Consider the following 54,722-nt stretch of genomic DNA (forward strand, 5'->3'; position numbering starts at 1 on the left):
GTTTTGCCGTTACCAGTGGCTGCGTCTCCCTAGGTCACCTATGGACCGTCATCCTACCATGAGGTGGCTCATCGCCGGATCGGCGATGACTACGAGCGCGCTTCCTTCGCGTACGTTTTCGTAAAGGTGGATCACATCTTGATTAATCATGCGGATACATCCGGATGACACGGCCCGACCGATTGTCCAGAACTCCGGATTGCCGTGAATGCGATAAATGGTATCCCGGTTGCCCTCGTGGATATAGAGCGCGCGCGCTCCAAGAGGATTCTTGAGCCCTGGGCCCATGCCGCCGTTTGCAATGCTCACAGGTTCCAGTTCCGGCTGGCGCGCCACCATCTCGTCAGGCGGGTTCCATCGGGGCCATTCTCGCTTATAAGCGATATGACGGCCCCGACCAGCCCACGAAAAGCCGTCTCGACCGACGCCGACACCATACCGGGTAGCACGACCGTATGCCTGTATATGGTACAGATAGCGGTTAGGCGTATCGACGACCACAGTGCCTATAACTTCATCGGTCGGATAGTCCACACTCGTCCGCCACCACTTTGGGTCGACCTTGGAGACATCGACTTCTGGAATAGGAAACATCTCGTTCGGCATGGCGTAGTACATGGGTGGGGGCACCAAGCGTGGCGTTTCAGTCTGCACGACTTGGACTGGTTGTGTCTCCATAGTCGTGCAGCCAGCCAAAGCAAATGTTCCAAGCCCTCCGATAAACGTACGCCGGGCCATTGCGCCAGAGGCCAGTATTTTCGAATTCAAAACAAATCCCTCGTATCCTGTTTGATGGTCATATGACGAGGGAGCAACCTTAAGGACACCTTAAAGGAAACCGATTGACCCCTGACAATCGGTCTATCGCGCGTATCGCGTTCTGGCTTAGGATCTGTTGACAAAGTGGATTCCAAATCAGCGGAAGCGTGATTCAAACCTGCTTTTAGTAGGCGGTTTTGGCTCGCGGCGACCTGACAGATATCGAATGGCGGATCATCGAGGGGGTGTTGCCCACCAAACGTGGGGGGAAGTCCCGGCCCGCACACGATCGGCGATATCTAAACGGCATGTTGCATGTTTCGGGTCGGCTGTCCCCGGCGCCACAAGCACAATCGCTACGGCAAGTGGCGTTCCTTCTATGTGCGCTTCCGCCGATGGACCGAGCAGGGCGTGTAGGATGCCCTCCCTGAGACCCTCGTCGAACTGGGGCTGACTTATCCTTGCGTGGTGACCACTATCGGCGAATTTCGTTCCGGCGACAAAATTTCCACAATCGTTGGCACCGGAGCGACTGACGAGCGAGAAGATCAGGGCGCCCAACCGACGTCTTACCGAAACAGGTTCGACACAAGTCCCCAAAACGACTGCCTCGTGAGACCTAAACACGGCTGAGCGGTCCTTTCCAGGGTCCAGATTTCTATTTAAATAGCTGATCGACCGACACGACTAAAAAGATGGTCGGCCCGCTTCTTCCTGCGAAAGGCGAGCTACCGTGGTCACCGTCGAATGATATTTTCCCTTAACTGGCGGCCACCTTTAAGTTTGGCTTAAGGTTGGTGGTCGATGACGTGCGCGCTCGCGGGGGGCTCATCAAAGGGACGGGTGGATAGTGCATGGTGACGATGGGACTATTACTGGCGTTAAGTTTTGCCGTATCATTGCTGGCGCTTGCCTTCCTGATTTGGGCGATCAGTAACCGGCAGATCAAGCTCGATCAGAGAGATGCAAATGTCATCTTTGCAAGCGGAGATGATAGCCATCTCGATAGTCCCGATACTAAACATTCGCTCTCCGAGCGGCACTACTTCGACAGTGCGACTTCTGGCATCGATCGGATTTCTGCGACACCCGTCACCGTTCTTTTGGTCGCTGCAACCTTCTGGCTTATACTCGGCTCTACCTTTGGGTTAATTGCCTCCCTAAAGCTTCATTGGCCGGACTGGCTTTCGGCTTTTGCACCGCTCACCTTCGGTCGGGTTCGCACCCTACATCTCAACCTCGTTATCTACGGTTGGCTTTCCCAAATGGGTGTGGCCTCGATGATTTGGATCCTGCCACGCGTCTTCCACACACCGTTGCGCGCGCCGAAACTCCCCATAATAGGCGCAGTTCTTTGGAATATAGCAATCTGTCTTGGAGCGCTTGCAATCGCCAATGGGTGGACTGACGGCGAAGAATGGCTGGAGATCCCGTGGCAGCTCGACATGCTCTTGGCGCTAGCAGGCATGTTCTTCGCCATATCGCTGGTTAAGACAACGATCGCTCGGCAAGTCCACCACATCTATGTGTCCGGCTGGTATTTTCTTGCTGGGATTGTATGGTTCCCTTTCCTTTTTGTCGTTGCGAATATCCCCTATATTCACTCTGGTGTCGAAGAGGCCACGGTCAACTGGTGGTTCGCCCATAACGTTCTTGGGCTTTGGCTAACGCCTCTCGGTGTTGGTACTGCTTACTATTTCATCCCTAAGATCATCGGGAAGCCAATTTATTCTTATTCTGTATCGTTGCTTGGGTTCTGGGGCCTTGCTCTCTTTTACAGTCAAGTCGGCATACACCATCTGATCGGCGGGCCTGTGCCGACTTGGGTTGTGACGCTCTCAATCGTCCACTCGGTGATGATGTTCATTCCAGTGATCGCGGTTGCCATCAACCAACATGTCACGGTCGCGCGCAATCTGTGGGCTCTTAAGGAATCGTTACCGCTTCGCTTCATCTCATTCGGCGCAGTCATGTATACGCTGGCGTCTTTCCAAGGCTCGATCGAGGCTCTTCGTTCCATAAACACGATCACACATTTCACGCACTACACCGTCGCGCACGCCCATCTTGGCGCCTATGCTTTTGTGACCATCATTATGTTCGGGGCGGCTTATCAGATCTTCCCGCGCATGACCGGACGTGCATTCCACTGGCCAGCGCTGATCAACGCGCATTTCTGGTTAATCGTGTTCGGCTTTGCGATTTACTTTTTTGGGCTGTCGATTGGCGGCGTCCTTCAGGGTCTTGCCATGCTCGATGCAACCCGGCCATTTGCAGACAGTGTCACCGTTACCATCCCCTACCTCGAGGCACGTAGCGTTGGCGGCGGCTTGATGACGCTCGGCCACCTCATCTTCGCATTTAACGTCGCCTCAATCTTGTTCCCTTGGCGCGAACCGGCTGCCACGAAAATGGTCCCAGCAGAATGAACCGGTATCTCCCACTTTCAATCATTGCTTTGGGTATCCTTGCATTCGCGACCTTGATGCTTGTCGTCGCGCCTGGAATCCAAATCAGCCGGCACGAGATTCCGTCCGATCTAAAACCCTACACCGAGCAACAAACACGTGGTCGCGAGGTCTACGTCTCGCTAGGCTGCGTTTACTGTCACAGTCAGCAGCCGCGCTCACCCGACCAGGGGCCGGACGGTGAAAGAGGCTGGGGCCGTCCGGCGGTCGCCGCAGACTACAGTTATGACAGTCCACACCAACTCGGCACGATGCGGACAGGGCCGGACCTGCTCAATGTCGGCGCTCGTCTTCCATCGCGAGATTGGCATCTCACGCATCTCTACCAACCCCGCGCCATCTTCGAATGGAGCATCATGCCTTCCTATCCCTTCCTGTTTGAGGAAAAGAGCGCTGCGGCTCCCGGTGACGTCGTCGTCGCCTTGCCATCACAATATGCGCCGAAGGCCGGCGTTTTGATCGCTAAGCAGGAAGCGCTCGACTTGGCGGTTTACCTGCAATCGCTCGACCGAACCTATCCCGCGCCGGCCAATGCACTGCGCGACGATGGCTACTACCGTCAGGAAAGAGCGCAATGACGATCGATAAACCTTCGCAGAAGGACAGGTTAGAACGACCCGACGAGAATTTCGAGCCGTACGAGCTTCACGGCAAGATGCCATGGCCGTTGATTGCTATCGCTGTAGGACTTGGCATATGGGGCGCTGCGTCGCTATTTACCATGCGAGAGGATGTTGCAGCGCAGAGCGACGAGAGAGTAGCGGAAAGCGGAAAGGCGACAGGTGCAATTACGGAGCCGGGTGCCGCGCTGTTCACTGCCCGTTGCTCTACTTGCCATCAGTCTGACGGCGTGGGCGTGCGAGGCGCTATCCCGCCTCTTGCCGGATCGGCTTTCACCGCACAAGGACCCGAACTTGTTTCAACAATCCTGTTGCGCGGCATAGATGGGCCGATCCGCGTCGGGAATTATAACTTCAGCGGCCATATGCCAAGTTTTGCCAGCGTGCTGAGCAACGTGGAGCTTGGCGAGCTGGCCACTTATGTGGCGCATCGGTTCGGAAAGTCGTCCGAGAAAATTGAAGCGGCGGCTGTCGCTATGCTCCGCACCGAGGTTGCCGACAAAGGCGGCTTCAAAGGAGGGGCGGAGATCGCGTCCTCCACCGGACTTTCCCTCGGCGACCAGCCTCCTTTCGAGGCGAAGACATCCATTTCTCTCAGCCCTGAAGTCTCCGCAATAATTTTCAAAGGACGCGGCGAGCAATGGGCATGTGCAAGCTGTCACGGCGATCTCGGACAAGGTAAGGAAAATGTCCCACGCCTTTCGGGCCTTCCAGCAGACTACATCATCAAGCAAATCGACGATTTCGCGCAAGGACGTCGGCTCAACGAGACTATGCGTATCGTCGCTATAACACTGTCCGATCAGGAAAAGCGCCAGCTGGGTGAATATTACGCCAGCTTGCGTGTGCCTTCGAACGCTAAACCGGAACTCGGAGGCGACATCGCGCGTGGCGAAGAGCTTGCACTGCGCGGTGACTGGAACCGAAATGTGCCGTCCTGTTTCTCCTGTCATGGGCCATCGGGCTTCGGTGTTTCGCCGGCATTTCCAGCTCTCGCCGCCCAGCACGCGTCCTATACGGCAACTCAGCTCGCTGCGTGGGTCGGTGGTCATCGCAACAATTCTTCGCTCGACCTGATGGGTCGGATTTCCCGTGAGCTTTCCGACGCGGATCGCAGAGCGGTCGCAGACTATCTCGCCTCGCTTCCTCCAGTCCCGGCAGGAGATGGCGCCAAGATCGGAGACGTGCAATGATGGAGCCAGAAGAAAACACATCAGTCAAACCGGCGGTGCCACAAAAAGGACGCATCGCTCGAACGTGGATATACGCTGCTGGAGCAGGTTTAATCGTAGCCGCTCTGGGCGCTCTGGCCTATGAGACAGGTTTTATTCCTAACCGACAGACTTCGGAGAACGAGGTAGTCGGTACCCATGCCAGTTTGTTTCAGCCCCCGACCGACGACCACATCCCGAACGATCAGTTTGGCGCGGCTGTTCGGCGAGGCCAGGCAATATTCACGAATACCGCGACCAATGCCTCGCAATACGTTGGCAACGGCCTGTCGTGCTCCAACTGTCATCTCGGCGCTGGCCGACAACCATTCTCGGCCCCGATGTGGGCCGCTTGGGTACAATACCCGAAATACCGATCAAAAAACAAACAGATCAACACCATGGAAGATCGTGTCAAGGGGTGCTTCACCTACTCGATGAATGCACAACATTCCGTGAAAGGTGGTCCGCCGCCGGCGGGCGATGATATCTACCGTGATCTGCAGACGTATTTCTATTGGCTCGCCACCAATGCTCCGACCAATAAAGCTCCCGAGGGCGGCGGATTCGGCAAGGTTGCTAAGACCGAGCTCGGATATTCGCCGGAGCGCGGCCAAGAGGTTTTTGCAACGAACTGTGCAGTTTGTCACGGCGGCGATGGCCAAGGCCAGAAGGACATCAACGGCCGCTACGTCTTTCCGCCGCTTTGGGGTGCCAACTCGTTTAATTGGGGTGCCGGCATGGCCCGCATCGACACCGCGGCTGCGTTTATCAAAAACAATATGCCTCTGTCGCAACCCGGGCGTCTAACTGATCAGGAAGCATGGGACGTAGCCGCATATATAGACAGTCTGGAACGGCCTAAGGATCCACGCCAGAAAGATAAGACAATCGAGGCAACCCGCAAGCAGTACCACGACGGCGACCAGATCTACTACGGTCAGACAGTCGACGGCGTACTCCGCGGGATCGGCACGCCAGACCCGGAGCGCCCGGTCGGCGCCGTGGACTAGCGATTTGCGCCGTCTTTTCGGGGTCAGCGGCATGGCATGTGGAGGCTGCGCCCGCGGGCTTGAGCGTCATGTTAGCCGGCTTCCCGGCGTCAACTCGGTTGGCGTGCATCACCTAACTGCCTCGATATTGATCGATTGGGATGGTCCGCGTCTCTCCATTGCAGACATAACCTTGGCGGTCTCTGCCGCGGGATACACTCTGATTGATCGCCATCGGCCAGACGAACTCTCGGCGATCATGTCTGCCGACATAAGCTGTCTCTCTTTGCGCCTAGCAGTTGCCGTCATGTCGGGAATGTGGTCGATGGCACTTGCCATCGTTTTGTATGTCACGGTTCTCGATCCTAAGGCCGCATGGTGGGTAGCCTTTGGATCGGGAATACTGGCCTTGCCTGTTATCGTGTGGTCGGGTGCTGAAATTTTTTGGATGGCGTTCAGGTCAATACGGCTTCGCACTCCGGGCATGGACCTGCTTGTCGCGCTCGGCGCCGGGGGTGCATTCCTCCTCTCCTGCTTCTCTCTCTTTGCTGGATCGTCTCATGTCTATTTTGACACGGCAACGATGCTGATCACGCTGTTGCTTATTGGGCGTCTCGTCGATTTGATGACACGGCAAAGCGCGATCGAAGCGCTGAAAGCGCTCGAGGGAATCTCCCTTGAAACGGTGGTCCGGCGATCATCTGCTGGCGACCAGTCCATTCCGGCGACTGAGAGTGGAATCGGCGACAAAATTGTCGTCGACGCGGGTTCCACCATCGGGATGGACGGGGTGATCGAGGAAGGGCAAAGCCTAGTCAATCGTGCCGTACTCACCGGTGAAAGTTGTGCAATCAAGGTCTGCGTGGGACAACGTGTCGAAGCTGGATCCGTCAACCTCCAACATCGCATCGTTGTCGCTATCGATCGTCGGTATGGAGATCGCGACATTGATCGCATGGGCGGCGCGGTTGCGCTTGAGCTTGCGCAACGGGGCGCGACGACGTCACGCGCTGAGGAAATTGCCGCAACGCTCAGTTGGAGTATTCCTTGTCTCGCACTCATCACTGCTATAGCCCTGCCGATTGCAGGTATATCTGCGACGGAGAGCGCTATCAGGGGGCTTACCATTCTTGCCGCGGCCTGCCCATGTGCATTGTCGATCGCGGGACCCTTGGCACAGGCGCGCGCTGCAGGTATCGCGGCGACACTTAGTCTCCGTCTGCGCGACCCTATCGCATTCAGTGCACTCGCGCATATCACGACTGCGATCTTCGACAAGACCGGGACGCTGACTAGCGGTAGACCAACGGTAGTCGAGGTTCACCCCTCCGAAGGCTGGACTCAAGACGAAATACTACGAGTCGCCGCTCGGGCCGAGACGGGGATCGATCATCCGCTGGCGCGCGCTATCGTCGCACGGCACGGGCGCGAAGAAGGAAAGGGAGGGACACGCCTAGAGCGAAGTGCCGAGGGTAGCGATTGGGACGGCCGTCGCATTACGGTATCCGGGTTGAACACGAATGACGGACTAACATCGCTTGCCGTTACCCTTGACGGCGAATTGGTCGGCCGGCTTAGTGTTGCTGACGCCCCAACCGATGAAGCGCGCATGACAGTGCATCGATTGCGCGATAGCAACATTGATGTCTGGATCGCGTCTGGTGACGCCGTTGGGCCGACTATGAAGGTAGCCGCGGAACTTGGTATCCCCGCTCGTCGTGCAGTCTTTGGCTGTACTCCCGCGGACAAGGTCAAGCTTATAAAAGCCGTCCCCGGTCCTGTTTTGTTTGTGGGCGACGGCGTCAACGACGCACAAGGGCTCGTCGCTGCAGATTGCGGGATGTCGGTTGCCGAGGCCCACGGCGCCGCCGCGCAGACAGCCGATGTGGTCATTGTAAAGGGAGGCATCTCCCAGATACTGACAGCGATAGCGCTATCTAGCCGCATGGGGACAATCGCCAAGCAGAATCTGGTACTGGCTATTGCCTACAATTTGATTGCGGTTCCGTTTGCTATCACAGGCATTCTTACACCATCCATGGCTGCGCTAGCTATGTTCGCCAGCTCTCTCTCCGTAGCGTTGAACAGCATTCGGTTGAAGATATTGCCACAGCCGCGTCGTTAGACCGCCTCGAGCACTGGATCGTGAGCCAAAAAGCACCGAGTTTGGCAAGCTGTGTGCCGTGTACTCAAAATTCCACAAAAATCGGTTTCCGAAGCCTTCACGGGACAAGACGCGTTTTGCCGTATGCCTGGAGTGCGTGTATTGTGGACAAGCCGGCTGGCTCACATTGGCATCAATGCGTATCCTTCAGCTTCTAACGTTGTGATTGTCGTCAGCGCCGAGAGCGAAAGCGTAACCGACTTGTCGATCCAGGCATATTCGAACTTGTGTTCAGCGACAGCCTGACCGCAAACTGCGACATCCACCCCATGATCACGTAGCAGTTTGATAAGTGGTAGGATGGGATTGTCGACTCCCAGCGCCGCCTTGTAGTGCTCGTTGTCCAACGCGAGGTTGGTCGCCTCTCCTGACGCGACAGCGACGAACTTGAGATTGGACAATGGGACACCCGCGGCGACATAGAGATTGAGCGTTCGTGCGACGTGGTCGAGCGAAGGATTGGGCTTGTCTGGCGCGGTCGCTGCCTTTGTCAGCCCGAAAACGATTTTGTAGGTTTTAGCCGGTTCAGGGCGATACTGGGCATCAGGAAGATCATGCATCTTCCCGTATCCAGGGATCGTCGGCGTTGTCCAAAAGTCAGACTGAGCAAAAACCGAAGGGGTTGTCGTGGCTAAACCCACAACAATGAGGCAAATCCTTCGTAGTGACATATGCATTTCTCCAGTTTACTGCGGCAACGAGCGCACGCCCCGCAAAATGCCGTGAAAGTGAACCCAGCAGGACAGGAAAGCCCTTTCGAGCGTCGTCGTGCTCTCGCCCTGATAATTATTGACGTTGAACCGACGTCTGATGTCGCGGTATAAAAGGACAACGCCTGATCTCAAATCCTATGCCGTACCGCACTGGAACGACTTAAAGGAAAGGGTAAGGTACCACCACCTACGTTGGCGGGAAGTTCATGGAGTGATCCGGATTGCCCGAAGCCGCACGATCTGTACGGTGCACCGAAGAGTCGTATCGGCGCTCAGGAGCAATGACCAGAAGTTCAATTGGTTCGCTCACCGACACTGCCCAGCTTAAAAGTTGAATCTAGGATCGGGAACGCATACATTCTTCATGTCTTCAACCAATCTATCCTTAAGGCCGCGCCTGCGGTTCAAGGAATGTGCGGCTTTACTCTGCATCCTCTTTGCGCGGCTGAAAATATCCGACCGGAATTTTAAGGTATGACCGGCCGTTGTTTTCGGGTTTCGGAAGGCGCCCACCACGGATATTTACCTGTAGGGCTGCCAGCATCAGCTTCGGTAGCGGCAATTTCGCGTCGCGCGCGTCGCGGACCTTCACGAATTCATCCTCGCTTGGCGATCCGGAAAAATGTTTATTGTGAGCAAGGTGATCTGCCACGCTCGCCTCACACTTCTGCGACCTACCCTCTGGAGCATAATCATGCCCGACAAAGAGTCTGGTCTCTGCCGGCAAATCGAGAATCCGGCGTATGCTACGGTAGAGCTCACGTGAACTTCCGCCGGGGAAGTCGGCTCGGCTCGAGCCGCTATCGGGCATCATTAAAGTGTCGTGCACAAATGCCGCGTTGCCTGCGACGTAGGTGATCGAGGCCATCGTATGTCCGGGTGAGAAGAATACTGTCACCGGAATTTGGCCGACTTCGAATGTTTCTCCATCTCTGAATAGACGATCCCATTGCGAGCCGTCCGCGCGGAAGCCATCATCAAGGTGGTAAATATCCTTCCACAGCTTCTGAACCTTCACGACGTGTTCGCCGGTCGCCATCGGCGCCGTCAGCTTCCCTTTGAGATAAGGTGCGGCCGAGAAATGATCGGCATGAGGATGCGTGTCGAGGATCCAGACGACTTCGATCCCCGTTGCCTCGATATAAGCCAGAATTTCGTCCGCGCGGGTCGTATCGGTTGCGCCAGCAAGGGTGTCATAGCCGAGAACCGGATCGACGATCGCGCCCTTCATCGTGGACGCATCGTGAAAAACGTATTGCCAGCTGCCAGTAGGCTTGTCCCAAAACGATTTGACGACAGGCGAATGCATGGACATGTGGTTTCCTCTCTTACTCTGCCGCTTCCAAGCGTGCCCACCGCGCCATCTCTCCGGGGAACGTCGATCGAACAACTTGGAGCGTTTTAGTCACAGCTGGCTTCACGGGGTCATCGATCGGGCGGTTGACGTAGGCCGGACCGCAAAACATCTGCATCAGCATATTCATGACGACGGCTACTCGATCGTCGGCAATCGAATAATAGATCTGACGAGAAGCCCGGCGCGTTTGTACAACCCCTGCCTGGCGAAGTTCTGCCAGTTGCTGGGAAAGGGCGGGCTGCTTGAAATCCAGATCTTCCTGGATTTCACCGACCGATCGCTCGCGCTGCGCAATATGGCACAACAGCATCAGTCGGCTCGGAGTGCTGAACAGGCGCATGAACTCTGCCGCCTCCGCGCATTTGTCTTGCATGACTTCCAGGCTCAAGGCCACTTCACTCATGCCCGACGCTCCCTGTAATACCAGGTCTGGCCTTCGGTCGTCTGATCTGCTTCCTCCATGGAGGACGCGGCCGGCTCCACCAGCGGCTGTCCGGGTCTCCAGCCCTCTGGTGTCAGGGCGCAGTCTCTCTCAGAAGTCTGAAGTGCTTCGACGAGGCGTAGAAGTTCATCAACTGACCTCCCGACATTCATCGGATACCAGACGATCGCACGCACGATGCCTTCAGGGTCAATTGCGTATGTCGCACGGACAGTGCCGCTATTTTCCGAAGCGGAATCCAGCATGCCATAGGCTCGGGCGACAACCATCGCCGAATCCTCGATCAGGGGAAACTTCACCTTGACGCCAAAGCTTCGCTCGATATCGCGCAACCATGCGACATGCGAGTAAAGGCTATCCACCGAAAGCCCCAGAAGGTCGCAGTTCAAGGCTGAAAATTTGTCCTGCGCCTGTGCGAATGCGATGAACTCGCTCGTGCATACCGAGGTGAAGTCTGCCGGATGCGAGAAGAACAGGAGCCACCGACCGCGATAACCAGACAGTGAGACTTCACCCTCAGTTGACCGGGCTGTGAAGCCCGGTGCGCGATCGTTGATCCTCAGTGTGGTAGCCGCCAGGACCGGCGCGGCATTTACTGCATCCATCATCCAACCTTTTCCATCAAGAAGCCGATGCCCGGCTATAGAGAAGGGTCACAGCGCTGGCTATGAGGAATACACACTTGCACTCTTATTGTAAATATGTATTTTACTGAGTGAAAGTTGCGAAAACGGCCAAAATCCTCTCGTTTGTCACGCCACGGCAAATTTTTCGTCAATAACGCGAATTTGCAATCGTTGGTCCGATGGTCCACATGAAAATCGATTACGTAAAATATGAAAGTGTCGGAGCGGACGAGGGTCTGGCCTCAGCGGGCCTAGAACGTCCGAGACAGGAGCGCCACATTGTCTAACCTCAACTTCATATGGCCTCTTACCGGCGGGCTCCTGATTGGCCTTTCGGCAGGTCTTTATCTTCTTTTGAACGGCCGTATCGCGGGCATTTCCGGTTTGACGGCATCCATGCTCGGTTGGACGGGCGGGGGCCAAACCGGCCTCGCCATCGGTTTCGTTAGCGGGATTCTCGCCGGAGCCGCAATCGCCTTCAATCTCATCCGAGAGGCCGATGTGGTGATAACCGGTTCGCCTGTTCTGCTAATCGCCGGCGGGCTTCTGGTGGGGTTCGGAACCCGACTGGGCTCCGGCTGCACCAGCGGCCACGGCGTCTGTGGACTTGCCCGCCTTTCGCCGCGCTCGCTCATCGCAACCGCCACTTTCATGGTCATCGCGGCGGCCACCGTTTTCGTGACCCGCCATCTCATCGGAGGGCTGTCATGACCGCGCGAATACTTTCATCCGTTGTATGCGGCGTCCTTTTTGGCCTCGGCCTCGTCATATCGGATATGGTCAATCCAGCACGGGTGCTCGCCTTTCTCGACGTTACCGGATCCTGGGACCCGTCCCTCGCCTTCGTCATGGGCGGGGCTTTGATCCCGTCCTCGGTCGCGTATGCGGTGAAGCGCCGACGCCTGCGGCCGGTCCTCGACAATCAGTTTCATGTCCCCAGCAACAAGACCATCGACGGCAAGCTTCTGTCCGGAGCCGCCTTGTTCGGCCTTGGATGGGGGCTGGTCGGGCTCTGCCCAGGCCCTGCCCTGGCAGCACTTGTAACGGCTCGTTGGGAAGCCGTTCTGTTCGCGGTGGCCATGCTTCTCGGCATGTTCGCCTATCGCATCGTCTCGTCCCGGCACAACGCGCCGCTTCGGGCTCACTGAAGGAGGAAAGCCTCATGGACATCCGAAAGATCAATGACAGCATCAGCGTTTCACCGCAGATCAAGAATGAGGATATGGGCGAACTTGCGCGCCTCGGCTTCAAATCCGTGATTTCCAACCGCCCGGATGGCGAGGAAGCCGGTCAGCCCGGCGCCGAAGATACAGCGCTCGCCGCGAAGGCTGCCGGCCTGGAGTTTCGACACATCCCGGTTGTTGCTTCCGACATCCGTGATCGCGATGTTTCGCTCTTTGACGAGGCGATGAGGGATCTGCCCAAGCCTGTTTTGGGATTTTGCCGATCCGGAACGCGCGCCGCTACCCTATGGGCGATGTCTCAGGCCGACAAAGACGGCGCAGACACTGTGTTGGCCGCAACCAAGGCAGCAGGGTATGATCTCGAAAAACTTCGTCCACGGCTTCAGCCGAAGCATTTCAAGCATGACCAAATACTGCCGGCTGTCTGCGACGTCCTCATTATCGGCGCTGGCTCCGCCGGTATCGCCACAGCCGCCAGTCTTCTTAAGCGTCGGACTGGCCTAAAGATCACCATCGTCGACCCATCCGAGCGTCATGCTTATCAACCAGGATGGACCATGGTTGGCGGCGGAATTTTCAAGCCCGAGGAGACGGTGCGCTCGATGGCGGACGTTATGCCCGATGGCGTAACCTGGGAAAAGACGGCGGTCACCGAATTCGATCCTGATCATGACCGTGTGCATTTGGCCGATGGTCGGCGCATCGGTTACCGTATGTTGGTGGCCGCTCCAGGCATCAAGCTCGACTGGGCGGCAATCGAGGGCCTTGAAGAAACACTCGGCCGCAATGGGGTCACCTCCAATTATCGCTATGATACCGCACCCTATACGTGGTCGCTGGTGCAGAATCTCAAGGGTGGCAAGGCGCTTTTCACGCAGCCGCCCATGCCGATCAAATGTGCTGGCGCCCCACAAAAGGCGCTGTATCTTTCTGGCGATCACTGGTTTCGAAACGGCCGCATCAACGACATCTCGATCGAATTTCACAATGCGGGTCCGGTTCTCTTCGGCGTCAAGGACTATGTGCCTGCGCTGATGGAGTACATCAAGAAATACCGCGCGGATCTTCAATTCGGCTCCCGGCTCGTCGCCGTTGATGGCTCGAAGAAGGAGGCGCGATTTGCCCGTGCTGGCGCAGACGGCGCGGTGGTTGAAGAAACCCGCGGCTTTGACATGATACATGTCTGCCCGCCACAGGTCGCTCCCGACTTCGTCCGTTCAAGCCCGCTTGCCAACCAAGCCGGTTGGATCGACGTGGACGAGGCCAGCCTCCAGCATAAGCGCTATCCAAATGTCTTTTCGCTCGGTGACGCCGCAGGCACATCGAACGCGAAGACGGCTGCGGCGGCACGCAAGCAGGCTCCAATTGTCGCTGAAAACGTCTTGGCCACTCTGGACGGTCGGCCAATACCGGCAGCTTACGATGGTTACGGCTCGTGCCCTTTGACAGTCGAACGCGGAAAGATCGTACTGGCGGAGTTCGGATATGGCGGAAAGCTCATGCCGACCTTTCCAAAATGGGTGATCGACGGCACGAAACCGTCCAGTCTCGCCTGGTACCTGAAGTCCGAGGCGCTGCCGAGGATCTACTGGCATGGCATGCTCAAGGGCCGGGAGTGGCTTGTCTCCCCAGACCTCAAGGCAAAGGCCGCCTAGGAGCGGCCGGAGAAGACAATGAATCTTGAACCGCTACAATACGGTCTGGGGGCGCTTTCCGGCGGCCTGGTGGGTTTCACGCTTGGCATGTTTGGAGGCGGCGGCTCAATCCTGGCTGTGCCTCTGATGGTCTATGTCGTAGGCGTCCCCAGCGCCCACCTGGCAATTGGAACCAGCGCTTTCGCCGTCGCAGCGAACGCGTTCGCCAATCTTATTGGCCATTGGCGGCTTGGCAACGTCAAATGGCGTTGCGCTGGGGTATACAGTGTTGCGGGCGTATTCGGCGCCCTGGCTGGTTCGACACTTGGCAAAATGGTCGATGGACAGAAGTTGCTTTTCCTTTTTGCTCTTCTGATGCTGGTGGTCGGCGTGCTGATGTTTCGAAAGCGAGGAGCCGAAGGCAATCCAGGTGCACAGTGCTCACGAGAGAACATCCATAAGGTCGCAGGATACGGTGGCCTCACCGGAATCTTCTCAGGTTTCTTTGGGATTGGCGGGGGCTTCTTGATCGTACCCGGGCTGATCGCATCAACCGGAATGCCGATCATCTTTGCCATCGGTTCTTCACTCGTCGCGGTAACGGCTTTCGGCCTGACCACCGCCTTGAACTATGCGATTTCCGGATATGTCGACTGGGTTCTGGCGGCAATATTCATCGGCGGCGGCGTTGTCGGAGGGCTCGCGGGCGCTTCCCTGGCCAAGAAACTATCTTCACGTAAAGGCATGTTGAACAGTCTTTTCGCGGCACTTATTTTTGTGGTTGCTGCGTACATGCTGTACAGAAGCGCTGGTCAGTTCATGCACGCCTGAGCAGCGTCGTCAGGAGACATCATGTTCGAACATTTTGACGCGACTATTCTGGCTCGAATCCAGTTTGCTTTCACCGTCTCGTTTCATATCATCTTCCCGGCGTTTTCTATCGGGCTGGCGAGCTACCTGTTTGTCCTTGAGGCACTTTGGCTGAAGACCGGAAAAGAGGTCTATCTCGAGCTTTTCAATTTTTGGAAGACCATCTTTGCGGTCGCGTTCGGGATGGGCGTGGTCTCAGGTATCGTGATGTCTTATCAGTTCGGCACCAATTGGGCCGTCTTTTCCGACAAGGCCGGGCCGGTGATCGGCCCTCTAATGGGATACGAAGTCCTAACAGCATTTTTTCTTGAGGCAGGGTTCCTAGGCGTTATGCTGTTCGGCCTCAAACGGGTTGGACATGGTCTGCATTTCCTGGCGACATCGATGGTGGCCCTAGGCACGCTCATTTCGGCAACATGGATCCTTGCCGTCAATTCCTGGATGCAGACGCCTGCAGGATTTGGCATGAACGACAAGGGGCAATTCATACCTGTCGATTGGTGGGCTATCGTATTCAATCCCTCTTTCCCTTACCGCCTCGTCCATATGGTGCTCGCTGCCTACCTGACGACTTCTCTTGTCGTTGGGGCGGTTGGTGCCTGGCATAACCTTCGCGGTACAGCGCCACGCCGATCAGCCAAGATGTTTTCGATGGCGATGTGGATGGCTGCATTGGTCGCGCCTTTGCAAATCCTGGCCGGCGACCAGCATGGAATCAATACTTTGGAGCACCAGCCTGCCAAGGTGATGGCCATGGAGGGCCATTTCGACAGCCATCCAGACGGCGCGCCCCTCATTTTGTTTGGCATTCCCAATCAGGAAGAAAAGCGCGTCGATTATGCAATTGAAATACCCAAGCTTTCCAGTCTCATCCTCAAGCATGGCCTGAATGAGCCCCTTGCTGGGCTGGACACGATCCCCGACGACCGGGAACCTCCCGTCATCATCGTGTTCTGGTCTTTCCGGGTGATGGTGGGTCTCGGGTTTGCCATCCTCGGTCTTGGCGTTTGGTCGCTATTCTGTCGCTATCGGGGGACCCTGCATACAAACATCTGGCTTCACCGCGCCGCTGTCGGAATGGGCCCAGCAGGATTTGTTGCTGTACTTGCGGGATGGATCACGACGGAAGTCGGACGACAACCTTATACGGTCTACGGACATCTGCTCACAGCCGACTCGATCTCGCCGATCGCAGCTCCCGCCGTTGCGACGTCCCTGATCGCATTTGTCATTGTCTATTTCTTCGTCTTCGGCGCTGGCACCTTTTACATCTTGCGCTTGATGGCGAGACTTCCGCGCGATCCCACTCCGGAATTGCAAGAAGGCCCACTTCGTACCCAAGGGATCACGCCTGGTCCCACCCAGGGAGGTTCCCATGGCCATTGATCTACCTTTCATCTGGGCCGCTATCATCGCCTTTGCCGTCCTTGCTTATGTCGTCATGGACGGCTTTGACTTGGGGGTTGGTATTTTGTTTCCGGTATTTCCGGAAAAGCACGATCGCGATGTGATGATGAATACGGTTGCTCCGGTCTGGGATGGCAACGAGACCTGGCTGGTTCTGGGCGGTGGGGGACTCATGGCAGTCTTTCCACTTGCCTATGCCACGATCCTGCCGGCCCTCTACATGCCAATCATCGCAATGCTTCTCGGCTTGATTTTCCGCGGCGTGGCGTTCGAGTATCGGTGGCGTACCAAGCGCTGGGAGAGGGTCTGGGACGTCGCTTTTTCCGGCGGATCGATGGTAGCAGCGTTTTCACAGGGCGTCGCGCTTGGCGGCCTCGTGCAAGGGATTCCGATCGTTGGCCGCGCCTATGCCGGCGGCTGGTGGGATTGGCTGACACCGTTCTCTATCGCGACCGGCGTGGCTTTGGTCATCGGATATTCGCTCCTGGGATCGACCTGGCTGGTGATGAAGACGACGGGAGCGCTATCGGAACGGGCGCGCTGGATTGCGACGCGCGTCAGTTTGGCGACCATTGCAGCTATGGCGATCTTTAGCTTATGGACGCCGTGGCTACGTCCACAATATCTCGATCGCTGGTTTGGCTTCCCGACTGCGATCTTTAGCGTTGTGGTTCCCTTGCTGGTGCTTGGCTGCCTCTACCTCATCATCACGGGGCTCAAAGCGAAAAAGGATGTTCAGCCTTTCCTGGCGGCGCTTGCGCTGTTCTTTCTAGGGTATGCGGGAATTGGCATAAGCTTCTATCCTTACATCGTTCCGACTTCACTGACGATTTGGGAGGCGGCTGCACCGCCTGAAAGCCTCAAATTTCTGCTCGTCGGCGCGTCGGTCCTGATCCCGATCATCCTTGCCTACACCAGCTATTCCTACTGGGTCTTTCGTGGGAAGGTTCGCCCGGAAGAGGGATATCATTGATGGCCAGCGGCCTCCGCTGGGGAAAGCGGCTCCTCTGGTTCGTCTCCCTGTGGGTGGCGGGTGTCGGTGTGACGGGCGTCGTGGCGTTCGGTATTCGTCTGTGGCTATCACCTGGCTAACCGTAGCGTCAGCGCCGGATTTGGCGGCATGAACTGGCGGGCCTAGACTGCTCGGCCAGTTTCATTGGGAGAATAGCGTGAACCTGGAAACGAGACCAAACGTTATTCCTTGGCCGCCGTTGATCTACATAGCGGCATTTTTTGCGGCCTACGCCTTAAACACCTTGCTATCGGTTCCCTTGCCGGATCACTGGGTCGTCAAGATTCTGGGCAGCTTGGCAATCGGTGTGGGTCTTGCGTTGGACCTTTGGGCTGCAGCGTCGCTGTATATACACCGGACGAGCATAATGCCTCATCGAGCCGCCTCACGTCTTGTGACCCAAGGACCCTACCGGTTTACAAGAAACCCCATCTATCTCGCCAATATGTTGGTTATGATTGGCATTAGCTTTCTAATCGCCAATGCCTGGCTGACGCTGTTTGCATTCTTGTCGGCCGCCATTGTGGGTCGCGTTGCAATCCAGCGTGAAGAGGAGCATTTGCACCGCCGATTTGGCGACGGCTGGAAGCTTTATGCCGAGAGAACGAGAAGATGGCTGTAACAGGGCGTGGGAAGCGCGACGATGAATCCAAAGCATTGCCTATCAGACGAATCTCGCCCTTCGACGTAGTTGATACGCCTGACTTGTTTTCGCCGAGGGTCTCCATGTCGACACCAAGGCGAAGGCGAGGAGCATCTCGGTGATATCACCGCCATAATACATCAGCTCAGCCGCATGCTTGAGGTGGTCCGGCGGGATTGGCAGATCGATGAATAGCCCGGCGTACAGCATCTGCGCCATAACCGAATGCATCAGAACCGCGACGCCCAGCACGATAAGCCGCGCCGGAACGGAAGGGCGACGCGGTGCTGGGTCAGGACCTGCAATGACCCACGTGTAAAGGCAGCCGGCCGCTACGAAATGGAAATGCACCACGTAATGCAGCCAGGGCTGCATCATCATCTCGTAATAAAGTGATGTAAAATAGAGGGCCGCCATGCCACCAATGTTCAGCGCCAGTGCCGTAACCGGATTGGCCCACAAATGGAAAAGGCGGCTTTGCAGAACAGTAGTGATGATCCGACCATAGCGGGCGGGAACAGTTTTCAATGTGAGCGTGACGGGCGCAGCCATCACTAGCCCCAGAGGCGCGAGCATCCCCATCATGATATGCTGAAGCATGTGCTGCCGAAAATCCCCTTCGGGGAAAGGAAGGTACTGCGGGAGCATGCTGACAGCCAGGACACTGCATCCCGCAATGAACGACGCCGTTCTCCATCCGCTCCAGGCACGCCCGCCCGCCCGCTGCCGCCATGCGGCTGTTGCGTAGAGGAAAGCAACCAGCGCGACGAGCATCAGGGGCACGATCATTGAGGGGTAGAAGGACGGACCGCAAATCATCCGTTGCGGCCCATGGGTTCACTTGCTGCAATGCCAATGGGCCTGCCACTGCGTGCCATCATCCAGCCAATCACCATAAGAACCACGCCTGACGCCAAAAATATCATGTCCCACATAAGCTGGTTCGGCCCCGAGTGGACGTGATGGATTCCGAGAATTTGGTGGTCGATGAGTCCTTCGACGAGATTGAATAGTCCCCAACCCACCAACATCCACCCCCATAAGACGCGAGACCCCCACACTTGACGCCGTTGCTGGGTGACGCGCGAATAGAGAATGCCAAGCCCGACCAGTACCGAGATCCACGTCACGGTATGAAAAATTCCGTCGCCTAGCGTGTTCATCTCAAGGCCGGGGACATCATTGACCGAGTACACATCGCTGAACATGTGGTGCCATTGAAGGACTTGGTGCAGGAGGATACCATCGAAGAAGCCCCCAAGGCCGATGCCTAGGATAATGCCCGGCGCCTGAACCGGCAAAGTTTCGCTGGATACTGACAAGTTTTGCTGCGCCATGGTCCTCTCCCTAATGATCAAGGATCAAACTGCAATTATGCTATGATGTTCCATGAGCTCAGCAGATTTGACTCTAAGCAAAGAACCCTGGCCGTCAGATAGAGAGTTGCAAAGCCGAGGCAGGCCAAAAGCAACTTAAGGATCTCGCTTCGAAGCTGCTGGCTTGCTCTCTGCTGTCAACGGCGCGCGAGAGGGTGCTTGGTTTTGTCCGCTGAAACAATTGATTTGCCGGCAATCTACATCAGGCGTCAGCATCGCTTCTCTCGAGAGGAAGCGCTAGTACGGCAGCAAAACCGTCCGAGACTCTTTTGAAATTGAGTCCACCACCCAGTTTCAGCATCGCCATATCGACAATCGCCAGTCCCAAGCCGCTCCCCTCGCCAGCCGCTGCATGGCCTCGCTTGAATCGCTCCCGCACTTTGGTCAGCTCAGTCGGATCGATACCAGCACCATGATCGATTATCTCGAATTCGACGTTCTCGCCGTTTATCCGACTGTTTATCAGCACGACTGTGTTCGGCGGAGAGGACTGGACCGCGTTCTCGACAACATTGCGTAATGCCAGCCGCAGCAGGTTGGCATTTCGTACCCTCAGCTCGCCAACGTTCAGCTCATTGACGATCACCGCAACTTTTGCCCGGCTGCAAAGAGAATCGAGGTCGGTGATGAGTTCCGCGAACATGAGGGGGAAATTGACGGCTTCTAAATCGCTTCTTCGATCCGCAGAGTCGACGGACGCCATATCGATCAGTTGGCGGACCAGCCTTCCCGTTCGGTCCACGCTTTTCGAAATTTGCGAGAGAGCTTTTGCACGGACATTCTTGTCTTCACTGCGCAAAGCGACCTGCGCTTGCGTTTTTAGGCCGGCGAGAGGGGTCTTCAATTCGTGGGCCGCATACGCGATGAACGTCTTTTCGCGGTCGCGCGCTTCCTCTACGCGGCGGAAGAGAGAATTGAGCGATGTGAGCAACGGCTTGATCTCGCTCGGCGCTTTTGTTTCGCCGATCGCATGGAGCTCGTCGGCCGAGCGTCCTGCAATCAATGATGCTATCCGGTTGAGCGGCCTGAGACCCTGAGCAACGCTCAGCCAGATCAGTAGCGCCAGCACCGGAAGTATGGCAACAGCTGGGAATAGCTGCCCCTTGACCACATCGGCAACAAGGCGATCGCGGATTTCCAAACTGTCTCCTACCAATACCCTGACATTCAGCGTTGGATTGACGACAGCGTAAACGCGCCAACGCGCGCCATCGACCAGCGTTTCGCTGAAGCCGTCCTGATGGTCCGAGAGCGAGATACGTGGCGCGCTTTCCGAGCGACTGACGAGCTGGCCTTCGAGAGACCATATCTGGCAAGATAGCTGCCGCCGGTAATCGCCTTGTTCCGTTTCGAACGAAAGCGGGACATCGGTCGCGGTTGCGGCATTTACCGCTGCGGCGACATCGATATGGTGGTCCGTGATGAGCGAACTGACCATGCGGGCCGCCTCGGTCAGGCGCGCGTCCAGCACCTTTTCGACCTGATGCTGCACGCTGAAATAGGTCCACAGGACCGCGAGCAGCCACACGGCCCCCGTCGACGCAAGCAGAATGACGAAAAGACGCAGGCGAATGGACCGCATCATGAATTGCCCAGCCGGTACCCAACGCCGCGCACCGTCTCGATTGCGGCGCTGCCCAGCTTGGCTCTTAGTTTGTGGATGTGTACCTCGATCGTGTTGCTCTCGACATCTTCCTGCCAACCGTAAAGCCGCTGCTCCAGCGCTTGCTTGGAATGAATGACCTGCGGGCTTTCCATCAGTGCGTGAAGGATCGAAAACTCACGGCGAGACAGGCTTACTTCCGCACCGCCGCACTGGACCAACATGGAGGCCGGATCGAGTCTGAGGCCGCGAACGGTGAGCTCACTGCTGGCGCGCCCACCCGAGCGTCGTGTAATCGCTCTCAGACGCGCCGCAACCTCGTCGAGATCAAATGGCTTTCCGAGGTAATCGTCAGCACCTGCGTCGAGGCCGTCGATCCGATCGCCGACTTCGTCCTTCGCCGTCAGAAGCAGGACGGGGGTCGTATTGCCGGCGCGGCGAATTGTCTTGAGCACATCGAGGCCGGATCCATCAGGCAGCATACGATCGAGAACGACAGCGTCGAAGGTGTCGTTGGCAAGCGCTTCTGTTGCGTCGGAGACAGTTGCGACACCATCCACGGCAAAGCCGATCAATTTCAGGCCTTCGCGCAGCCCGTCTAACAGAACCGCGTCATCTTCGACCACAAGTATGCGCAATCACGCCTCCGTGAGTTGATAAGTCGTCGTGCCTCTCCGCTACTCACCTTAAGCCTGTCTTAAGCTCACGACGAGATCCCTCCCGCATAGATTAAACTGATAAAAGGAATGGTGGATGAGAATCGCCTCGTTCGTATTGGCAGGCATAGCGCTCCTGATAACCGCACTGGCAGCGAGTGCCGCAGATGCGCCTTTGCCGATGGACGAAGCATTCAAGCCTTCTGTCGAACGCACCGCTGATGGACGGGCATTAGTCAGATGGCAGCTTGCCGACGGCTATTATCTCTACCGCGAATACCTTGGCGCCAAGGATGATGCTGACAAGTCGCTCGATCTTCAAACAATGCCCGGCACCACAAAGGACGATCCGAACTTCGGAAGTACGGAGATCTATTATAAGTCCGCTTCAGCGACGATTTCCGACCCACCCAATTCGTTCAAGGTGACCTATCAGGGGTGTCAAGATCACGGACTTTGCTATCCGCCGACCACGAAATCCGTCAATATGGCAACCCTCAGGATCGGAGACAGCCAAGCTTTTTTAGCGTTGAAGACAAATAGCGCGTCGCAGGTGTCTTCAGCCTTTTCTAAAATCGCTGACGAGCCGGATTTTACCCTTTCTGACGATCATGCCCAGACGATGATCGACCGCATGCTCGCTGACGGCGGGCTGACCCTGCTGGTTGCGGGCTTCGCCGGGTTCGGCCTTCTCCTCGCCTTCACCCCTTGCGTATTTCCGATCTATCCGATTGTGGCGGCTATGCTGGCGAGGGAAGGAGAAACGCTGACTGCCCGGCGGGGGTTCGTTCTCTCCTCATCCTATGTGCTGACACTCGCCGGTGCCTTCGGACTTTTGGGCATGGCAGCCGCCTGGTCCGGCCAAAACCTCCAGATCGCTCTTCAATCGACCTATGCGGTCGGTGCGATCGCGACACTTTTCGTCATCTTGGCACTCTCGAATTTCGGGCTGTTCCACCTCCAGCTCCCGGCCAGCATCACAGCACGCATGGCGCCGGCGCGAAAGCGCGGAGGGTCCGTGCCAGGCGCGATGATACTCGGGTTTTCATCCGCGTTGTTCATTGGCCCCTGCGTCACGGCGCCGCTCGCCGGTGCCCTGCTTTATATCGCGCGCACGGGCGACGTTGCAGTTGGGGCACTGGCGTTGTTTGCGCTGGGTATGGGCAAAGGTATTCCGCTTATCGTCATGGCAACCGCAGGCAGCAATTTTCTGCCTAAGGCGGGGGCTTGGATGGAGAATGTTCGCCACATCTTTGGATTTCTCTTCCTCGCAACTGCTCTGTGGCTGGCCTCACCCCTCTTTGCAGAAAGCCTCGTATTGCTGGGTTGGGCAGTCTTGGCTCTTGCATTCGGGGTGTTCGTGTTTACAGCAGCGACCGCCACACAACGCCCGGGGCCCGTCGTCTTGTCGCGGACAGCCGGCCTTGCCTCCATATTGTGGGGTGCTCTTCTTTTTGTCGGCATCGGTCTTGGTGCGACCGATCCACTGAACCCTCTTGCTCCATTGAGATCAGCAACTGGATCGGCATCTGTCGCTTCGATCGAGAAGAGTATGTTTGCCAAAGCCTCATCGACAAGCGAACTCATCAAACTGATCGGCGAGGCCCCCGAACAGGAGCCAACGCTACTCTATGTTACGGCAGACTGGTGTGTGTCCTGTCGCAGCATTGAACGTTCGGTGTTGCCGTCGCCGGAGGTCGCGCGTGCATTGCAGGGTGTTCGCTTGGTAACCTTGGACATCAGCCAGCTCGACGCTGCAAAACAGGCAATGATGTCCCAGTTGAAAGTCATCGGGCCGCCGACGATGTTGTTTCTGGACAGCGAGCGGAAGGAAGCAGCGTCCACACGGCTTGTTGGGGAATTTTCAGCTGACGATCTCGCGGAAGCCGCGCTCAAGGCAAGGGACCCGAACTAATGGGTTCGGTTTCGATCGGACCCTTCGCCTTCGACGGACCGCGGCTCGCTGTCATCGTCGGAGTAGTTATTTTTCTGACAGTGGGCTCTTTGCTCTCCCGGCACAGGCCGCGCCTAAGCTCGTGCACAACGGGAACCGTTGTGACTGGGCTAGTGGGAGCCCGCGCTGGCCACGTGGCGTATCATTTTGCAAGCTTTGCGGAGGAGCCTTGGCGCATCTTTGCTGTTTGGCAGGGCGGATTCTCGTTCGCTGGCGCAGCAATCGGGGTTGCTATTGGGATCGCGTGGCTAGCTGCGCGTTCTCTACGGGACGTCCCGTGGGCGGGTGGCGCGGTGGCGGCCGGGTTCTTCGCTTGGTTTGTCGTCAACACTCTCACAAGCAGCGGAGTTGCGCCAATGGCGCCCACCCAGCCTTTCCAGACCGTGCAAGACGAAAAGACCGCGGTGCTCGCCGAACGACATGGTCGACCAGCCGTCATCAACCTTTGGGCGACCTGGTGTCCTCCTTGTCGTCGAGAGATGCCGATGCTCGCAGAGATGGCTCGTGAAAATCCGGACGTGGATTTCATCTTTGCCAACCAGGGCGAGAACCGTGAGGCAATCCAAAGCTATCTTCAGAGCGCAGGTATTAAGCTCAACTTTATACTGCTTGATCCGTTTCTTGCGCTGTCCCGCCACTATGGAGCTCAAGGGCTACCTGCAACACTGCTGGTCAGAGCTGATGGAACGTTAGCGACGTCTCATCTAGGGGAAATCTCAAAGGAGTCGCTCTTGGAAGCCATTTCCGTCCTTCAAGAGTGATCAAGAAAATTCAATGAACCTTCGACACGACTGTCAACATCGCCCGGATCGGGGCTTATCTTGACCGCCGCTAAGCTCGTCTGGCTACTTTCGGCTTGCGCTCAGACATCGATGCATTCCACGCGTCTGCGAGCTGCTGCAGTCGATCCTAGAGTGCAGGCCATGTACGGCGTAGTTCAGGACGGCGGAGGCCTCATACCCGCGGTCGATGTGGCCAAGATGGATCCCAAAAATGTCCGCCAGATTGCCAACTACCGCACCGGATACGCTCTTGGAACAATCGTGGTCTACCTCCGCGCGAGGTTTCCTTATCTCGTCATGGAGAACGAAAAGGCGATGAGATATGGCGTCGGCGTGGCAAAGGCTGGTCTGGAGTTTACCGGAGAGGCGGATATCGAGCGTAAAGCTCGATGGCCCGGATGGGTTCCGACGCAGGATATGATCAAGAGAGAACCGGATCGTTATGCTCCCTTGGCCGACGGCTTGCCGGGCGGCATCGCCAATCCACTTGGAGCGCGGGCTCTCTATCTCTATCAGGGTGGGAAAGACACTCTGTACCGCATCCACGGGACCAATGAGTCGTGGTCGATCGGCCAGTCCGTCTCGTCTGGATGCGTGCGGATGCTCAACCAGAACATTATCGATTTGCATAGCCGCGTTCCGAAGGGTTCCCGCGTCGTTGTGCTTGGACCGGAAGAATCCGGAAAAGGAGAGTTTTGATGTTTTCGCGAAGAGATCTTTTGACCACGAGCCTGGCAGTTGCTGGTGGCCTTATGCTTGTAAACCGCAGTGCCGGGGCTCAGCAGATGTCGATGAACGAGGTTTTCTTCGACAAGGAGGCGCCAGTGCTTGGTAATCCCAAGGGAAAAGTCACAGTCGTCGAATTCTTTGATTACCAGTGCCCATATTGCAAGTCGTCTCACCCGATGGTGAACAAGGTCGTCAAGCAGGACGGTGACGTACGGCTGATCATGAAAGACTGGCCGGTTTTCGGAAACGCATCGATATTCGCCGCTCAAGCAGTGCTCGGCGCGGCCCAAATCGGAAAATATGAGATCGCCTTTGAAGCGCTGATGAAGACCAAAGGAAAATTGTCTGAGGAGATGGTCGAAAAGACCCTGACGGGAGCAGGCATTTCCATGAAGGAGATCGCTGTCGCTGTGAACAAGAACAACAAGAAAATATCCGGACTTCTGGACCGAAATTACAACCAGGCTCTGGGCTTCAATTTCGCGGGCACGCCGGCATTCGTGATCGGCAAGACGATTTATCCGGGCGTACTTGATGAAAAGGGATTGAAGGATGCAATTGCCAAGGCGCGCGCCTGACGTGTTTGACCAACTCGGCCAAGAGGAAGCCCATTGCTTCGACTAGTTTTGAGCGGGTGAGGCGCTGCATTGCACTTCCTCTCCTCTCCTATCTGTAAAAACTCGCAAGGCAGCGACGGAACATTTCTTGTCAAAAGCGGTTTCTCCGCGAGGAGGAAAGTCAGATGGCTTCGACCGCATCGCGTGTAAAACGTCATACATCCCATGAAGTGAATGAGTGGATTCGCAAGGAGACCGAGGATCGGCTGAGGTACTATGAAGTCCATCCGCATGAGATTGAGTCAAGGCTTCAACAACTTGATCAGGAATGGGACGTCGAGCGCACGCTAGAGGCCAACGCGTCCACGCTGGCCTTTACCGGTGTGATGTTGGCCGCCACGGTTGATAGAAGATGGCTGGCCCTGCCCACTGTGGTGACTGCGTTTCTGTTTCAGCACGCTGTACAGGGTTGGTGTCCTCCGCTTCCCATTCTTCGCCGTCTTGGTTTCCGCACCGCTGAGGAGATCGGTCAAGAAAGATACGCTCTTAAAGCCCTTCGCGGCGATTTTACCCAAGATGGTGGTGGAAAAATGTCGACGATATTGCGTGCTGTTGGCCTTCGGAAGTTTTTACCCGTCGAAACGCGTTGATTGGCGACCGACATATCGAAGCTTACGCGGCGTTTTTAAAATTCACCGGACAATTCGCGCTGCCGGCGATCGAGTTCCTCGCTGTAACGGCGCAACGTGTGACTTTCGCTGAGCTGCCCGACGACTTTCCGCTAAACAAGATCGTTTACGACTGCAAGCGCTTCACTCTGGGTCTTGTCAAACATCATCCCGCCTGGCGTGCATTCATGTGCGGCTGCAGGACGTCGTTCTGAAACCTTGCAAAGTCCGTAATTCTATCTCAGCCCTCCTCGCGATCGACCAGTCCTGCGTATAATTCCGGCACAATGACCAGGCCCGCGTACTTGCCGGCATCATCGACCAGAAGGACCCTTTGGGCGGCACCAATTGGAAAGGCTTCCTATGAACGCGATCGACAAGTCCCTTTTGGAACTGGACATCAGCCTGGGCCGGCTGCTGGACACCATCGACGGTGCCCGCGATGTGCCGCTGATCATTTCCTACGATGGCCGGCCGGTGAAGCCCGGCTACCATGTCACCGACGTGAAAGCCGGTCAGTTCGCCGCCCTTGATTGCGGCGCCAACCCGGAAGCCTGGTCGGAAATCTTCTTGCAGCAGTGGGACATTGAGGAAGGCGACCGCACCCATATGCCAGCGGGCAAGTTCGCGGCGATCATCCGCAAGGTCTCGGAGCACGTAAAGCTAGATGGATCGGCGAAACTGACATTTGAGGTGAGCGATGGGATCCGGCCAATGCAGCTCTACTGCGGATCGATGCCAAGGCTTCGCGATGGCGCATTGCATGTTGAACTCGCGCCGCATCCGGCAAGCTGCAAGCCGCGCGATCGTTGGCTTGAGCAGGAGAACCGGAAGACAACACAAGTATGTCGCGGACTGAGCGCCGCCGAAAACACATGCTGCGGATAAAGCCGCAGCACACTTGGCGTCCGCAAAATTAGAGGTCCGCAGCGCTACAGGGGAAAGGATGCTGACAGGAGCTTTGCCGGTACTGCGGGGTCGTCCGCATCGGTAACGAGAAGCAGGTCCAGCCTGTCATTTCCCATGTGAGCGCTAATGCCTTCCACCTTCTCTGGCTGTTCGAGCCGGTGCAGCGAGAGCAACTGCCCTGTCGTGTCGACGATCCCGATCGCGGCCCCCACGCAACGTCCATCCAGATACGCGTCGTCGGTGTCTTCCGCCACGGCGCAGAACACCACGTCGCCATTGGGTAGAGCCGCCGCATCGGTGATGCAGAGCGGAACGCCCTCGATCACACCGAGATTCACCCTCGTGATGGCGGATGGCGCAATCGCAGCGGTACCGGGACCTCGCACAGCCTCGAGAACCGGCAGCAGCGGATAATGGATGATCGCGTTTTCGATATGTTTCTTGTTGCCCCGCTGAAAAAGCAGGAATTCACCGCCAACCACGGCTGCTCCCTCGATGTTGAGGTCGGCCAACGCTTGAAGGAGTGGGCCAAGCAACGGCGCCATATCGACTTGCGCGGGTGAACCACTAACTGCACCTTGTGGATCAAGACCAAGAAGAACACCTCGTCCGCGGTTTGGCCTCGATGCCGACCCCAGAGACAGCAGAGCACCACACGGAAATTCTTCGAAAGCTGGAATGAACACGATCGCCTCCAGGTCCGGCTTTTGGCGTTTTCGATCAGCTTTGACGATGGGCAAGTCACCCGCAAATAGGCGGATCAAACGGCCCGGCTCATTGTCGCCCGCGGAAAATACACCAAGATATAGCTCGTCATCAGCCACGACATAAATGTGTGAGCCGACGCAGACCAGACCGCTCGCGGCGCTTATATAGGACGGCCGCGTATTAGGTCTTTCGGGAAAGACATCCAGTGTCCGTAGTTCGGTCGCGGTAATCATCCTATTTTGCTATCATTATGAACGCCCTGCATCTACCGGCTTAGACGCGAAATACGGAGGCCTTGACTGAAATCGGACAGCAGGCGCTGATTTCACGCCTTGATGGTATTTGAACCCTCGACCCGCCAATCAATTGACACCAAGGCTCTGATTATATGTCATAATGCCCTCTATAACATATCGGAACTCACGCTATGGCCCGCCGACCAACTCGAAATGAAAGCGCTCCGGTCGAGCGCAATGCTGCCGTCCAACGGGCTTGGATCGGTCGACACAATTACGTCATTAACGCCGATACCGTCCTAAAGGATGTCTATCGGTTGCTCAGCCTCGTGATGGGTGACCGCGCCGTCGCTTTATTGCCGGATGACGATCATCATCTTCTCGTCGGCTTGCGTGATCAGTTCGTTGAAGATGAGCTTGTCCATCTCTTAATTGGCACAGCGGTAATGAACCGGTCACACGACGATCACATGAGTGGTCCGCGCCGCGATGAAGATGAGCTGAGCTTTGTACCGGTTACGTTGATTTGTGGGACGCTGACCACTGAAGGTCGGACAGAGACGGTTACCGAAGACCTGTTGCTGCGGGAGGCCTGCAATAAGATCATTCATGCTGATGAGATAAGGGTCGATGCTGAGACAGTTGAAGATGCGGCATTCCCATTTCTTCCGCATAACGTCATATTGATTGGCCGTGCCTACGGCCGGCCTTGGCAGGGTGTCTTAAATGTTCCTAACTACGTGCGTGCAACGATCATGAATTTCCGGGATATTCGATGAGCGACCTTGTCCTGTTTTCGGCAAGACTGGCGGCAGCTATGGCCAAGGTTCAGATGAAGTTTCTGGAATTCTTCACCGCCCAGATCCGCCACGGTAATAAGCTTGCCGATTTTTAAGAAACCGCCGACCGCAAACGGCAACCGAAAGATGCGTGACGGGCATAGCATCACCCAAGACCAGCCTCCGCGATGAAAGAGGTCGGCTTGTTTCTCCAGTGGGACTGATCGGACGCGACGAGTAAGATGCGCTTAGCACGGGTCAGGCCGACGTAGAACAATCGCCGAGATTCATCGTACGCCTCCTGCGTCGATGTCGAAAAATGCGGGATACTGCCCTGATTCATACAGATCAGAGCAACGCCATCAAATTCGCGTCCCTTGGAATTGTGCAGCGTAATCAGCTTGAGCGCCTGCTCAGGATTGGCAAACAGGCCCATATCGGAGATTAGCAGATTTGCCAGGTCAACCTTACTGGCTTTCATGTCGGATAGCATTTCCTCAGCGGAATCGATCAGCGGCTGTTTGGTGCTGCTAGGCAACCATTCCTCTTGTTCAAGATAGTCGCCAGCTTCGCGGGCGATGGCGCGCAGCCAAGCGACGCCGCCCGGATACTTTTCAGCAAGCGCACGAGCGAGATAAATCAGGCCAAGCGCCAACCGACGCCCTTCATAACTGAACATGTCGTATCGCGAATTACCGGTGATGTCGCCGATGAGCCGAAACAGCGCCCGCTCCACCCCCGGGAGTCCGAGGTAATTGCCGGCCTCGGCGCAAGCTCCGAGTTGCTCGGCAAGCCCGGCAAGCAGTCGCTTGCGTTTGTAGGGCCGCGCACCAGGGCCGAAGACAGGCACGTCCAGTTCTCTGAGGGCACGGGCAACGGGAATGAGATGTGTCCACCACGGCGCAAGAATTGCGGCCTTGCCGAGCGGGATGCCGGCATTCTGTAAGGCGGGCAGAAAATAGTCGGTGATGGCGTCAATCGGCCTTTCGACATGAACGTAGTTCACTTGTGCCGCGATTTTCGCGGCATCGCCCGCCGCCTGCATCCGCGGCACGGTCGGGATCAGTGTCGATGCAGCGCCGACAATCTCCGGTCCGCATCGGAAGTTGCCGGTCAAAGTCGTATCTCGGTGCGCGTCGATCTTATTTCCAAACTGATCGGCAAGTTCGGGACGCGCACCTGCGAAGCTCATAATAGACTGATTCTGGTCACCTACGAGAAAGAAGCGGGTATGGAGGAACTCCTGGAGTGCTCCGAAGATGGCGACCTGGATGTCCGTTGTGTCCTGAAATTCGTCGATGAGCAGCCAAGCAAAGCGGCTCGCGATGCCGCGTCCGACGAACGGATGCTGTTCGAGGATCTTCCATGAATAATAGAGGATCATCGCGAAATCGAGGTATCCGTGGGCGCGGACCCGCTCCCAATAGAGCGTGGCGGATTCCTCTGTGACAATGCCTGTCTCGATCCCTTGGCCGCAGGGTTCGCCGTTTACGTCGATACGAAGCGATTCATAGTCCTCGAATACCTGGCCGGCGGGCATGCGACCGAATGCATCCTCCACCGCCGTTACAATCTGCTCAAACTGACTGTTTTCCCGGGAGAGCACCTGAAACGAAGCTGGCACTTCGGGTAACAGCCAGCTATAGGGACGAAGAATGAATTGCAGGCAGAAAGCGTGGATCGTGGAGATTTCACAGCAGTCTGCAATCGCGTGATTGCCGTAGGTGCGTAATCTGGTCTCGATCTCATCGACTGCAGCATTGGTGTAGGTAATGCAGCCGATGAACTGTGGCGTTCCGACAACCTGATCGGCCAGTGTCAGCAACTTCGCGAGAATGACCCGCGTCTTGCCGCTTCCTGGGCACGCGGTCAGAAGCAGATTGCCATCATGTTCAACGGCCTCGCGCTGTTCCAATGTAAGCCGGATCATTCCGTGAGCCACTCATACGCCTCCTCGATATAGGCCGGCAGATCAGTTGCGAGGTGGGCGTAGCGCGCAGCAATCTGCGCGAAACGCGCCTTTCCAAAGCGCTTGGCGGTATTGAGCGTGATACGGCCAAGTTCGATACGGAGTGCTGTCTCGTCGGCAGGGCTCAATCGTCCGAGCGCAAGCGTTGCGAACCCCTGCTCCATCTGTGCGAGGATCTGCGGCGCGTCGAGAGCACGGACGGTCTCGATAAGCATAGGCAGGCGCCCAAGCGATACAAGTTCTCGTTCGAAAGTGGTGGCGCCCTCAAACGTGGACACAAACTCGTTTTCCAAGGCGACGAGATCTGGAGTGCCCATATCTGGATCGAAGTCCTCGGCGTCGGAGGGCTTCATGTCAGCATCGGCCACGATGGCGCATTTCTTCTCGAGCGATCCGGCGCGGAACAGCTTGGCATAGACGTCAAAATGGACGCCATGAATCGCAATAAGCGAGATACCGAGCCGCTCGAGCTTCACGCCGTACACCTGCTCTATTAGTGCCGGGATCAGGAACATCTCGGCTGGCCCTTCGACCAGCATAACCTTGCGGGCGTAGAGCAATTCGCTCTTGGTTGCGTCGAGATAGCGTTCGAGATCTGCAATCTCTGGCGCGGTCAGCGCCGCATTGAGCGCGAGATTGCCGGCTGCGACAGTCGCGTCTTCGCGCTTGGTGAGCGATACAATGCTGCTTAGCGGGACTTGCGAGGTCACCTGAGTGCTATGACTGGTCAGGATGGTCTGCACGCCGATCGCGCGCAGCGCCGCGATCAGCGAGAATTGCAGCTGAGGATGTAGATGCGCCTCTGGCTCCTCAATCAGGATCAACTGGCCGGCCGAGCGATTGAGCGCGATCCGCCGCTGTAGGTATTCCATCAGGATCGCGATGTAGAGGATGTTGTTCATACCGAGACCGTTGCGGCCGGGTTCGAACGAGGTCAGTGATAGGTCCGACAGAATGATTTTCAGGTTGCGGATGATCGCGCGGAACGTCGCGGCGGACAGGCCGAGCGCGGCGTCCATCTCGAAGGCGGGGCCAGCGACATCCTTGAACCTTACGTCTATTGCCCTTGCTATCTCGGCAATAGTCGCCGAGCTCGCGATCGCCTGATTGGCTTGGTCGAGGACGGCAATCAGGGCATCCTGCTCGGTCGCATCGATCTCGAACGCCTCGATTAGGCGGATGAGCGGTGACTGGCGGGGATTGCGCAGGTCGTTCTCAACATCGCGGAGCGCGGGCAGATGAACGAGAAGGTAAGATTGCAGATCGGCGAAACGGACGGACTCACCAATCCCGTCGTCATTCCATGCAATGTCCGTGAGGTCGATCGCGGGATCGCCGCCACCCCGGATTTCCCACTGATAATCCTCAAGAATCAGCGCCCCGGGTACGATGTCGCCACTTGCAAGCTGCTCCCGGACAGCTGGGCGCGGACGGAAGCGGTAGAATATACGCGCGCGGTCCGCAGCCGTCTTCCAGGTACTAACCAGCGCCTCTTCGTTCACCCGTCCCTCGAACCCAGCCAGTTCAATTCCGATCAGAACCTGGCTGGGCTGGGCGATATCGATCGCGGAGTGGATGTCCTCGCGCATCAGCGCCCGGAAACTCGACGGAAGCATGTTATCTAGACAAAGTTGGATTGCGCGAAGGATCGCGGTCTTGCCAGTATTGTTTTCTCCGATGATACAGCACAGATCATCCGCGACATTCAGGTCGAGTGACGCGAACGTGCGAAAATTCTGGATCACTATTCGAGCTACTCGCATCACCCCCCCGGCTGTCGCGCGGCCAAACACCGCGATTCATGGTTGCATTAAGGGGATGGCCAAGACAAGTGTGTGATCAATCTCGCACAGCCTCAGAATATTGCAGGGATCCTATGACTACCAATTTAAAAGCGTTTGTTGACCACAGTTCGAAGAACGAAAGCCATCGAGTCGGTGTTCATACACGGAGGTCACCCCAAGCGCTTATAGTGGCGATTGGAGTGCTGCCGATGCCCTGCTTGCCGGATGCGACACCTGGTTTAGTGTCGTGGCAGGATTGATGCCAGCCCCGGCGCTCGCGCTCACACGTGCGGCACAGTCCGGAGACGCAGCAGAGGCGCGCCGGCTGAACGAAGCCTTCGGTGAACTATGGTCCTTGTTCAAGCGCCACGGCAGCTTTCGGGTCATGTTCGCACTGGCAGATCAGCTGGGTACGGGGCGCTTACAGCCGCCGCTTCCCGTGTTGCCGTTGTCGCAAGACGCGAATGCCGATGTCGCACGCGCATTGGAGATGATCGAAGGCGCTGCCCCGCATAAATCGCTATATGCCTAACTCGCCGTGGCAAAAATTGGATAAGCCTGAGTTCTTTACTTGATGGCCGCTACGCAGGACATGCCGGTCTTTGCTGAGAAGAGGCATGGCCATAAAGACAGTCGCGCTTAGCTGTCGATGGTCATATTGTAGCGCTCGGCAAGATTTATTAATGGGCCAAAAACGCAAGTTATGGACGTCACCGTCGTATACACAGCATTGGAAGCAACTATCTTCAAGATGCTGATATCCCAAATTGAATACATGATGGTACATCCCGTGGCCAAGGTCAGGCCATCTAGTAGATGCCGGAGTGAATTCTTCGATATGACCGGCCGTTTGGCTCGGATTGAGTCAAAGATCGTTATCAAAACGACGTAACCCAAGGTGATCGAGAACAACCACAATCCGACCCGAGATTCTATGAGAGCTTGGTCCGCAGGGACTGGTGAAGCCGGGAGATTTGGACTTTCAGTCACCTTCTGTCTCTTCTTTTTCTACTCTTATTTTGGGTGGATTCAAAATTACGGCTGACGCCGCAAAAGTAGCAACTGACATAAACGCTATAATCAGCGTAACGACACCGCTACTGGACAATATCGCCGTGCCTTGAGCAAAAAATCCAAAAATTCGAGGCAAAACACTCTCGCCTAGGACTGCAACTAGACCAGCCGCGCCTAAAGCACCCCTCAGCTTTTCCAAAAGCTGGTAGCCACGACCGCTCCTTACAGCTGTTTTCCTGCTAGAAAAATTTCCGCGGCTCATCTGTCTCTTTGGCTACTATCGGCTGTTAAAAACACACATCTTGCTTAGCAGGCAAATAACCCTGGGGCGAGTGGTTTTCAACACTCGACCCCATGTTTTGCCTATGGCTGGAGAGGCGAAGGTTAGATGTATTATGCCTAGCTAGTGACGGGCTATTTCAGGATAGCCGGACACCCTCAGAATAATATATTCGCGTGACCTCGGTCGCGATAAGGCCGCTTACGCTACCCATGATGATCGTCCGCGGCCTCTCTGATGTAAGAGCCAAAGCCAAAGGCAGAGCTCGTCAGGCTTTCACATACTCGGAGGTCCCCGCGCCGTTGTGGCCAGCGGGATTACTCGTTGAGCGAATCTGGGTTTGCGACCAGAGCTTTGGCATTGTTCAAATTTCCCCAGTCACACTAAAATCTTCGCGATACTCTTGTCTGTTTTTCCGACATGAGTTACATTGATGACGGATAAATGGACATGCGAGGAAAAATATCGTGTTCCCTGCCCGCGACTGTGAAGCTGCTATCCGCAATGAGATCGATACTGCCATCCATGATCGGCCTGCTCCCCGAGCGTCGTGGGAGCCCGCAGTCGACTCGTTGATCATGGTCCGAGTGGTGTTGCGTATAGAGGAGGAATTCGCTCTCCGCCTGCCTGACGATGTCATGCCGGCCGGTGGCTTCAACAGCGTCGAACACTGCGTCACAACTGTGATGAAGACATGCCGTGAGCTGTGGAGAGTGAACCAGCCTGAAAGTGAGGAAGTGTAACATGGCACGGACCCCCGTCGGATTTTCAAGGTCGAATCCCGATGCTGCCGAGCTTGGCAAACGCCTTAAAGAGGCCCGCGAATATGTGGGCATAACGCAGGAAGAGGCAGCAAACCATCTGAGTGTCCGTCGCTCGGCAATCTCGGAGATGGAAGCTGGCAAGCGTGGAGTTGGCGCCCTCGAGATGAAAAGTCTGGCCGCTCTCTATGAGAGGCCAACATCCTGGTTTACCGGCGAGATAGAGCAGCATGTGCCCGAGGACGTCGCCTTCCTCGCACGCACTGTGAGCGATCTGTCGGAAAATGACAGAGGTGAATTGGCAAACTTTGCAGAATTCCTTCGTTCTCGCTCGAAGGTGAATAAGAATGGCTAAAGCGCCCTCACGCGACGCGGTCCTTAAAGGCATGCGGGCTGCGCTTCGCCTGCAGCGAGACCTCGGCCTGGATCTGGGCACTGCTCGAGGCCATCGCGTCGATGTGTTTGGCGCGATCTTCCGGCAAAACGTGCCCCTGCTTTTCCGGAAGCTTGAACCACTGCTAGGGGCCTATCTACGCGAGGACGGCAATCCTGGAATTATTCTGACGACGCGTCGTCCGCTTGGCCAGCAGCGCTTTACCGCAGCTCATGAGCTTGGTCACCATGTGCTCAACCATGATCCCCATGCCGACGATGACAGTATTTTACGTCGGTCGCCGGATCACGCCCGCGACTACATGAATCTTCCACCCGCAGAACAGGAAGCGGATGCCTTTGCATCGTATTTCCTCGTGCCTGACTGGTTGATCACGACGCTGATGCAGCGTCAACATTGGACACCGCAGCATCTTCAGAGTGCCGATTTTGTCTACCAACTAGCGCTGCGGCTTGGCGCAAGCTATCGCGCTACACTCTATGCGCTGGTGCGCAACAGAGTGATCGGGACAGGAATTCGGCAGCAACTCGTTAAGGCGCAGCCGGCAGCAATCAAACGCGCACTTGTGCCGGACCATCCAATTGAATCGACGCAGAATATCGATGTCTGGCACTTGACTGAAAGGGACGAGGGTACGGTCATAGAAGCCGGCCGTGACGACTTGTTCGTCGTCAAGCTGCGCGAGGACAGTAGCGCTGGTTACCTGTGGAGCTTCGAAGAACTAGAAAAGGCTGGCTTCGCGATCCTGAAGGATGGACGGGAACAAGTCGCCGAAGGCGTGGTCGGTGCCCCCACTATTCGGCATGTGCTTGCCCGTGCGGGCGATGCAACCGCGCATGGCGTCTATACCCTGTGGGAACGGCGCCCTTGGGCGCCGGACGACGATCCAAAACGCTGGTCATTTGATTACCGGCCGGTCTATTCGCACGATGCAGGGCTGTTTCGTCCCTCCTTTAGAGACGCGGCGGGTGCCCGTTGATGATTAATATCCTCGCCGATCTCAGAGAGCAGCTTGAACCGGTGCGCGATCAAGGACGCCGCCCGACGTGCTTATCTTTCGCGGCAAGCGCGGCGCACCGGTCTGCGCACAGGCACCCCACTGAATTGTCTCCCGAGTGGCTGTATTACCATGCCACACGACGAGACGGGTTACGTCCGGACCAGGGTTCGACAATCGAGGCAACCCGCGCCGTGATCTTGAACGAAGGACAGCCCGATGAGGTTTTCTGGCCTTATCAAGGTCGCAATGCGCCGCCCCAGCCCTACCAGCCGCCTGACCAGCTTCCCATCGTAGTACGCTGCAGTAGTGGTCAACGTAACAGCAAGGCGGAGCGCTGGCGCGCTGAGATCGATGCGGGCTCAGCCGTCGTCATCACAGTGTTCATTTCTCCTGCTTTTTTCCAGCCGCCACAGTTTGTCGGACCGGAAGCGCTTATGGTCGAGGATCTGATCCCAATCGATCCTGCAATGGTGCATGCCGTTGTCCTGGCCGGACACGGCGACCTGAAGGGTGCAAAGTACTTTCTGGTCCGAAACTCCTGGGGGCAGGGATGGGGATGGGCCGGTTATGCCTGGATTACTGAAACATACCTCACCCGCCGGTTCGCCGGTGCCTTCGTTATCCAACATGGAGCATGCGACGATGTACAATCCCATGACACCCGCACCTACCCCGGTCTCCGCGTGGGTTAGGGCAGCGCGCCGCCTGAAGGCCGATGGCGACCAACACGGGCTCATGCTCCATATCGAAAATCCGATCGGATTTGTCGCGGGAGAAGATGAGATCGTGTGTGAGGTCGACGCTTTTTTGCGCGACCATGACAAGTGCGGTGTCAGCACGGTCGCCAACACAATCTTCCCCGCCGCTCTTGATCGAGGCGACGGAATCGCAGCTCTGACAGAACGCTACATGCAGGTCTACGAGCGCCGTATGCATCGCCAAGGCGAATGGGGCCGTTACTTTCAACGTATGGTCGCTTGGCCCAAAGGTAGCGGGAAAAATGCTGGTACTGTCAATCAGCTTGCCGAGAACATTGCGTCTCTCCGGGCAATGAGGAGTGGAGAAGCCAAGTTCTTCGGCAATGTAACTGAGATCGCACTGTTCGATCCGGCGCGCGACCTTCGCAAGAAAATGAACCGGCAATGCTTGAGCTTCATTGAGCTGAAGCCCGAGCGCAACGGCAATTCGTGGCGGCTGAGTATGATGGCCGTCTATCGCAACCACTACTATGTGCAGCGCACGTTAGGTAATCTGATCGGCCTCGGGCGCCTATTGGCGTTCATCGCCAATGAGGCGGGTTTTGAAGTGGGAAGCTTGACGATCCAGTCGACGCATGCGTGCCTCGATCCGGACCTACAGCGCGGCGAGGTATTTGAACTCATCAGCGCCTGCGCCGATCCGGCGGCAGTAACAGCCATGCCCGATAGAAACAATGTGCAGCATCTAGCGAGCGCGTAGCAACTCATAGCTTGCTATAGAAACAAGGATTAATGCTATGACACATAAGAACCTACCGGCATTTGAAGGCATTGGGCAGGTCGAAGTCGATTTTCTCGGACAGCGCATTGTCATCGGATGCATCGAGGGCGAAGAAGAAAAAACGCTTCGCTTGGCCAAACGTTTTGAAATTGACGCGGGCGAAGTGACGAAGGCTGTCTCAGCCGAGATCGAACCGATCCAGGCCATGTTGATGGCCGGCATTCTGACATATGAGCAACTTGAGGAAGCGGAGGCTGGTCATGGCAATGGCGTCGATTAACGCTACGCGCAAGTCAACTAGGCGTGTGGAGACCTCCGTTTCCATGCGGGACCGCCAACGCGCCCAACACGAACACGATTTGAAAAACCATTTCGACATTTTATCGCTGTCGCGCCAGGATCGGCTGAAGCATTATGGTTTGCATTTCGCGAAATACGCGGGTCGGTTTGCGCGTGGCACCTCAGAAGTCAAGACGAGGAGAGAAACGCTCGTTGACGCTTTCCTCGTCGTGCTGAGTGCAGCCAATGCGCTTAACCAGGCACTGGCAGATCTGGAGCATGATTCTCCAGTCGCTGAGGTCCCCACTGACCTTGCGTTCACTGATCACGCCGGCCGTTTCGCTGACGCATGCGAGAAGATTGATCATCTCGAAGAATTTCGTGCGATCGCGCTTGCTGCGAACGCCGGACTTTCCGAGTGGCTCTTTTGCAGTGCGGCAGCCGTCGGTCTAGATCTCGACGCTCTCATTGACGAGCGTCGCCAGCAGTTGGCGCGAAGGCAGGTATTTGCGCAGGAGAAATGAATGTTTCTGTCGGGTGACATCATTGCCGATCAAGGTAGCAACTGGATTACTCCATTCGCCGCGTCACGTGTTGATGGGGCTGCCTATACACTGCGCATTGGGGATGAGGCATTCGTTAGTCCCGAAGGTCGGGACACCCGTAAGCCAGGCTTAGTACAGCGTTTGGAGCACCAAGCTCCCATCGTGATCCCGCCCGGCCAATTCGCTTATCTTACGACACGAGAATTTGTCTCACTTCCTCACGATTTCCTCGGCTTTATCAACATGAAGAGCACGCTGAAAAACAGCGGTCTTGTGAACGTGAGCGGATTTCACGTCGATCCCGGATACAAGGGCAAGCTTCTATTCGCCATATTCAACGCGGGACCACAGACCGTCACCGTGCGTAGCGATCAGGATGCATTTTTGATCTGGTTTGCACGGCTGGACGGAGCAACAGAGAAATACGCTCGCAAGAAGCCCGGCTTCCGGGAGATTGACTCGACATTGATGGGGCTGTTGCCGACTGAAACAGCATCGCTCAACTCGCTCAACAAGCGGATGGACGAAATCGAGCGGAGGATTTCCTACGTTCAGGGCATATTGACGATTGCTGGTACTTTCGCGGTTGCTGCGATCTCCGCCGTGATTGCAAGTATAGCTTACAAAACTTTAGGAGGGCCATAAATGGCAGATGCTTACGTTCTTAATGAACACCTCAACGGCGAGGACCGTTCCAAAATCGAAGCGATCCTGCAAGCTGCGGGATACAACACACGTTACGACGTTCCAAATAGTGTATCCTCGTTGAGCCCCGATACCGACATCGGCGTCGTCGGTCTTCCAGCCGCGCAAGAAGATATCGCGGCAATCGATGCCCGCACGACCGCGTTTGCCGGTGCAGGCATTCGGGTCGTTGCGATTTGGCTACATGCCGATGAGGAGGGTACAGGAGGGTCACCAGAATCAATAGGAAAATATGCCACGACGGTGGACAGCGATTCTGCGGATTTGACTGCGACGTTGACGGGCGAGAAGGAAGTGTGGGAACAACCCGGCGGCGAACAAAAGCCAAGACCTGACACACGACGAAATAAGTGCTGATCGGTGAGTCGGATCTACTCGTACGTCGTCGAACATGACCTCGGGTTCGCACCAAACCCGTTTTGGGGTATATGCACGCTTGCCAACTGCAAGCCGATCATCCGAAAGCATGCGAGCGCGGGCGACCTCATCATTGGGACGGGGTCGGCCGACCTGCAGGCGAGCGACCGTCTGGTCTACTGGATGCGAATAGAGGAAATTGTAGCCTTTGACGGCTATTGGTCTGAACCGCGCTTTGCACGCAAGAAGCCGAACATGAACGGCAGCTTGATGCATCGCTATGGCGACAACATCTACCATACCGGTGACGATGGTACGTTTCAGCAGCTCGATTCTTTCCATAGCGAAGATGATGGAAGCCTAAGTGTCGCGAACCGAATGCGAGACACTGGGACCACTGAGAAAGTTCTGTTAGCAACGGACTTCGCATATTTCGGCAAGTCCGCGGCCTATATTCCCGAACACATGCAATTTCTGATCAAGAAAGGCCCAGGGCACAAATGCCGATTTTCTGACGAACAGCGTGACAAGATAGAGGCTTGGCTTGCAACATTGCCAGAGCGCGGGTATCTCGGAGAACCCGGCCATTGGTGATGCCGAAGCGTTTCTCTTTGATGGCTAGGATTGAGCGACCTCTGTACAGCCCAACGGCTTGTGTGACTGCCAAGCAACACTGCGGCTAAGTTCGGCTCATCCGATTCCGTACAGTCCAATCATCTGGCAATCTACCTGGACGGGGGATTTGCAATGGATGGATCGACTTTATCACTAAACGACTATCAAGACCTGGCAACTAAGACTGATCGAACGCGCCGGAAGTCCGGAAATCTGAGCCTGCCCATCCTTGGTCTATTCGGTGAAACCGGCAGCCTGCTCAGTGAAGTAAAAAAGAAGCAGCGAGACGCCAAGGCCTACGATTCCTACGAGAGCGGCGTGATTGAGGAGTTCGGAGATGCGCTTTGGTATCTGGCCGTTATTGCAGCCCACGCGAATATCCGCTTTGCCGATATCGCCAGCGAATCCGCCGGTCGCCAACACGGAACGCTCCTCTTCATAAATCTGCAGCCGCAGCAAACGCTGAACCTCGCCGCGCCCACGACCGAATTTGCGCGGACTCTTTTGAAGCTCGCAAACTCGGTCGGCAACCTTGCCAATAGTGATGGCGAAGCACCGTCGGGCAGTGACTTGGCTGGCTTGTCAGAAAAGCTGAAGATCATATTCCGAAACCTGGTGGATGCGGCTAACGAGGCAGGCGTGATATTGGGGGACGCAGCCGTTCATAATCTGCAGAAGGCGCAAGATCGCTGGCCAACAGATCGCACCCCCCCTCCTCTGTTCGATCTCGACTTTCCTCCCGAGGAACAGCTACCGCGGAAACTCGAGATCGAAATTTTCGAACGCTACTCAGGCTCCAAGCAGTTCGTCTACCAGCGCTGCAACGGCGTTAACATCGGTGACCGTCTGACTGACAATAGTGTGGTCGAAGACTTTTACCGCTTTCATGACGCCTTTCACTATGCTTACGCAGCCATCCTTGGCTGGTCGCCGGTGACTCGCGCACTGCTAAAGCTTAAAAGGAAGAGCAAAACTAAGGTCGACGATGGAGAAGACGGTGCGCGCGCGATTATTCTTGAGGAGGGCGTGGCAGCCTACGTTTTCGCAAGAGCAAAGGAACATCACTTTTTTGAGGGCCGCGACGAAATTGACTTCAATCTATTGAAGACCGTCCGGAGTTTCGTTCAAGGGTTCGAGGCCGAGAAATGCCCCCTTTGGCTTTGGGAAGAGGCTATCCTGAAAGGTAACATGGCCTATCGGTTTCTGCGCCAGCATCGGCGCGGACGCCTCATCCTTGATCTGGACAAACGTGATATGATCGTGCAGGAGCTTGTGCCATGAAGTCAGCTCGATTTGTAGAAGAACTTGCGTCGTTCCATTTTGAGAACGCCTTTAATCCGTACGCAGACACCTGCCCGGATTTCGATGCTGCGGACGCACCCGCTGTTCGCAGGCGCAATCTGGAGGCCGTTTTGGACGCAGCGATCGAAAAAGGCGTAGATTCCTTTTGGATCGCCCGTGATCTTGGGTATCGTGGTGGGCGTAGAACAGGGCTCGCGCTGACGGACGAAGCACATTTGGACTCCCATGCTCAGTTGTTGGGAACGCAGCCGCTGGGTAGAGCAACAAAAGGGCCGCCAGTCGCGGAGCGCACAGCGACGGTTATTTGGCAGATGCTACGGTCGATCGAGCGGCCTATCTTCCTCTGGAACGTTTTCCCTTTCCACCCTCACGGGCCAGGCGAGCCGATGACGAACAGATGTCATACACGCAAGGAGCGTTTAGCCTGCAAACCAATCCTCCATGCGTTGATTGAAACCTTAAAACCCAAACATCTTGTTTCGATCGGGCGCGATGCTCAGGCTGCACTTGCTGATCTGGGTCTGGAAGCCACTGCGGTTCGCCACCCAAGCTACGGTGGTCAGAGCGAGTTCATTGGTGGACTTGAAGAATTCTACCACGTTCGAGCAAAGCCGGCACTGGAACGTCAACTCCATCTGCTTTGACGCTGCTTGGGCAACACGCCCTCCCCCTTTTAAAAATCAGAGCAAGCGGAGGTATTGAGGGCCATACCTCCCGCTAAAGCGCCCCCCACGCTCGAAACCTCCCCCTCCCGGTCATCTCCCTTAAGCCCAGCTCCAAAACAATCCGCCGCGCCGCCTGCGGCGTGACCTCGAGCGTCTTCGCCACCATCCCGGCCGATACTAGCGGTTTTGCCATCACCAGTTCGACCAGCTCCGGCAACTTTGACGACGTCCGTCGCCCCTCCAGCTTCCGCTCCATCATCGTTCTCGTCAGAGCCAGCCGGTCATGTTCTTTCAGCCCGATCTCGGCGGCTGCGATCAGCCCGTGAGCAATGGAGAGCAACCGGGTTTCACGATCACGATGCCGGCGCCGATCGACGGGTATGGTTTTCAGGCCGAAATTGATGGTGGCGAGATGGGCGCCGGTGGTGATGCCTGACTGACGCAGGATCGCGGCGGCCAACAGCCGACCGAGCCAGGGCGCATGCTGCAGCACCGACAACTCGTTCCAGGCATCGAGGGCAATGATCGCCTGCAGCACCGTCGGCAGGCTTTCGGCCTGCCGCAGCACCGTGCGCCATTCCTCCAGCCGCGCGTCCTCGTCCCAGTCGAGATCATAGATCATCGGATTTTGTTCGGCAGCCCGGCCGGGCTTCTTGGCTTGTTCAATGGCCGCCTCCGATCGGGCGAGCACCGCGTCGATGGCGGCATAGTCGATGCCCGGAAGATTATCGACGCCTTCATCATCATCCTCCGCCTTCCCTACCGGCACGGCCATGACGGCGCGGCTGGCGCCGACCGCCTTCGTCTCATCAGCCCCGGCCGGCGTGATATACGCGGTTTTTCTCAGCGTCCGCAAACCGTCGGCGGACAGCGCCCAGTCCGGTGACTGGGCCGCAACGCGTCGGCGGGTGCGCAGCACGTCGCGGGCGATTGTCAGCTCATGGGTCGGTGGGCGAATATCCTTCGTGGCGTCGTGGAGGACGAGGTCTTCGAGATGGACGAGTTCGCCGTCGATCCACAGCGAGGCACAGGCGTCGGTGAAGTGAGACCGCTGGATCCATCCCTGCCCGACTGGCGAACGAGCGATGCGCTCGTCCAGACGCGTGAGCGCGACACCGGCGTCGAAAGCCGGTCGCATCAGGGCTGTCATGCTGATTTTCGCGAGATCATAAGCCATTGAAATCATGGTAAATGATTTCCTAAACGAACTCTATCTAAATGTTGTGGTTCCTCACATGGTATGATTGTGGGTTGGGCGTCTAACCATCGATAAGTATCCCTTATCGATGGTTATTGATTTCGAGTCGCAAATCAGAAAAGGTCGTGTCATTGGACGGCCACGGCGCCGTCTCGAAGCACCGTTTTGGAGCCACGCTTGCCATCTTCAAGCCAAACGTCACTGGTTGATCGCCGCGCCGAAGAGCTCGACACAATCGCCGCTGTCCTGCCGATGGAGCGGCGCGACGAACTCGCCGAGCTGCTGACCGACCAGGACATCCAAACCCTCAAGCATCTGGTCAACGAGGGCATGGGCGAAAACACCCTGCGGGCACTGACGTCCGATCTTGCCTATCTGCAGGCCTGGTCGCTGGCGGCGACCGGCGCCTCCCTCCCCTGGCCGGCACCAGAAGCGCTTCTCCTGAAATTCGTCGCCCATCATCTGTGGGATGCGGAAAAACGTGTGACGGATCCCGACCACGGCATGCCGGCCGCCGTCGACCAGAACCTGCGCGACCAAGGCTTTCTGAAATCACTCGGCCCGCATGCACCCGACACCGTGCGCCGCCGGCTGGCAACCTGGTCGACGCTCACCAAATGGCGCGGGCTGACCGGTCTCTTCACCTCCCCTGCCCTCAAATCGGCGATCCGTCTGGCCGTGCGCGCGGTCCCGCGGACCCATCGTCGCAAGAGCGCCAAGGCGGTCACATCAGATGTGCTGGCAAAGCTTTTGGCGACCTGCGCGACCGACAGCCTGCGCGATGTCCGTGATCGTGCAATCCTGATGGTGGCCTTTGCCTCCGGTGGTCGCCGGCGCAGCGAGATTTCCAGCCTGCGCGTCGAACAGATCAGCGTCGAGCCGCCGATCAAAACGGACAGCGGCCCTCCCCTCCCCTCGCGTGCTATCCATCTCGGCCGCACCAAAACCTCCGGCGCCGATCACGACGAAATCGTCTATCTTACCGGCCGGCCTGTCGAGGCGCTCGATGCCTGGCTCACGGCTGCAAACATCGCGAGCGGCTCGGTGTTTCGGAAGGTCGATCGCTGGGGCAATGTGTCGAAGCGGGCGCTGGAGCCAGGGGCGGTTAATGCAGTTGTCAAACACCGAGCGCAGATGGCCGGCTTAGCGCCGTCGGAATTCTCGGCTCACGGCTTAAGATCCGGATATCTGACCGAGGCGGCTAACCGCGGAATCCCCCTCCCCGAGGCCATGGAGCAATCACGGCACCGCTCAGTGCAGCAGGCTTCGAGCTATTACAACAGCGCGACGCGGAGAAGTGGCCGGGCAGCAAGACTGTTGTGAACTGCGGCAAACAAAGTTTCCCGCTCCGTGTCGTCACGTTAACGCTCGTATTTGTTACAGTCAGTGTGGCGGCCGGGAGAAACAGATAGCGCGTCACATAACCCGTGTTGTTTTCTACTAATGTAAACCTATCTCGATTTAGATTTAATGACAATGTAGCTCACTGAGAGGGGAGAAAGGCGCGCTGCCCTCTCTCCCCCACAAGCACTAAACCGGTTTCCCCATGCTTCAGCCTGCGGCTTGCAGCACCGGTCCGATTTTCTACAAAAAATCCGACGCGGCCCTTCGGGTGGGTGATCCCCCTCCGGTTTAGCGCTTGTCCCCCTCTCTCCAGCTGTTCCGCACGAGCTCGGGAGCAGGACCAGGTCCTGCCTTCCCTTCGATTTGGGAGGTCAAACGGCTTCGGCTGGTTTTGTGGATAGAGGTGAGATGATGAAACAGGGAATGGAAGACGGTTCGCTCTTCGAGAAAATGGAACGCCACATCGCGGCTCAGATGGCGACGGCTAAGACGGTGAGAGAATGGGACGAAAAGCGAGCGACCGAGCCCGTAAGTCCTGTGATTTATGCCGGGGCTTTGGCTGCTGCATCGAAGGAAGATGAGGCGGCACGACTATCGATCGTCATGCACAAGCCAGCCGACCGAAACGAATCCGACCGCAAACTCGAATATTTAGCTGCCTATATCCTGACAACGCAGGCAGCTTTGGATCCCAAAGAGATGGAAGTGATTCAGACAGAGGCGGACAACCTCACTGTTTGAGTTGGCCTGATAGCTGCTAATATCCGTTCGCAACCCAATCGCCTGAAGCGGTTTTCGAATATCCAATAACGCGATCGAGAGGTTGGGCGGACGGGGTAAACTTGATGGACGTAAGACAAGACACTCCCGGCCCGGCTGGATTCTGGTCGCACTCGCCAAGTCGTATTGAGATACGGTCCTCAGATCCGCGAGTTCGCATCGGATTGGAGGAGTAGGCTCGGCGGTATGCCGCCAAGGCCTCTTCTTCGCTCGGGGTCTCCAAGGCCGGGGCTACAAACTCGCGCGGCAGAAGAGACGGATCAGCTTCTATGGCTGCTACAATTTCTTCATGCGTGGGTGCGCGAACTTGCGGATCTGGCTGCGGCATCAAAACGTAAGTTGCGCCGGAGCCGGCAGCAATGCCAACTCCGGTAGCGATTACGAGTAGAATGTTCTGGTTCATGGCGCTGGCCTCATAGATTGAGGTTGAACCAATGACGTTCCTTCACGCCTTTGTCGTTCGGGATATCGAAGTAATAGGGGTCAGCCCTCATTGGCCTTGGCTGCGTGATGACAACTTGGCAGCTGTTGCCAAAGCCGTTGTCATTGTTTGAATTAAGTTCGCGGATTGTGATGCCGGCCTGCTGGTTCGCGCGTTCGTTCCCGTAGAGCGTCCGGAAAGCGCCGCGGTTGCTGCACTGGTTGACCGTCTTTGTGCATACATTCGCCTCGCCACCGCCAAAGAGGGAGTCGTTGTCGCGGCCAGACGATGCCCGCCCGGCCTGAAAACCGGCAGGGCAATCTTCAAAAGGTTGATGGCCGGGTTTCCCGGCTTTAGCTTCTTCGCAGATCGGCCACGAAAAGCCGGGCTTCTTCATAGCCGAAATCAATTTCTGCATCGGCGGCACGCAGTACCCAACCCCCTGCCATGAAGGGTTTTTGGACGCTGCGCAAAGGAGGATCTGGCACCCCCAAGACGCATCTTGCGCCCTTGCGGCAGGTGTCATGGCAAAAGCCGCAACACCTGCGGCGACAAAATACAGAGCTTTCATTAGCTTTCCCTCTCTCATTCGTTCACTGCGGAATTGGCCGGTGTGAGATCTTGGCTTCTATCGCGTGGGGGTCTGTTCGGTCGGAGGCCGCATAAATGACGGCGGCGATCAACGAGAATGCTGCAAACCAGAGGATACCGACGCGGTAGAGGAGGGGGCGGTTTGGGATATCCCGGCAAACCGCCGCAAATGCAAAAAAGCCGACAAGATAGCTGTCGAAAGCGAGATGACGCTCGGCCTGGAATAAGGCTGAGGCCACGAGGAGGACCAAAGCGCAGGGGGCGTGGATCCACCACAAACGTTCGCAGGGCACGATCAGGGCGAGCGAAAGGGGAATGGCAACCAATAGCGCCGCCATCGGATCGATAGCGAACGATGTCGCGATATGTGCGATATCCGGCAACTATCGATCTGTCCTCTTAGGTTTGTTGCGTGCGTCAGCAAACGGCGGCGAGATTTCGCTTTTTCGTTCTGCCAAAAGGTTGAAATCCGCCAGAGGTCGCCGCTCAAGGGTCTTATCAACCGCTTTGCGCCGCCATTCGTTCATGTCGAGCACGTAGGTGCCCCACATTCCATAACGGGCGGCCATGGCATCGTGCTGATAGGAAAGGTACTGTTGGTTGGCGTAGGGGGAATCCACTCGCGCCCAGCCTACGCGCAGCATTTCCGTCGCCACGTCTCGGCCTTTGACCGTGCATTGAGCGAGAGGAATGCCATCATTCCCATACCCAAGCGTCGTGCAGACCGTCACCTTGTTGCCAATGGTTCGCTTCAACCAAGCTTTTGCAAGCGGGCCACAGGAAACCGGCATAGGCGCTTGGTTCTTTGTCCGGTCTACCCACTTGGGGTGGAGAGCCCATTGCGGGAGCTCGCATGCATCGATACTCGCGAGGCGGACCTTATAGCCACGTCCGAGAGAGCCATACCAAAGAGTGCGGCCGTCCAGAACGGTTACAACGCCTTTGAAGACCGGCAACCTGACGGGCGCGGAATCGACGGGTGGTGCAACGCGCCCCGAGTAGCGCGGGGTATAGTATTGTAGGTCGGCGGCCATTGAAGGTGTGGCAATCGCAGCGATAATGACGCCGAACAGGGGAATATGTTTCATTGCTCCGCCTTCCTGGCGCGCTGATTGGCTTCTCGGCTGAGGGTGATCGACGGGTGCTGGACGTCTTTGAACTGCCAGAGACCCGCCTTTTTCTGCTGGGCCATCTGTTCGGCCACAGAGTAGGGGACATGATATGGAAGTCCGTCGCTCTTCAATGCAGCAAACGCGTACCCACTGCTGACGAGAACCTGCCCTAGATCCAGCCGCTGGCTCCCAACGGTCGCGTAACAAATGACATACGAAATGTCGTTTGCCTTAGCGACTGGTGCGCAAATCGGCTGCGTGTCCTTGATATACGCGGCAAGAACAGCGAGGGACGCCTCGCCGCAATCGCGAGTGTTACCGTGCGCATCGGTATAATTGGTACCGCGCAAACATGACTGTATTCCATAGAGACGGAACCGCTCTCCATTGGATACCCATGTGTCCCCGGTCTCCAGCGTTATTCCGTCCGGCCTTAAATCGAAATAGCCCTCCGGGGCTGCGAGAGCCCAGGTAGGCATCAGTGCTGCCATGAGAAGGGCTATCCGCTTCATTGCGACTTTACCCGCGGATCGGCCCACATGCCGAAGTCGCCCTTTTTGCCGAGATTCTCGGCTTCCTGAAGATCAGGCCGCTCCACTGATCCATCAGGTTTTTTGGTGAGACGAAGAGCGCCTAGAGAAAGAAGCTGTTCCTCAAAATTATCGACCGAGTCCATGGCACCAGGGTAATTGTAGTACCCGTAGCACGTCGCATTCTGCATCGGCGCCCCCTGCTCGCTGACGAAGGCGCGGCAGAAAACGACTTTTGGGCTCTGCAACATGACCTGAAGCTGTTTAAGCGCATAGTCATCGCAGGTTCCGGCATAGTCTTCCGTCCGGTTGACCAAATCGCCCTTACACGGCTGGAGACCGTAGAGATGTACTGTCGTCTTATCGTCAATCTTGAAGTCGGTTCCGGAGACTGCCTTGAACCCTGAGGCTGTTGCATAGCCCTTCCGGTCAACGACCTTCCCATTGCCGTCATAATACTCGATCACCAAAGCCGTTTTACCGGGGGCGGCGAGCGACTTGACGTAATCCTTGTTGATCGCCGGCGCGGCAAAAGCTTGTGTTGCCATCGCGCAACTTGCGAGTGCGGTAATGATGGTTCGTATCATTTTCTAGCCCTAACCATCTTGGTACAACGGATTCCCTTGAGAAAGGGGGTTTAACACTGGCACAAAAACTTGTAAGTCTGAGCCAAATCGGTATCCTACAAGCATCAACTTAATCGGTTTTTTTCCTAATCACAACACCGTTTGGCAGGCGGAGGCGATGGAAAAAAGGGCTCGCATGGCAGGCTTTTCAGGCACCACCGTCCTTTTTGGGACAGCTCTCGTTACGCTGTGGTCGGCCAACTGCGCATATGCCCAAGACGCTGTAAGAAATACCAGAATAGCTAGTGCATACAACGAAACCGAAGCGTCTGAAACGCCGTCGCTCGCGACTAATTTCGCGGAAAGATGGGCCGGTGAGCCTGTTGCAGCCAAAGAATTTGTCTTGGGCGCTGATGGTGTAGTGAAGGGCGCGAACCAGCAGAAAAACACGACCGAAGCGGCGGCTTTGCCGAGTACCAAAATTGGCGCAGGAAACTCCCCATATGTGGATGCATCGGAATCAACGGTAGACTCTCCGACTGCTACTCGTGCGACCGGTTCACTTAGCCAAATCGGCGCAGGAAACGTGTTAGCTTCGCCCGTAATGGGGGCAAAAGAGTGTGGCGCATCTCCGATGACGCCGGACGAGATCAAAGCTTTGGTTGTAGAGACCGCGCGCCGCCATCAGGTTGATGAGGGGTTTGCTGTGGCAATCACTTGGGCCGAAAGCAGGTTTGACGTGGTTCGCAACTCTCCCAAAGGAGCTCGTGGCCCCATGCAGCTTATCCCCGATACCGCAACGAGGTTCGGCGTCGTTGATATCTGCGATCCACGGCAGAACATCGAGGGTGGCATCAAGTATCTCCGGTTTCTGCTCGATGAGTTTCAAAATCCTCTGCTCGTAGCCGCTGCATACAACAGCGGCGAGAACCGGATCTACGAATATGGCGGCGTTCCGCCCTTTCAGGAGACGGTCGGATACGTAGCAAAAGTCCTCAATTTTCAGCTTGGTCTTCCGATGCCTGCGGGCAAGCGGAAGGCCGGAAATGTCGTCCGTGAGGCAGCGGCGACGAATACGGCCAACGGTAGCGGGGTAATTGCCGTTGAGAAAACCGGCAAGTTTGTCGGCGGCGTGATGCACTTCTAAGGAGAGAGTCAGATGAAAAAGGTGAAGTTGGGTCAATCCCAAGCGGTTAAGGTGATCGCGCTTCTTGGCGTGGTCGCGGCGGTGCAGATCGTCGGCGCGGAGTTGGCGTTTGCCCAAGGCGCAGGCGGCGGAGGCAGTGGTGCTTTCGGCCCTATCCAGACCGCCGTGCAGATGATCGTGGATTTCATCACTGGCCCATTTGGCCGGTTGTTGGCGATCATTGCCGTTATCGCCCTGGGCTTCATGGCATTTGCCGGTCGTTTGTCTTGGTTTACAGCCGGCGCGGTCGTTATTGGTATCGGCCTCGTCTTCGGCGCTCCGGCCATTGTTGATCAGATGATCTCTTCGGTGGGCGGGCAGTAAGTTGAGCGAGTTCTCGGATGAGAAGCCGGCGCTCACGCCTTTGGTGATCGGTCTGACCCGATCACCAACCCTATGGGGCGTGCCATACATGGCGGTGGTGCTGATCATCGGCCTCACCATCATCGGATGGCTTGCGTCGAACCATCTCGCGGCACTTCTGCTCGCGCCTGTGGGCTATCTCGTCCTTTTCTCGCTTTGCACATGGGACGCGAAAATTCTCGACGTGCTTCAGGTTTCGTCACGCAAGACACCCCGCACTCCCAATAAGCGCTTTTGGGGCACCAACTCGTACGGACCATAATCATGCTGAAAGTCGTCAAAGAAGAGCTAGGATTTGGAAAGGTCGCCGGAAACGAGCGGCCTATGTCCGTTCATATTCCCTACATGCGGCATGTCTCGGACACGGTGATAGGTCTCGAGAATGGATCACTCGCCAGTGTCATCAAGCTCGACGGCTTGTTTTTCCAGACCGAAGACCAGGCCGAATTGAATATGCGATCAGTCGTCCAGAACACGATGATACGCGCGCTCGGCTCAAGCCGGTTTTCCCTATGGTCAACCGTGATCCGTCGCGAGGTCGAGACCGAGATCGGCGGAACGTTTGATCAATCATTCTGCGACATCCTGAATACGCGATACATGGGTCAGCTTCGCAAGAAGCGCATGTTCACCAACGAGATCTACTTGACGATTGTCCGTTCGGGCATGCGCGGCGCGCTTGGTGTTGGCGACTCTCTCAAGCGGATTTTTACGCAGTCCAACAAGGACGCCAAAACACAAGCCACGCGCGAAGAGGTAACGGACCTAGAGGAACTGATCGGGAATATCGTCCGTGAACTGAGTAAATATGGAGCCCGCACGCTCGGCATAACCTATCGGAAGAAGTCCGATGATATTGCAAAGATCGAGGGGCAGGAGGAAGAGACCAAGGGCGAACCGTATTCCGAGCCCTGCGAATTTTTCGATTCTGTCCTCACGGGGAGTGTGTCTCGAAAGATGCGATTGCCGCGCATGGGCATTCGCAACTTCATTGGAACATCTCGTCTCCACTTCGCCAAGCGCGCCTTTCACGCGCAAGCCGCCGTGGACGAAGATTCGCGGTATGGCGCACTGCTGTCCATCAAGGAATACCCTCCTTTCACTGGACCTGGCATGTTGGACGGACTGTTACAGGTGAACCATGAGTTCATCCTGACGCAGTCGTTTACCCTTGCAGACAAGCCAATTGCGCAGGAGCGCATAACGCGCCTTCAGAGGCAAATCCGTGCCTCGGATGAAGCTGGGACGTCTGTAGAATCTGACATCAATTTTGCTCTCGACAGTATGCTGAATCAGGAAGCCGTGTTTGGCTTCCACCATTTTTCGCTACTTTGCATTTCCCGGGACCTCGAAGGCTTGAGCCGCTGCGTTTCGGAACTTGGTGCATGCCTCACGGACATGAATATCAACTGGCTGCGTGAAGATCTCAATCTTGAGGCAGCGTTTTGGGCGCAGTTGCCCGGTAACCATTCCTATATTGCTAGAAAGGCGATGCTCTCCAGCTCGAACTTCTCGGGCCTGTCATCAATGCACAATTTTGCCAGTGGTCAGGCGGAACGTACGCATTGGGGCCTTCCCATCACGATCCTTGAGACGACATCGCAGACGCCCTACTGGTTCAATTTCCACCGCCGCGATATCGGGCATTTTACCGTCACAGGACCGACCGGCTCGGGTAAAACTGTCGGTTTGAGTTTCCTGCTCGCGCAGGCCATGCGAGTTTCCCCAACACCCCGCGCCGTCTTTTTTGATAAGGACCGCGGAGCCGAAATCTTCGTTCGAGCCATCGGCGGATCTTACGAGATCCTTTCCCCGGGTACACCAACTGGATTCAATCCGCTCCAGTTGGAGAACACGGGACCAAACAGAGAATTTCTTCAGCGCCTTCTCAAGGCGATGCTCGGTGGACGTGATCGCCGCGACTTCACCCAGGAAGATGAAGATATCATAGAGCGCGCTGTGGTCCGCCTCATGGAAGAACCGGCACAACAGCGAAACCTCACCAACCTCGGCAACCTGCTTATGGGCCGTGCCCGTGCTGATGCCAATGACCTCTATTCTCGCCTTCGTCCTTGGACCGAGGGCGAAAAGGCTTGGCTCTTTAACGCTCCACACGATGTGCTGTCCTTCTCTGGCCGGACGGTGTTCGGCTTTGACATGACCAGTATTCTTGGGAACGAAGAACTGCGGACGCCCGCCCTCATGTATCTCTACCATCGGCTTGATGAACTGCTGGATGGCAATCCGGTCATGTTCTTCATGGACGAAGGCTGGCAGCTGCTCCTCGATGAAACTTTCAGCGCGTTCATTGTCGACAAAATGAAGACCATTCGTAAGCTCAACGGCATCGTGGGCTTTGGCACTCAATCGGCCGCCGACATTGCAAAGTCGAAGGTCTCTCACACGCTCATTGAGCAGTCTTCCACGAACATTCATTTCCCGAACCCGCGTGCAGACGAAGAGAGCTACATCAAGCGCTTCGGTCTCACGGTGAAGGAATACAACTTCATCAAGAACACCCCGCCCGAAAAGCGAACCTTCCTGATCAAGCACGGCAATGACTCAGTCATCGCCCGGCTCGACCTTTCGAGCATGCCCGATCTCGTCAAGGTCCTGTCCGGGCGCAAGGAGACGATCGAGGAGTGCGCCGCACTCCGCGAACAATATGGAGACGAGCCGGAAAACTGGTTGGCTAAATTTTGCGGATGGGAGAATGCTGAATGAGGAAAAGTCCCACTCTGGTGCTGCTTGCTACAGCCATGTCGATTGGCGCTCCAAGCGCAGCCTTTACGCAGGTTCCAATCACCGACGCCGCACTAACGGCGGACGACACGGTGAGGGAGAAAACAACCGACGACATCAAGGAAACAGACAAGAAACGCCACACTGTCAGCACCAGCGTCACTTGCTCGATGTACAAAAAAGGCAAGGGAGGCGACGCGCCGTCTGCCGCGCAAGCTAATCCGGAGATCGTCGGCCTCGTAAAGCGCGTTGCCCAGGAAGAGGGCGTAGACGAAACGCTGTTCATGGCTCTTGTCTATCAAGAGAGCCGCTTCAACCCCTGCGCAAAATCACCGGTAGGCGCGACGGGTCTATCGCAGCTTATGCCAGGAACCGCAAAGGACCTCGGCGTTGACCCAAACAACATGGAAGACAACCTTCGGGGCGGCGCGCGGTATCTCAAGCAACAGCTGAAGCGTTTCAACGGGAATACGAACCTCGCTCTGGCCGCTTACAATGCTGGCCCTGGCAACGTGCAGAAGTATGGCGGCATCCCACCATTCAAAGAAACCCAAGGCTATGTCGCGAGCATCACGAAACAATGGATGCCGCAGTTTGGCGGGTCGGATACCTCAAACATTCCGATGAACTATGGAGGAGGCAGCACAGCCTTCTCGGGTGCTCGTGACAGCTCGATGAACGCTATGGCAACGAGCCAGTCCATCACGGAAAGCAGTGGCAATGTCAGTTCGTGGTTGCAGCAGCTCGGGCAGATGCAGACGGGCACGATCCAAGACAGCTGGGACCAGAACTCAGGGGCGCGAAACGCGAATCTCGAAATGATGAATCAGGTCATTCGTCTTGGAGCGACAATGGCTGAACTCATGAACTCGAAGAACGCGCTGGATCTCGGTGAAAGATCCGGCTCGTCTCGCACGAGCTCGGTGAAGAAAAACGACGATAAAGACCCCGAAACGGTGAAGCTCTGTGACCCGGCGCTGAACGTGGAGTGGAACGAGAAGGAACAAGCTTGCGTCCAGAAGAGGGAACGGGCGTCCGAAATGAAACTGATGTTGAGTACACAATAAAGGAGAACTGCCATGAAAAAGACGATCGCAACGGCGTTTTCGCTGGCTCTAGCTTCGACAGCGTACGCTCAGGTCCCCACAATCGACAATGCTAACCTGAAGGTTGCTCAGGAAACATCGAAAACAACGACCGACATCCTCGATACCAACAAGGAGGTTCTCAAGACGGTCGAAGAAACACTTAAAGCCGTAACGGGTGACCGTGGAAGCGTGCAAAGCCCTATGCAGAACCTTGCTATCGGCAATGGCTTCAGTGTCTCCCAGATGCCGTCCTTCGACAGCTTGATGAGCGGTGGCGTACCGAATTTCGGGAACATGGGGGGCGATATCGGCAAAATCGCCTCCACGTTTATCAACGGGCTGCAGTTGGTGAAAAACCTGTCGGGAAAGGCCGATAGCACATTCTCAGGCGACAAGTCCTATGAGGAGGTGATGAACACGGTTCTCGGCGTTGCGGCTTTGGTGACCGGTTCAAACCAGGCGGTACAACAGCGTACCCAATCCTTCCAGCAAGCAGGTCAGCAGATTGGCAAGGCTGAGGATATCAAGGGCTCGATCGATCAGAATACGCAGCTTCAGGTCCAATCCGGGCTGGTGCTAAACGAAATGATCGG

The 54,722-nt window shown here is 56.5% G+C and carries 57 protein-coding genes and 5 pseudogenes (1 of these 62 running past the window's edge); 42 read left to right on the plus strand and 20 right to left on the minus strand.

Annotated elements, in window-relative coordinates; all coding sequences use genetic code 11:
• Positions 1–48: 48 nt before the first annotated feature.
• The gene (locus ACQY1L_RS24500) at positions 49–738 is read right to left on the minus strand and encodes a L,D-transpeptidase (protein ID WP_343723965.1); all 690 of its coding nucleotides are present in this window, start codon (positions 736–738) and stop codon (positions 49–51) included.
• A gap of 218 nt (positions 739–956) precedes the next feature.
• Here ACQY1L_RS24500 and ACQY1L_RS24505 point away from each other — a divergent pair.
• From ACQY1L_RS24505 to ACQY1L_RS24535, 7 genes and pseudogenes are all read left to right on the plus strand, one after another.
• Positions 957–1,173: pseudogene (locus ACQY1L_RS24505) on the plus strand (transposase); the annotation flags it as partial.
• A 440-nt stretch (positions 1,174–1,613) separates the two neighbouring features.
• Positions 1,614–3,188 (plus strand): cbb3-type cytochrome c oxidase subunit I, encoded by a 1,575-nt coding sequence (locus tag ACQY1L_RS24510; protein ID WP_430262186.1) that lies wholly within the window; start codon positions 1,614–1,616, stop codon positions 3,186–3,188.
• Positions 3,185–3,805 (plus strand): cbb3-type cytochrome c oxidase subunit II, encoded by a 621-nt coding sequence (locus ACQY1L_RS24515; protein WP_153516936.1) that lies wholly within the window; start codon positions 3,185–3,187, stop codon positions 3,803–3,805. Before ACQY1L_RS24510 ends, ACQY1L_RS24515 begins: the two co-directional genes overlap by 4 nt.
• Positions 3,802–5,040: a c-type cytochrome gene (locus ACQY1L_RS24520; protein WP_249741337.1), complete on the plus strand. Its 1,239-nt coding sequence runs from the start codon at positions 3,802–3,804 to the stop codon at positions 5,038–5,040. Before ACQY1L_RS24515 ends, ACQY1L_RS24520 begins: the two co-directional genes overlap by 4 nt.
• On the plus strand, positions 5,037–6,071 hold the full coding sequence (locus ACQY1L_RS24525) for a c-type cytochrome (protein ID WP_430262189.1): 1,035 nt from the start codon (positions 5,037–5,039) through the stop codon (positions 6,069–6,071). The genes ACQY1L_RS24520 and ACQY1L_RS24525 overlap by 4 nt, the downstream gene beginning before the upstream one ends.
• Positions 6,072–6,102: 31 nt before the next feature.
• A pseudogene (locus tag ACQY1L_RS24530) lies at positions 6,103–6,258 on the plus strand (cation transporter); the annotation flags it as partial.
• Between the two features lie 117 nt (positions 6,259–6,375).
• Entirely contained in the window at positions 6,376–8,175 is a 1,800-nt protein-coding gene (locus tag ACQY1L_RS24535; RefSeq protein WP_246670649.1) for a heavy metal translocating P-type ATPase, read from the plus strand.
• A 161-nt stretch (positions 8,176–8,336) separates the two neighbouring features.
• Here ACQY1L_RS24535 and ACQY1L_RS24540 read toward each other — a convergent pair whose 3' ends face one another.
• The 4 genes from ACQY1L_RS24540 to ACQY1L_RS24555 all read right to left on the minus strand — a co-directional run bounded on the left by ACQY1L_RS24540 (position 8,337) and on the right by ACQY1L_RS24555 (position 11,331).
• Positions 8,337–8,774 (minus strand): DsrE family protein, encoded by a 438-nt coding sequence (locus tag ACQY1L_RS24540; RefSeq protein ID WP_430262191.1) that lies wholly within the window; start codon positions 8,772–8,774, stop codon positions 8,337–8,339.
• Between the two features lie 574 nt (positions 8,775–9,348).
• On the minus strand, positions 9,349–10,236 hold the full coding sequence (locus ACQY1L_RS24545) for an MBL fold metallo-hydrolase (RefSeq protein WP_153516982.1): 888 nt from the start codon (positions 10,234–10,236) through the stop codon (positions 9,349–9,351).
• 19 nt (positions 10,237–10,255) lie between these two features.
• Positions 10,256–10,687, minus strand: a complete 432-nt coding sequence (locus ACQY1L_RS24550) for an ArsR/SmtB family transcription factor (protein WP_153516932.1) — start codon at positions 10,685–10,687, stop codon at positions 10,256–10,258.
• Entirely contained in the window at positions 10,684–11,331 is a 648-nt protein-coding gene (locus ACQY1L_RS24555; protein WP_430262254.1) for a peroxiredoxin, read from the minus strand. The genes ACQY1L_RS24550 and ACQY1L_RS24555 overlap by 4 nt, the downstream gene beginning before the upstream one ends.
• Positions 11,332–11,631: 300 nt before the next feature.
• On the opposite strand from ACQY1L_RS24555, the gene ACQY1L_RS24560 reads away from it, so the two are divergent.
• The 7 genes from ACQY1L_RS24560 (at position 11,632) to ACQY1L_RS24590 (ending at position 18,081) form a co-directional block, all read left to right on the plus strand.
• Positions 11,632–12,063 carry a YeeE/YedE family protein gene (locus ACQY1L_RS24560; RefSeq protein ID WP_430262193.1) on the plus strand — a complete coding sequence of 144 codons (432 nt, stop codon included), beginning with the start codon at positions 11,632–11,634 and terminating at the stop codon, positions 12,061–12,063.
• Positions 12,060–12,500, plus strand: coding sequence for a DUF6691 family protein (locus tag ACQY1L_RS24565; protein WP_430262195.1), 441 nt, complete (start codon positions 12,060–12,062; stop codon positions 12,498–12,500). The genes ACQY1L_RS24560 and ACQY1L_RS24565 overlap by 4 nt, the downstream gene beginning before the upstream one ends.
• Before the next feature lie 14 nt (positions 12,501–12,514).
• A complete protein-coding gene (locus ACQY1L_RS24570) occupies positions 12,515–14,191 on the plus strand; it encodes a TIGR01244 family sulfur transferase (RefSeq protein WP_430262197.1) in 1,677 nt (558 codons plus the stop codon).
• 18 nt (positions 14,192–14,209) lie between these two features.
• Entirely contained in the window at positions 14,210–15,001 is a 792-nt protein-coding gene (locus ACQY1L_RS24575; protein WP_430262199.1) for a sulfite exporter TauE/SafE family protein, read from the plus strand.
• A gap of 21 nt (positions 15,002–15,022) precedes the next feature.
• Entirely contained in the window at positions 15,023–16,426 is a 1,404-nt protein-coding gene (locus ACQY1L_RS24580) for a cytochrome ubiquinol oxidase subunit I (RefSeq protein ID WP_153516926.1), read from the plus strand.
• On the plus strand, positions 16,416–17,420 hold the full coding sequence (gene cydB, locus ACQY1L_RS24585) for a cytochrome d ubiquinol oxidase subunit II (RefSeq protein WP_153516925.1): 1,005 nt from the start codon (positions 16,416–16,418) through the stop codon (positions 17,418–17,420). The genes ACQY1L_RS24580 and cydB overlap by 11 nt, the downstream gene beginning before the upstream one ends.
• Before the next feature lie 196 nt (positions 17,421–17,616).
• On the plus strand, positions 17,617–18,081 hold the full coding sequence (locus tag ACQY1L_RS24590) for a methyltransferase family protein (protein ID WP_371418998.1): 465 nt from the start codon (positions 17,617–17,619) through the stop codon (positions 18,079–18,081).
• Positions 18,082–18,123: 42 nt separating this feature from the next.
• Here ACQY1L_RS24590 and ACQY1L_RS24595 read toward each other — a convergent pair whose 3' ends face one another.
• The 4 genes from ACQY1L_RS24595 to ACQY1L_RS24610 all read right to left on the minus strand — a co-directional run bounded on the left by ACQY1L_RS24595 (position 18,124) and on the right by ACQY1L_RS24610 (position 21,719).
• Positions 18,124–18,876 carry a cytochrome c oxidase assembly protein gene (locus ACQY1L_RS24595; RefSeq protein WP_430262201.1) on the minus strand — a complete coding sequence of 251 codons (753 nt, stop codon included), beginning with the start codon at positions 18,874–18,876 and terminating at the stop codon, positions 18,124–18,126.
• 41 nt (positions 18,877–18,917) lie between these two features.
• Entirely contained in the window at positions 18,918–19,439 is a 522-nt protein-coding gene (locus ACQY1L_RS24600; RefSeq protein ID WP_430262203.1) for a DUF2243 domain-containing protein, read from the minus strand.
• A 241-nt stretch (positions 19,440–19,680) separates the two neighbouring features.
• On the minus strand, positions 19,681–21,063 hold the full coding sequence (locus ACQY1L_RS24605) for an ATP-binding protein (protein WP_430262205.1): 1,383 nt from the start codon (positions 21,061–21,063) through the stop codon (positions 19,681–19,683).
• Positions 21,060–21,719 (minus strand): response regulator, encoded by a 660-nt coding sequence (locus tag ACQY1L_RS24610; protein ID WP_343723931.1) that lies wholly within the window; start codon positions 21,717–21,719, stop codon positions 21,060–21,062. Before ACQY1L_RS24610 ends, ACQY1L_RS24605 begins: the two co-directional genes overlap by 4 nt.
• Before the next feature lie 115 nt (positions 21,720–21,834).
• Between ACQY1L_RS24610 and dsbD the strand changes: the two genes are divergently transcribed.
• The 6 genes and pseudogenes from dsbD to ACQY1L_RS24640 all read left to right on the plus strand — a co-directional run bounded on the left by dsbD (position 21,835) and on the right by ACQY1L_RS24640 (position 26,409).
• Positions 21,835–23,652: a protein-disulfide reductase DsbD gene (gene dsbD / locus ACQY1L_RS24615; RefSeq protein WP_430262207.1), complete on the plus strand. Its 1,818-nt coding sequence runs from the start codon at positions 21,835–21,837 to the stop codon at positions 23,650–23,652.
• Positions 23,652–23,960: pseudogene (locus ACQY1L_RS24620) on the plus strand (prolipoprotein diacylglyceryl transferase family protein); the annotation flags it as partial. The gene dsbD and the pseudogene ACQY1L_RS24620, both read left to right, overlap by 1 nt.
• Before the next feature lie 87 nt (positions 23,961–24,047).
• Positions 24,048–24,452, plus strand: coding sequence for a TlpA family protein disulfide reductase (locus ACQY1L_RS24625; RefSeq protein WP_430246493.1), 405 nt, complete (start codon positions 24,048–24,050; stop codon positions 24,450–24,452).
• Positions 24,453–24,614: 162 nt separating this feature from the next.
• Complete coding sequence (locus ACQY1L_RS24630) at positions 24,615–25,172, plus strand: L,D-transpeptidase (RefSeq protein WP_430262256.1); 558 nt, start codon at positions 24,615–24,617, stop codon at positions 25,170–25,172.
• Entirely contained in the window at positions 25,172–25,780 is a 609-nt protein-coding gene (locus tag ACQY1L_RS24635) for a DsbA family protein (RefSeq protein WP_430262209.1), read from the plus strand. The genes ACQY1L_RS24630 and ACQY1L_RS24635 overlap by 1 nt, the downstream gene beginning before the upstream one ends.
• Positions 25,781–25,944: 164 nt before the next feature.
• The gene (locus ACQY1L_RS24640; RefSeq protein WP_430262211.1) at positions 25,945–26,409 is read left to right on the plus strand and encodes a hypothetical protein; all 465 of its coding nucleotides are present in this window, start codon (positions 25,945–25,947) and stop codon (positions 26,407–26,409) included.
• Positions 26,410–26,444: 35 nt separating this feature from the next.
• Here the strand turns inward: ACQY1L_RS24640 and ACQY1L_RS24645 are convergent.
• Positions 26,445–26,788, minus strand: a pseudogene (locus ACQY1L_RS24645) (chloride channel protein); the annotation flags it as partial.
• A 2-nt stretch (positions 26,789–26,790) separates the two neighbouring features.
• On the opposite strand from ACQY1L_RS24645, the gene ACQY1L_RS24650 reads away from it, so the two are divergent.
• Entirely contained in the window at positions 26,791–27,315 is a 525-nt protein-coding gene (locus tag ACQY1L_RS24650; protein WP_430262213.1) for a DUF6428 family protein, read from the plus strand.
• Positions 27,316–27,359: 44 nt separating this feature from the next.
• Here ACQY1L_RS24650 and ACQY1L_RS24655 read toward each other — a convergent pair whose 3' ends face one another.
• Complete coding sequence (locus tag ACQY1L_RS24655) at positions 27,360–28,277, minus strand: DUF6929 family protein (RefSeq protein WP_430262215.1); 918 nt, start codon at positions 28,275–28,277, stop codon at positions 27,360–27,362.
• Positions 28,278–28,471: 194 nt separating this feature from the next.
• Between ACQY1L_RS24655 and ACQY1L_RS24660 the strand changes: the two genes are divergently transcribed.
• Positions 28,472–29,059, plus strand: coding sequence for a hypothetical protein (locus ACQY1L_RS24660; RefSeq protein ID WP_430262217.1), 588 nt, complete (start codon positions 28,472–28,474; stop codon positions 29,057–29,059).
• A 166-nt stretch (positions 29,060–29,225) separates the two neighbouring features.
• Here ACQY1L_RS24660 and ACQY1L_RS24665 read toward each other — a convergent pair whose 3' ends face one another.
• Both ACQY1L_RS24665 and ACQY1L_RS24670 read right to left on the minus strand, forming a co-directional pair.
• Entirely contained in the window at positions 29,226–31,001 is a 1,776-nt protein-coding gene (locus tag ACQY1L_RS24665) for a UvrD-helicase domain-containing protein (protein WP_430262219.1), read from the minus strand.
• Positions 30,986–32,791, minus strand: coding sequence for an ATP-dependent nuclease (locus tag ACQY1L_RS24670; protein ID WP_430262221.1), 1,806 nt, complete (start codon positions 32,789–32,791; stop codon positions 30,986–30,988). Before ACQY1L_RS24670 ends, ACQY1L_RS24665 begins: the two co-directional genes overlap by 16 nt.
• A gap of 205 nt (positions 32,792–32,996) precedes the next feature.
• Between ACQY1L_RS24670 and ACQY1L_RS24675 the strand changes: the two are divergent.
• A pseudogene (locus tag ACQY1L_RS24675) lies at positions 32,997–33,344 on the plus strand (dihydrodipicolinate synthase family protein); the annotation flags it as partial.
• Positions 33,345–33,794: 450 nt separating this feature from the next.
• On the opposite strand, the gene ACQY1L_RS24680 reads toward ACQY1L_RS24675, so the two are convergent.
• The gene (locus ACQY1L_RS24680; RefSeq protein WP_430262223.1) at positions 33,795–34,088 is read right to left on the minus strand and encodes a hypothetical protein; all 294 of its coding nucleotides are present in this window, start codon (positions 34,086–34,088) and stop codon (positions 33,795–33,797) included.
• A 762-nt stretch (positions 34,089–34,850) separates the two neighbouring features.
• Here ACQY1L_RS24680 and ACQY1L_RS24685 point away from each other — a divergent pair.
• The 11 genes from ACQY1L_RS24685 (at position 34,851) to ACQY1L_RS24735 (ending at position 42,187) form a co-directional block, all read left to right on the plus strand.
• Entirely contained in the window at positions 34,851–35,222 is a 372-nt protein-coding gene (locus ACQY1L_RS24685; RefSeq protein WP_430262225.1) for a helix-turn-helix domain-containing protein, read from the plus strand.
• Complete coding sequence (locus ACQY1L_RS24690) at positions 35,215–36,240, plus strand: ImmA/IrrE family metallo-endopeptidase (protein ID WP_430262227.1); 1,026 nt, start codon at positions 35,215–35,217, stop codon at positions 36,238–36,240. Before ACQY1L_RS24685 ends, ACQY1L_RS24690 begins: the two co-directional genes overlap by 8 nt.
• Positions 36,240–36,953: a C1 family peptidase gene (locus ACQY1L_RS24695; protein ID WP_430262229.1), complete on the plus strand. Its 714-nt coding sequence runs from the start codon at positions 36,240–36,242 to the stop codon at positions 36,951–36,953. Before ACQY1L_RS24690 ends, ACQY1L_RS24695 begins: the two co-directional genes overlap by 1 nt.
• Entirely contained in the window at positions 36,904–37,719 is an 816-nt protein-coding gene (locus tag ACQY1L_RS24700) for a hypothetical protein (protein WP_430262231.1), read from the plus strand. Before ACQY1L_RS24695 ends, ACQY1L_RS24700 begins: the two co-directional genes overlap by 50 nt.
• A gap of 37 nt (positions 37,720–37,756) precedes the next feature.
• Positions 37,757–38,020: a cell division protein ZapA gene (gene zapA / locus ACQY1L_RS24705; RefSeq protein ID WP_430262233.1), complete on the plus strand. Its 264-nt coding sequence runs from the start codon at positions 37,757–37,759 to the stop codon at positions 38,018–38,020.
• Complete coding sequence (locus ACQY1L_RS24710) at positions 38,001–38,543, plus strand: hypothetical protein (RefSeq protein ID WP_430262235.1); 543 nt, start codon at positions 38,001–38,003, stop codon at positions 38,541–38,543. Before zapA ends, ACQY1L_RS24710 begins: the two co-directional genes overlap by 20 nt.
• On the plus strand, positions 38,544–39,209 hold the full coding sequence (locus ACQY1L_RS24715; protein ID WP_430262237.1) for a dCTP deaminase: 666 nt from the start codon (positions 38,544–38,546) through the stop codon (positions 39,207–39,209).
• A complete protein-coding gene (locus tag ACQY1L_RS24720; RefSeq protein ID WP_430262239.1) occupies positions 39,210–39,626 on the plus strand; it encodes a hypothetical protein in 417 nt (138 codons plus the stop codon).
• A gap of 3 nt (positions 39,627–39,629) precedes the next feature.
• The gene (locus tag ACQY1L_RS24725) at positions 39,630–40,220 is read left to right on the plus strand and encodes a hypothetical protein (RefSeq protein WP_430262241.1); all 591 of its coding nucleotides are present in this window, start codon (positions 39,630–39,632) and stop codon (positions 40,218–40,220) included.
• Between the two features lie 153 nt (positions 40,221–40,373).
• Complete coding sequence (locus ACQY1L_RS24730; protein ID WP_430262243.1) at positions 40,374–41,522, plus strand: nucleoside triphosphate pyrophosphohydrolase family protein; 1,149 nt, start codon at positions 40,374–40,376, stop codon at positions 41,520–41,522.
• Positions 41,519–42,187, plus strand: a complete 669-nt coding sequence (locus tag ACQY1L_RS24735) for a uracil-DNA glycosylase (protein ID WP_430262245.1) — start codon at positions 41,519–41,521, stop codon at positions 42,185–42,187. Before ACQY1L_RS24730 ends, ACQY1L_RS24735 begins: the two co-directional genes overlap by 4 nt.
• A gap of 73 nt (positions 42,188–42,260) precedes the next feature.
• Here ACQY1L_RS24735 and ACQY1L_RS24740 read toward each other — a convergent pair whose 3' ends face one another.
• Positions 42,261–43,394 (minus strand): RHE_PE00001 family protein, encoded by a 1,134-nt coding sequence (locus ACQY1L_RS24740; protein WP_430262247.1) that lies wholly within the window; start codon positions 43,392–43,394, stop codon positions 42,261–42,263.
• Positions 43,395–43,583: 189 nt separating this feature from the next.
• On the opposite strand from ACQY1L_RS24740, the gene ACQY1L_RS24745 reads away from it, so the two are divergent.
• Together ACQY1L_RS24745 and ACQY1L_RS24750 are read left to right on the plus strand one after the other, a co-directional pair.
• Entirely contained in the window at positions 43,584–44,729 is a 1,146-nt protein-coding gene (locus tag ACQY1L_RS24745) for a site-specific integrase (protein ID WP_194287740.1), read from the plus strand.
• 429 nt (positions 44,730–45,158) lie between these two features.
• On the plus strand, positions 45,159–45,491 hold the full coding sequence (locus tag ACQY1L_RS24750; protein ID WP_430262249.1) for a hypothetical protein: 333 nt from the start codon (positions 45,159–45,161) through the stop codon (positions 45,489–45,491).
• A gap of 452 nt (positions 45,492–45,943) precedes the next feature.
• Here ACQY1L_RS24750 and ACQY1L_RS24755 read toward each other — a convergent pair whose 3' ends face one another.
• Genes ACQY1L_RS24755 through ACQY1L_RS24775 form a run of 5 tightly spaced genes read right to left on the minus strand, consistent with a single transcriptional unit; the run spans position 45,944 to position 48,771 of the window.
• Entirely contained in the window at positions 45,944–46,522 is a 579-nt protein-coding gene (locus tag ACQY1L_RS24755; RefSeq protein ID WP_430246460.1) for a hypothetical protein, read from the minus strand.
• Between the two features lie 22 nt (positions 46,523–46,544).
• Positions 46,545–46,925 carry a hypothetical protein gene (locus tag ACQY1L_RS24760; RefSeq protein WP_153516904.1) on the minus strand — a complete coding sequence of 127 codons (381 nt, stop codon included), beginning with the start codon at positions 46,923–46,925 and terminating at the stop codon, positions 46,545–46,547.
• Positions 46,926–47,630: a thermonuclease family protein gene (locus tag ACQY1L_RS24765; protein WP_153516903.1), complete on the minus strand. Its 705-nt coding sequence runs from the start codon at positions 47,628–47,630 to the stop codon at positions 46,926–46,928. It lies immediately after the preceding gene.
• Positions 47,627–48,166, minus strand: coding sequence for a thermonuclease family protein (locus ACQY1L_RS24770; protein ID WP_071207519.1), 540 nt, complete (start codon positions 48,164–48,166; stop codon positions 47,627–47,629). Before ACQY1L_RS24770 ends, ACQY1L_RS24765 begins: the two co-directional genes overlap by 4 nt.
• Positions 48,163–48,771 (minus strand): hypothetical protein, encoded by a 609-nt coding sequence (locus ACQY1L_RS24775; RefSeq protein WP_430262251.1) that lies wholly within the window; start codon positions 48,769–48,771, stop codon positions 48,163–48,165. Before ACQY1L_RS24775 ends, ACQY1L_RS24770 begins: the two co-directional genes overlap by 4 nt.
• Before the next feature lie 175 nt (positions 48,772–48,946).
• Here ACQY1L_RS24775 and ACQY1L_RS24780 point away from each other — a divergent pair, with 175 nt between their 5' ends.
• The 6 genes in view from ACQY1L_RS24780 to ACQY1L_RS24805 are tightly spaced (at most 12 nt apart) and all read left to right on the plus strand, a layout consistent with a single transcriptional unit that may run on beyond the window.
• Positions 48,947–49,897: a lytic transglycosylase domain-containing protein gene (locus ACQY1L_RS24780; RefSeq protein WP_430246456.1), complete on the plus strand. Its 951-nt coding sequence runs from the start codon at positions 48,947–48,949 to the stop codon at positions 49,895–49,897.
• 12 nt (positions 49,898–49,909) lie between these two features.
• Positions 49,910–50,260, plus strand: coding sequence for a TrbC/VirB2 family protein (locus ACQY1L_RS24785; protein ID WP_153516901.1), 351 nt, complete (start codon positions 49,910–49,912; stop codon positions 50,258–50,260).
• Between the two features lies 1 nt (position 50,261).
• Positions 50,262–50,561, plus strand: coding sequence for a type IV secretion system protein VirB3 (locus ACQY1L_RS24790; protein WP_080517092.1), 300 nt, complete (start codon positions 50,262–50,264; stop codon positions 50,559–50,561).
• Between the two features lie 2 nt (positions 50,562–50,563).
• Entirely contained in the window at positions 50,564–53,023 is a 2,460-nt protein-coding gene (locus ACQY1L_RS24795) for a VirB4 family type IV secretion/conjugal transfer ATPase (protein WP_430262160.1), read from the plus strand.
• Complete coding sequence (locus ACQY1L_RS24800; protein ID WP_153516899.1) at positions 53,020–54,108, plus strand: lytic transglycosylase domain-containing protein; 1,089 nt, start codon at positions 53,020–53,022, stop codon at positions 54,106–54,108. The genes ACQY1L_RS24795 and ACQY1L_RS24800 overlap by 4 nt, the downstream gene beginning before the upstream one ends.
• A 12-nt stretch (positions 54,109–54,120) precedes the next feature.
• Positions 54,121–54,722, plus strand: the 5' portion of a protein-coding gene (locus ACQY1L_RS24805; protein WP_012653020.1) for a type IV secretion system protein. Its footprint extends 97 nt past the window's final position; 602 of the gene's 699 nt are visible here — the first part of the coding sequence; it begins with the start codon at positions 54,121–54,123; the stop codon falls past the right edge of the window.

The organism is Neorhizobium sp. DAR64862/K0K3 (genome assembly GCF_050500185.1).
Lineage (GTDB): Bacteria > Pseudomonadota > Alphaproteobacteria > Rhizobiales > Rhizobiaceae > Neorhizobium > Neorhizobium soli.

Coding starts and splice junctions, on each gene's coding strand:
- ACQY1L_RS24775 (WP_430262251.1), bottom strand. CDS start 48,771: ATGATACGAACCATCATTACCGCACTCGCAAGTTGCGCGATGGCAACA.
- ACQY1L_RS24570 (WP_430262197.1), top strand. CDS start 12,515: ATGGACATCCGAAAGATCAATGACAGCATCAGCGTTTCACCGCAGATC.
- ACQY1L_RS24655 (WP_430262215.1), bottom strand. CDS start 28,277: ATGATTACCGCGACCGAACTACGGACACTGGATGTCTTTCCCGAAAGA.
- ACQY1L_RS24580 (WP_153516926.1), top strand. CDS start 15,023: ATGTTCGAACATTTTGACGCGACTATTCTGGCTCGAATCCAGTTTGCT.
- ACQY1L_RS24515 (WP_153516936.1), top strand. CDS start 3,185: ATGAACCGGTATCTCCCACTTTCAATCATTGCTTTGGGTATCCTTGCA.
- ACQY1L_RS24695 (WP_430262229.1), top strand. CDS start 36,240: ATGATTAATATCCTCGCCGATCTCAGAGAGCAGCTTGAACCGGTGCGC.
- zapA (WP_430262233.1), top strand. CDS start 37,757: ATGACACATAAGAACCTACCGGCATTTGAAGGCATTGGGCAGGTCGAA.
- ACQY1L_RS24750 (WP_430262249.1), top strand. CDS start 45,159: ATGATGAAACAGGGAATGGAAGACGGTTCGCTCTTCGAGAAAATGGAA.
- ACQY1L_RS24510 (WP_430262186.1), top strand. CDS start 1,614: ATGGTGACGATGGGACTATTACTGGCGTTAAGTTTTGCCGTATCATTG.
- ACQY1L_RS24785 (WP_153516901.1), top strand. CDS start 49,910: ATGAAAAAGGTGAAGTTGGGTCAATCCCAAGCGGTTAAGGTGATCGCG.
- ACQY1L_RS24595 (WP_430262201.1), bottom strand. CDS start 18,876: ATGCTCGTCGCGCTGGTTGCTTTCCTCTACGCAACAGCCGCATGGCGG.
- ACQY1L_RS24565 (WP_430262195.1), top strand. CDS start 12,060: ATGACCGCGCGAATACTTTCATCCGTTGTATGCGGCGTCCTTTTTGGC.
- ACQY1L_RS24700 (WP_430262231.1), top strand. CDS start 36,904: ATGTACAATCCCATGACACCCGCACCTACCCCGGTCTCCGCGTGGGTT.
- ACQY1L_RS24755 (WP_430246460.1), bottom strand. CDS start 46,522: ATGAAAGCTCTGTATTTTGTCGCCGCAGGTGTTGCGGCTTTTGCCATG.
- cydB (WP_153516925.1), top strand. CDS start 16,416: ATGGCCATTGATCTACCTTTCATCTGGGCCGCTATCATCGCCTTTGCC.
- ACQY1L_RS24600 (WP_430262203.1), bottom strand. CDS start 19,439: ATGGCGCAGCAAAACTTGTCAGTATCCAGCGAAACTTTGCCGGTTCAG.
- ACQY1L_RS24525 (WP_430262189.1), top strand. CDS start 5,037: ATGATGGAGCCAGAAGAAAACACATCAGTCAAACCGGCGGTGCCACAA.
- ACQY1L_RS24670 (WP_430262221.1), bottom strand. CDS start 32,791: ATGCGAGTAGCTCGAATAGTGATCCAGAATTTTCGCACGTTCGCGTCA.
- ACQY1L_RS24795 (WP_430262160.1), top strand. CDS start 50,564: ATGCTGAAAGTCGTCAAAGAAGAGCTAGGATTTGGAAAGGTCGCCGGA.
- ACQY1L_RS24780 (WP_430246456.1), top strand. CDS start 48,947: ATGGCAGGCTTTTCAGGCACCACCGTCCTTTTTGGGACAGCTCTCGTT.
- ACQY1L_RS24710 (WP_430262235.1), top strand. CDS start 38,001: ATGGCAATGGCGTCGATTAACGCTACGCGCAAGTCAACTAGGCGTGTG.
- ACQY1L_RS24800 (WP_153516899.1), top strand. CDS start 53,020: ATGAGGAAAAGTCCCACTCTGGTGCTGCTTGCTACAGCCATGTCGATT.
- ACQY1L_RS24690 (WP_430262227.1), top strand. CDS start 35,215: ATGGCTAAAGCGCCCTCACGCGACGCGGTCCTTAAAGGCATGCGGGCT.
- ACQY1L_RS24660 (WP_430262217.1), top strand. CDS start 28,472: ATGGCCCGCCGACCAACTCGAAATGAAAGCGCTCCGGTCGAGCGCAAT.
- ACQY1L_RS24715 (WP_430262237.1), top strand. CDS start 38,544: ATGTTTCTGTCGGGTGACATCATTGCCGATCAAGGTAGCAACTGGATT.
- ACQY1L_RS24500 (WP_343723965.1), bottom strand. CDS start 738: ATGGCCCGGCGTACGTTTATCGGAGGGCTTGGAACATTTGCTTTGGCT.
- ACQY1L_RS24685 (WP_430262225.1), top strand. CDS start 34,851: ATGGCACGGACCCCCGTCGGATTTTCAAGGTCGAATCCCGATGCTGCC.
- ACQY1L_RS24575 (WP_430262199.1), top strand. CDS start 14,210: ATGAATCTTGAACCGCTACAATACGGTCTGGGGGCGCTTTCCGGCGGC.
- ACQY1L_RS24640 (WP_430262211.1), top strand. CDS start 25,945: ATGGCTTCGACCGCATCGCGTGTAAAACGTCATACATCCCATGAAGTG.
- dsbD (WP_430262207.1), top strand. CDS start 21,835: ATGAGAATCGCCTCGTTCGTATTGGCAGGCATAGCGCTCCTGATAACC.
- ACQY1L_RS24625 (WP_430246493.1), top strand. CDS start 24,048: ATGGCGCCCACCCAGCCTTTCCAGACCGTGCAAGACGAAAAGACCGCG.
- ACQY1L_RS24680 (WP_430262223.1), bottom strand. CDS start 34,088: ATGAGCCGCGGAAATTTTTCTAGCAGGAAAACAGCTGTAAGGAGCGGT.
- ACQY1L_RS24605 (WP_430262205.1), bottom strand. CDS start 21,063: ATGATGCGGTCCATTCGCCTGCGTCTTTTCGTCATTCTGCTTGCGTCG.
- ACQY1L_RS24540 (WP_430262191.1), bottom strand. CDS start 8,774: ATGCATGATCTTCCTGATGCCCAGTATCGCCCTGAACCGGCTAAAACC.
- ACQY1L_RS24545 (WP_153516982.1), bottom strand. CDS start 10,236: ATGCATTCGCCTGTCGTCAAATCGTTTTGGGACAAGCCTACTGGCAGC.
- ACQY1L_RS24520 (WP_249741337.1), top strand. CDS start 3,802: ATGACGATCGATAAACCTTCGCAGAAGGACAGGTTAGAACGACCCGAC.
- ACQY1L_RS24735 (WP_430262245.1), top strand. CDS start 41,519: ATGAAGTCAGCTCGATTTGTAGAAGAACTTGCGTCGTTCCATTTTGAG.
- ACQY1L_RS24635 (WP_430262209.1), top strand. CDS start 25,172: ATGTTTTCGCGAAGAGATCTTTTGACCACGAGCCTGGCAGTTGCTGGT.
- ACQY1L_RS24730 (WP_430262243.1), top strand. CDS start 40,374: ATGGATGGATCGACTTTATCACTAAACGACTATCAAGACCTGGCAACT.
- ACQY1L_RS24770 (WP_071207519.1), bottom strand. CDS start 48,166: ATGAAGCGGATAGCCCTTCTCATGGCAGCACTGATGCCTACCTGGGCT.
- ACQY1L_RS24555 (WP_430262254.1), bottom strand. CDS start 11,331: ATGGATGCAGTAAATGCCGCGCCGGTCCTGGCGGCTACCACACTGAGG.
- ACQY1L_RS24535 (WP_246670649.1), top strand. CDS start 6,376: ATGGCACTTGCCATCGTTTTGTATGTCACGGTTCTCGATCCTAAGGCC.
- ACQY1L_RS24765 (WP_153516903.1), bottom strand. CDS start 47,630: ATGAAACATATTCCCCTGTTCGGCGTCATTATCGCTGCGATTGCCACA.
- ACQY1L_RS24740 (WP_430262247.1), bottom strand. CDS start 43,394: ATGATTTCAATGGCTTATGATCTCGCGAAAATCAGCATGACAGCCCTG.
- ACQY1L_RS24630 (WP_430262256.1), top strand. CDS start 24,615: ATGTACGGCGTAGTTCAGGACGGCGGAGGCCTCATACCCGCGGTCGAT.
- ACQY1L_RS24720 (WP_430262239.1), top strand. CDS start 39,210: ATGGCAGATGCTTACGTTCTTAATGAACACCTCAACGGCGAGGACCGT.
- ACQY1L_RS24550 (WP_153516932.1), bottom strand. CDS start 10,687: ATGAGTGAAGTGGCCTTGAGCCTGGAAGTCATGCAAGACAAATGCGCG.
- ACQY1L_RS24650 (WP_430262213.1), top strand. CDS start 26,791: ATGAACGCGATCGACAAGTCCCTTTTGGAACTGGACATCAGCCTGGGC.